Here is a 56158-nt window from a genome sequence, read left to right on the forward strand (position 1 = left end):
CGAACTCGACCTTCTGCGTTTCGTCGCCGCCCTGGCGGTCGTCGCCTTCCACTACCTGGTGGCCTTCGCCTCGGTCTGGGGCGCCCGGCCCGCGGCGTTGTTCCCGCCGCTCGCCCCCATCGCCGGGCTGGGCATCCTCGGCGTCGAGCTGTTCTTCGTCATCAGCGGGTTCGTCATCCTCATGACGGTCTGGGGGAGGGGGCTGGGGGCGTTCGCCCGGTCGCGGCTGGTGCGGCTGTACCCGGCGTACTGGCTGAGCCTGGGCGCCGTCGCGGCCCTGTACGGATTGACCGGCGCCACCGCGCTGGACCCAAAACTTTCACCAGGCCAGTACCTGGTGAACGCCACCATGTTCCAGCGGCTGTTCAAGGTGGCCGACGCCAGCGGCGTCTACTGGTCGCTGTGGGCCGAGCTGCGCTTCTACCTGCTGATCGCGATCCTGGTGATCGTGGGCGTCACGTACGGGCGGGTGCTGGTCTTCTCGGGCGTCTGGCTGGCCGCCGCGCTGGCCGCCAGGATGATCGAGAACGACCTGCTGAACGAGATCCTCATGCCCGATTACGCCCCTTATTTCGTCGCCGGCATGGCCCTGTATCTCATCCACCGCAACCGCAAGGCCCTGCTCCCGTGGCTGTACGTCGCCGCCGGGTACGCCATGGCCATCCCCGCCGCGCTGGGCCGCGTACACCGCCGCATCGACGCCGCCGGGTTCAAGAACATGCCGGTCACCGACACCAGCGTGATCGTCACCATCACCCTGATCTTCATCGCCATGGCCCTGGTCGCCCTCGGCCTGATCCGGCTCAAACCGTCCAGGACGCTCACCGCGCTCGGGGCCACCACTTACCCGCTTTACCTCTTCCATGGGGTCACCGCGGCGGCGCTCATCCCGTTGCTCACCGGCGACCTGCCCCCCTGGGCGGTGGCCCTGGTCACGACCGTGGCGGCCGTCGTGTTGTCGTATCTGATCTACTCCTTTGCCGAACGGCCGATCCAGCGACTACTCAAGCCCCGCAGATCCCCGCAAACCACAACAAGCTCCGCCGTACAGGTTGAAAAGGCGTCGGTGCCATAACTCTGTGGCCTCGGGGCACTGTGAAGGGCATAGGCTCGGGCATATAAACGGCGGATAGGCAGATCCGGACGAACAGAGGGTGTTGCATGACGGTGCGTCGGGTGATGGGCATCGAGACCGAATACGGCATCTCCGTACCAGGTCAGCCAGGCGCCAACGCGATGGTGACCTCCTCCCAGGTCGTGAACGCCTACCTGGCCGCCTCGGCGGCCAGCGCGCGCCGAGCGCGCTGGGACTTCGAGGAGGAGAACCCGCTCCGCGACGCGCGCGGCTTCGACCTGGCTCGCGAGGTCGCCGACCCCAGTCAGCTCACCGACGAGGACCTCGGGCTGGCCAACGTCATCCTCACCAACGGGGCCAGGCTCTACGTCGACCACGCCCACCCCGAGTACTCCTCGCCGGAGTGCACCAACCCGCGGGCGGCGGTCATCTGGGACAAGGCCGGCGAGCGCGTGATGTACGACGCGGCCACCCGCGCCTCGGCGATCCCGTCCAACGCGCCCATCCAGCTCTACAAGAACAACACCGACGCCAAGGGCGCCTCCTACGGCTGCCACGAGAACTACCTGATGCGGCGGGCCACGCCGTTCGCCGACATCGTCCGGCACCTGACGCCGTTCTTCGTCTCCCGGCAGGTCGTCGTCGGCGCGGGCAAGGTCGGCATCGGCCAGGACTCCCGCGGCGAGGGTTTCCAGATCAGCCAGCGCGCCGACTTCTTCGAGGTCGAGGTCGGCCTGGAGACCACGCTCAAGCGGCCCATCATCAACACCCGCGACGAGCCGCACGCCGACCCGGAGAAGTACCGCCGGCTGCACGTGATCATCGGCGACGCCAACATGTCGGAGATCTCCACCTACCTCAAGCTCGGCTCCACCGCGCTCGTCCTGGCCATGATCGAGGAGGGCTTCCTGACCCGCGACCTGGCGGTGGAGAACCCCGTCCAGGCGCTGCGGGCGGTCAGCCACGACCCGACCTGCCGGTACGAGATCTCGATGCGCGACGGCCGCAAGCTCACCGCCGTCCAGCTCCAGATGGAGTACCTGGAGCAGGCCCGCAAGTACGTCGAGGAGCGCGGCACCGCCCAGGACGAGATGAACAAGGACGTCCTCGACCGCTGGGAGTCCGTGCTCACCCGCCTGGCCGAGGACCCGATGCAGCTCTCGCGCGAACTGGACTGGGTCGCCAAGCTGGAGCTCCTGGAGGGCTACCGCACCCGTGACAGCCTGCCCTGGTCCCACCCGCGGCTGCAGCTCGTCGATCTCCAGTACTCCGACATCCGCCCCGACCGCGGCCTGTACAACCGGCTCGTGGCGCGCGGGCGCATGCAGCGCCTGATCAGCGAGGAGGAGGTCGAGCGCGCGATCGAGCAGCCGCCCACCGACACCCGCGCCTACTTCCGCGGGCGCTGCCTGAGCCAGTACAGCGAGTCGGTGGCCGCCGCCTCCTGGGACTCGGTGATCTTCGACATCCCCGGCCGGGAGTCCCTGCAGCGTGTGCCCACACTCGAACCGCTGCGCGGCACCAAGGCCCACGTCGGCGAGCTCTTCGACCGCTGCCACACCGCGGCCGACCTGGTCGCCGCGCTGACCGGCGGGGAGTAGACCGGGCCCCGCGAGGGGCTCACAGCAGGCCGATCCCCAGCGTCAGCGTGCCCGCCGCCAGTGACGCGCCGCCCGCCGCGGTGAGCCAGATCAGCCTGTTCGGCTTCGTGTCGCGCGGGCGCAGCACCGACAGGAAGAAACCCAGCGGCATCAGGATGGGCGCGGCCACGATGAGGATCCGCGTCAACGCCTTCACGCCTTCAGGCAGGCTCGCCTGGTCCACGTACAACATCGCGACCAGGCTGAACAGGACCAGTACGCCCGCGTGCGCGTGCCCGGCCCGCCACAGGCCCCTGCGGACGGGGTTGTCCAGATAGCCCGGCTCGTTGCGCATGAGGAAACGCAGCAGCGTCACGCCACCGAACGCGATCGTCGGGACTGTGATGAGGAGCACACCTGCCGTGGTCAGCGAAGAAGGTGACATGTCGGGATCTCCTTGTGGGTAGGTGGATCCATTATTGGATAGGAGAGCTATCCAGTCAAGCGGGCAAGATCGCAGGGTGTTCGACGCGAAATGTCGCCCGGTTCGGGGAAGATATGCCTAGAGGCAGTCCCCCAAGCGGAGGTAGGACATGGCAACCAAGGACACCGGCGGGCAGAAGCAGACCGGTCGGCGTGAGACCGAAGTTGAGGAGACCGAGGCCTCGGCGGCGCCGGACGTGCAGGAGCGACAGGAGAAGCTCACTGACGATGTCGACGCGATCCTGGACGAAATCGACGAAGTTCTCGAAGAGAACGCAGAGGAATTTGTGCGTTCGTACGTGCAAAAGGGTGGAGAGTAGGGCCAGTCAGGCTTTGTCCTCGCCGCTCTGACCAAGGGGAAGGCATGGGCCCCGGCCGGGAAGGCCGGGGCTCACGCCTCAGGCGGGGTGTATTCGACCGCCACCCCGAGCAGCCTGACCGGACGATCGAGGTCGACACGGCCGAGCACGGCGAGCGCCGCCTCGGTCAGCAGCAGCGCGTCGGCCGTGGCCACGGGGAGCGTGGACTGCCGGGTGCGCGTCAGGAACGGGGTGAAGCGCACCTTGACCGTCACCCGTGCGCACAGACGGCCCGCCGCGGCCGCGTCGGAGGCGACCTGCCCGGCGAGCTCGGCCACCCGGGCGGCGACGGCGTCGCGATCGGTGAGATCACGGGCGAACGTGGTCTCGCGGCTGTGGCCGCGGGCGACCCAGGGAGTGGTGACCACCTCGGCCTCGCCCCTGCCGAGCGCCAGATAGTGGTACCAGGGCCCGTTGACCGGCCCGAAGGCGCGGGCCAGCTGGGCCGGATCGGCGGCGGCCAGGTCGGCGACCGTGCGCAGGCCCAGCCCGGCGAGCTTCCTCGCGGTACGGGCGCCGATGCCCCACAGCGCGTCGGTCGGCCGGTCGTTCATCACCTCGGCCCAGTTCTCGCCGGTCAGGCGGAAGATCCCGCCGGGCTTGGCGAACGCCGAGGCCAGCTTGGCCTGGTGCTTGTTGTCGCCGATGCCGACGGAACAGCTCAGCGCGGTGCGGTCGAGCACGGCCGCCCGCAGGCCGGCGGCCAGCGCCTCGGGGTCGTCCACGGTCGCGCCGACGAAGGCCTCGTCCCAGCCCCAGACCTCGACGAGCACCGGCAGCTCGCGCAGCACGGCCATGACGCGCTCGGAGGCGGCCTCGTAGGCGGGCGGGTCGCTGGGCAGGAAGACGGCGTCGGGGCAGCGCCGCAGCGCGGTCCGCAGCGGCATGCCGGAGTGGACGCCGTGCTCGCGGGCCTCGTACGTGGCGGTGGCGGCGACCGTGCGGGGCGCGGTCGGGTCTCCCGAGCCGCCCACGACGACGGGCCTGCCGCGCAGCTCGGGATGGCGCAGCAGTTCGACGGCGGCGATGAACTGGTCGAGGTCGACGTGCAGGATCCAGGACCTGGCCATGGATCCAGTATGCGGTCAGGGTGACAGGAGCCGGTCGTCGCGGTAGACCAGGGCGCGGCGGGGCACGGCCCAGTGGGAGGCGCCGAGCGGCGGCTCCTCGCCCTCGGGCACCACGGCCTGGATGAGCCCGCCGGGGGATTCGAGGGTGATGAGGGTGTGGGTGCCCATGTTCTCCAGCACGGAGACGACGCCGGGGAAGGCGTCCGGGCGCTCGGCGGCGGACAGGTCCATGTACTCGGGGCGTACGCCGTAGGTGACGGCGGCCCCGTCGTCCGGGGTCAGGCCGGAGGGCAGCGGGAGCAGGGCGCCGGCCACCTTGAGCCCGGACTCGGTGGCCTGGGCGGGCAGCAGGTTCATCGGGGTGGAGCCGATGAAGGAGGCCACGAACGTGGTCGCCGGCCGGTGGAAGATCTCGGCGGGGGTGCCCACCTGGATCATGGAGCCCTTGGACATCACCGCGATGCGGTCGGGGAGCGCGAGCGCCTCGGCCTGGTCGTGGGTGACGAACACGGTCGTGACGGCCAGTTCGCGCTGCAGCCGCTTGAGGAAGGTGCGGGCCTCCAGGCGCAGCCGGGCGTCGAGGTTGGACAGCGGCTCGTCGAACAGGAACGCGGCCGGATGGCAGGCGATGGCCCGGGCCAGCGCGACCCGCTGCTGCTGGCCGCCGGACAGCTCGGCGGGACGCCGCAGCAGCAGCTCGGTGAGACTGAGCCGGGCGGCGACCTCGGCGGCCTTCTCCACCCGTCGGGCACGCGGGACCTTCTTGATGCGCAGCGGGTAGGCGATGTTGGCGGTGACGTCCATGTGGGGGAAGATCGCGTAGTCCTGGAAGACCATGGCGACGTCGCGCTCGCCCGGCGCCAGCGCGGTCACGTCCTTGCCGTCGATGGCGACGGTCCCGGACGTGGGGCTCTCCAGGCCCGCGATGGTGCGCAGGAGAGTGGTCTTCCCGCAGCCGGAGGGGCCGAGGAGGGCGAAGAACTCACCGTCCTCGACGGTGAGCGCGAGGTCGTCGAGCGCGCGTACGCCCCCGGGGAACACCTTGGTCAGGCCGTGCAGGGAGATCACCGCTTGATTCCTCCGTGGAAGCGGAAGCCGTACCGCTGGGAGACGAACAGGTACATGAGGACCACCGGCAGGGAGTACAGCAGGGAGAAGGCGGAGATGAGGTCGAGCCGGGGCGCGCCGCCCTCGGTGTAGAGGGTGTAGAGGATGATCGAGCCGGGCGCCTTTTCGGGGTCGCGCAGCAGGATGAACTGGAACAGGAAGCCGCCCCACACGCTGGCCAGCGCCCATACGGCGATGGTGGCCAGGCCGGGCCGTACGAGCGGGACCACGATGTGCCGCAGGATCTGCAGCGACGAGGCGCCGAAGACCCGGGCCGACTCCTCGTAGGAGGTGGGCGTCTCGTCCATGAAGTCCTTCAGGATGAAGATCGCGGCGGGCAGCAGGCCGGCCGAGACCACGAGGATGACGCCGAGATGGGTGTCGATGAGCCCGAGCCGGGTGGCCAGCTCGAAGATCGGCACCATCGCCGCGGTGCCGGTGACCACGGACGACAGCAGCAGGAGCAGGTAGAGCAGCGCGTCCCGGCCGGGCAGCCGGACGCGCGACAGGGCGTAGGCGGCCAGCGCCGACAGCACGACGACCAGCACCGCGGCCCCGCCGCCCTGGATGAGGGAGTTGCGGATCGAGCCCAGCGCGTACGGGTTGTCCAGGATGGCGGCGAAATTGCGCAGCGTGAACTCGGGGATCGACGTGGTGATCGTCGGCGTGTCGTCGAACGGCGCGCTGGCCAGCCAGAGCATCGGCAGCGCGAAGAAGGCCAGGACGACGGCGACGAAGACGGTGGCGGCCAGCCGCCCGAGCGTGTGGCGGATCATGCGGGCGGTCCTCCGGCGGCGGCGACCTCGGCGACCTCGGTGACCTTCTCGGCGCGGCGGCGTCCGCGCAGCAGCCGCAGGTAGGCCAGGGCGAAGACGAGGTTGATCAGCAGGATGAGGAAGGAGATCGCGGCTCCGACGCCGAGCTGGCCGTCGTGGAGTGCGACGCGGTAGACGTACACGGGCAGGATCTCCGAGCGGCCCTCGGGACCGCCACCGGTCAGCACGAACGGCGTGAAGTCGTTGAACGTCCACAGGCTGATCAGCAGCAGGTTCGTCAGGACGTGCCGCCTGATCGTCGGCAGGACGACGTCGCGCAGCTGCTGCGGCACGCTCGCCCCCGCCAGCCGGGCGGTCTCCAGGTGCGAGGGCGGCACGTTCTCCAGGGCGGCCGAGTAGAGCATCATCGAGAACGCGGTGCCGCGCCACACGTTGAACACGATGATCGACAGCAGCGGGTAGTCGAGCAGCCAGGCGAACCCGGGCGTGTGCAGCAGCGCGTTGAGCGTGCCGTCGTCGCGGTCGAGCAGCGCGAACCACAACATGCCGACCACGGTGCTCGGCAGGATCCACGACAGCAGCACCGCGCCCTCGACGACCCTGCGCAGCGGCCCGGTACGGGTGCGCAGGATCCAGGCCAGGGTGAACCCCAGCCCGGCCTGCCCGACGACGGCCGAGCCGCCGACGTACAGCAGGGTGAGCCACAACGAGGACAGGAAACGCGGGTCGGCCAGCGCCGCGGTGTAGTTGCCGAGGCCGACGACCTGGGGGTCGGCGGCGGCCAGACCGGTGAGCCGGTAGTCGGTCAGGCCGAGGTAGATGGTCCACAGGGCCGGGAAGAGCAGGAAGACGCCGATCAGGACCAGGGCGGGCAGGACGAACGCGACCGCCCTGCCCCGGCCCAGCCCCGCGGCGTCAGCCGCCGACGTTGGCCGCGCCACCAACCAGTCCCTCCAGCTTGCCCTGGTAGGCCGCGGCCGCCTCGTCGGCGCTCTTACCGCTGACCACGGCCGCCGTCGCCTCCTGCAACGCGGTCGAGACCTGCGGGTAGACGGCCAGGCCCGGCCGGTAGGCGGTGATCGGCAGCACCTCGTCGGCCACGTACTTGAGCATGGGGTCGGCGGTCAGCACCTCTTCGTTGACGTCGGTACGTGAGCTGATGCGGGCCTGCCCCGCCAGCTGCGACTTGGTCGCGGCGGCCGAGTGCATGAACGCCAGCAGCTCCCAGGCCAGCTTGGGGTTCTTGGAGAAGGGGTTGAGCACGCGTACGGCGCCGCCGGACATGCTGACGAAGTTCTGGCCGCGGATGCCGCCGCCGGGCTGTCTGGCCGGGATCTTGGCGTAGCCGACGACCTGGTCGCGGTCGGGCATGGGGGCGACCCCGGCCTTGGGCTCGATGACCGAACGCCAGAAGTAGTCGCTCTCGGCCAGGATGGCGATCTTGCCGGCCGCGAACTGGGCGAAGGACTTGTCGCGGCCCTTGGCCTCCTGCTGGAGCTTGGGGTCGCCGAGGCCGCTGCCGCCGTAGATCTGCTGGTAGAAGGCCAGGACGTCCTTGACGGCCTGGGAGGCGCCGGCCCACTTGCCCGCGCTGTAGACCTCCGACCCGGCGCCGGCCAGCAGGGGGAGCACGCCCTGCATGGTGGTGGCCTCGCCCATGGCGGTGCCGGCGTTGATCTGGATGGGCGTGGGCACGCCGGACGCCTTGAGCTTGGTCCCGGCGTCGATGATCTGCTGCCAGCTCTCCGGCTGCCAGGTCTCGGGCAGCCCGGCCTTCTTGAACAGGGTCTTGTTGTAGAACAGCACGCGGCCGTCGGTGCCCTGGGGCAGGCCGTACTTCTTGCCGTCGAAGATGCCGAGGCCCTGGACGGCCTGCGGGATCTGCGACCAGCCCTCCCACTGCTCGACGCCGGCGCCGCCGACCTCGGTGAGCGGCTTGACGTAGCCGGCCTGGGCGAACTCGCCGACCCAGATGCCGTCCAGGTCGATGACGTCGGCCCCGGTCTTGGACTTGAGGTCGAGAGCGATCTTGGTTTTGTACTGTTCGTCGTCGACGCCGTTGCCCTGGAAGAGCACCTTGACGTTCTGATGGGTCTTCTCGAACTCGGGGATGACCCACTTCTTGATCCAGGCGGCGGACTCGGAGTTCTTGCCGCCCTCGATGGAGTTGGCGGTGATGGTGAGGGTGATGCTGCCCCCGGACTGGGTGCCGGAGCCGCAGGAGGTGAGCGCCAGGACGGCGGCGGCCGCGACGAGCGCGGGCCGGCTGGGGAGTCGCAAGTCGGCCTCCTGTTCAGGACGTGCAGACATACCGACAATCGCACGGGGTGTGGCGGGCGTAAAGAAACGATCTGATGAACGGTTCGCCGTGAGCTGATCGTGGGAAGTGCAGACAGCGACGCAACATGAGTAGGGTCGGCCTAGAGACACTGATGTTGGGAGGGAGTCGCGTGGCATCGAACAGGGATCTGCCCGCCGGCTTGGTGGACCAGCTTTTCCGAAACTCCGGAAACTCCTCGTTCACGGAGTTCGTCAGCTCTTATGCACCCGAGTTGCTGCCGCAGCGTTATCAGGCGCTGGCCACTCCGATCGGCGACCAGGTTCCACACGCGACCACGATCGTGGCCGCCACCTTCGCCGGCGGCGTGGTGATGGCGGGCGACCGGCGGGCCACCTCGGGGAACATCATCTCGCAGCGTGACGTGGAGAAGGTGTTCCGCGCCGACGACTATTCGTGCATGGGCATCGCCGGCACGGCCAGCACCGGCATCGAGATGGCCCGGCTCTACCGTGTCGAGCTGGAGCACTACGAGAAGATGGAAGGCCGCACGCTTTCTGTGGCGGGCAAGGCCAACCGGCTGGCCACCATGATCCGCGGCAACCTGGGCATGGCGATGCAGGGTCTGGTGGTGGTGCCGCTGTTCGCCGCCTACGACCCCGACCGCGACGAGGGCCGCATCTTCAGTTATGACGTGGCCGGCGGCCCGTACGAGCGTGACAGGTTCGACGCCATCGGCTCCGGCTCGATCTTCGCGCGCGGCTCGCTGAAGAAGCTCTACCGCGACGGCGCCTCGGCCGACGACATGGTGATGACGGTGATCCAGGCCCTCTACGACGCGGCCGACGACGACTCGGCGACGGGCGGGCCCGACGTGTCGCGGAAGATCTGGCCGATCGTGTCGGTGATCGACGCCGACGGTTTCCGCAGGCTGACCGACCAGCAGGTGGCCACCCAGGTCGAACAGATGCTGGAGGCCCGGATGATCTCGCCCGACGGCCCCATCGCCCCGCTGCGCTAGAAAGGACCACTGCACGTGTCCATGCCTTTTGGATATGCGTCCCCTGAGCAGATCATGCGGGACAAGGCCGACTACGCGCGCAAGGGCATCGCGCGGGGCCGGTCGGTCGTCGTGCTCCAGTACGTCGACGGCATCCTGTTCGTGGCGCCCAACCCGTCGCGGGCGCTGCACAAGATCAGCGAGATCTACGACCGCATCGGGTTCGCCGCCGTCGGGCGCTACAACGAGTTCGAGGAGCTGCGCCTCGGCGGCATCCGCTACGCCGACATCAACGGCTACACCTACGACCGCTCCGACGTGACCGGCCGCGGGCTTGCCAATCTCTACGCCTCCAACCTGGGCCGCATCTTCACCGAGTCGATCAAGTCGCTGGAGGTGGAGGTCGTCGTCGCCGAGGCCGGGGACGACCGCGACGGCGACGCCATCTACCGGCTGACCTTCGACGGCTCGGTCTTCGACGAGCACGGCTTCGCGGCCATGGGCGGCCAGGCCGACGCCGTGGCCGGGCGGCTGAAGGAGCGCTACCGCGAGTCGATGTCGCTGGCCGACGCGCTGGAGGTGGCGCTGGCCGCGCTCACCGAGCCGGGCGGCGAGCGTCCGCCGGTGGCGCAGCTCGAGGTGGCGGTGCTCGACCGCAACCGCGAGCACCGCAAGTTCCTGCGGCTCACGGGCGCCCGCCTGGAGCGCCTGCTCGCCCAGACGACGACGTCCGCGACCCCGCCGGCCACCCCGCCGCCGAACGCGCCCGCGACCCCGCCGACCGGCCCCGATGCGGAGCCGCCCGCCACGCCTCCCACGGCGCCACCGTCCGCGCCTCCTACGGGCCCGCCCACGGGCCCTGAGGGCGACGTGGACGACGGGTCAGGGCCGCTGTAAGGCCCATAAGGCACCCGAACAAGGCGAGGGCCGCACGGCGGCCCTCGCCTTGTTCCGTCGTGACCCCCTGGACACGCAGGGCGACGAGTGTGACCTGTTTCACTCGCGCACCGGCGAACCGAGGCGGGCGCCAGAGGATCTCAGCAAGCGTGAACACTGTGATGCGCACCCTCCTCGCCGGCGGCACCGCCGCCGCCGCGCTGCTGACGACCGGCGTCGCCGCCCACGCCGGTACCACCGCGGCCTACCCGGCGTACAAGAAGCCCGCGATCTTCGGTACGAGCTTCCAGGCCGACCCCGGCCACGACTTCACCAAGGGCATCCACTCCCGCCGCAACGGCATCCTGCGCGGCTGGATCACCCACGTGCGCGGCACCACCGCCGAGTACGTGCCGATCAAGTGGAAGCGGGCCGTGGAGACCGAGGGCTACTTCGTCGGCCCGCCCGAGGGCGACGTGACCGCCTACGCCTCCCCGATCGCCAAGGACGTCGTCTTCCTGTCGGCCTACGGCTGCAAGCCGACGATGACCGCCATGACCGTCGACCGCAAGACCGGCCTGGGTGCCAAGCGCTGCGACAAGTCCGTCCTGGTCAAGCGGCACGCCAAGCAGCGGCAGCCGTCCCTCGTCACGGTGTACCAGGGCAAGATCGTCAAGGTTCAGGAGATCTACACCCCGTGACCCGGCTCCGCGCTTCGCGGGGGCGGGCGCGGACCTGGTAAAGCCCGCTGGAAAATCCGGCAAACGGGACGTGCGCCGGAAAACACCTGCGAAGATCTCTCCCGCTCGCCGATCCGTGGGCATAGTGTGAGGTGATGGATCGTCGCATCTTCGGGCTGGAGAACGAGTACGGCGTGACCTGCACGTTCAGGGGACAGCGCAGGCTGTCCCCCGACGAGGTCGCGCGCTACCTGTTCCGGCGGGTCGTGTCCTGGGGCCGATCGAGCAACGTCTTCCTCCGCAACGGCGCACGTCTCTATCTCGACGTGGGCAGCCATCCTGAGTACGCAACACCCGAGTGTGACAACGTCATCGAACTCGTCACGCATGACAAGGCGGGCGAGCGCATCCTTGAGGGCCTTCTCGTCGACGCCGAGAAACGCCTGCGCGAAGAGGGCATCGCGGGTGACATCTATCTGTTCAAGAACAACACCGACTCGGCTGGCAACTCCTACGGCTGCCACGAGAACTACCTGGTGGGCCGCCACGGAGAGTTCGGCCGCCTGGCCGACGTGCTGATCCCGTTCCTGGTGACGCGGCAGATCGTGTGCGGCGCGGGCAAGGTGCTCCAGACGCCGCGCGGCGCCGTCTACTGCGTCTCGCAGCGGGCCGAGCACATCTGGGAGGGCGTCTCCAGCGCCACCACCCGTTCGCGGCCGATCATCAACACCCGCGACGAGCCGCACGCCGACGCCGAGCGCTTCCGCCGCCTGCATGTCATCGTCGGCGACTCCAACATGAGCGAGACCACGATGCTGCTCAAGGTCGGCGCGACCGACCTGGTGCTGCGCATGATCGAGGCCGGCACGGTGATGCGCGACCTGTCCCTGGAGAACCCGATCAGGGCCATCCGCGAGGTCTCCCACGACATGACCGGCCGCCGCCGGGTGCGCCTGGCCAACGGCCGCGAGGCCAGCAGCCTGGAGATCCAGCAGGAATACCTGTCCAAGGCCCAGGACTTCGTCGACCGGCGCGGCGGCGACGCCATCACCCGCCGGGTGCTGGAGTTGTGGGAGCGCACGCTGCGCGCGGTCGAGACCGGCGACCTCGACCTGGTCTCGCGCGAGATCGACTGGGTCACGAAATACCAGCTCATCGAGCGCTACCGCAAGAAGTACGACCTGCCGCTGTCCTCGCCCCGGGTGGCCCAGCTCGACCTGGCCTACCACGACGTCCACCGCAAGCGCGGCCTGTTCTACCTGCTGCAGAAGCGCGGCTCGGTGGAGCGGGTGGCCTCCGACCTGAAGATCTTCGAGGCCAAGTCGGTGCCGCCGCAGACGACCAGGGCGCGCCTGCGCGGCGAGTTCATCCGCAAGGCGCAGGAGAAGCGGCGCGACTTCACCGTCGACTGGGTGCACCTGAAGCTCAACGACCAGGCCCAACGCACGGTGTTGTGCAAGGACCCGTTCCGCAGCGTGGACGAGCGGGTGGACAAGCTCATCGCGGGCATGTGAGGCACGGCCGGGGCGTGGTGTTTACCCCGGCCCTACCTCGAAGTCAGGTAGGGTGACGCGAATCTGACGTCTTTTCCGAGGGAAATCCATGCGCCGCGCTCTGGCCGTACTGGCAGCCGTGCCTTTGATCTTCTTCGCCGCCGCGTGCGGCGACTCCGACGCCGGGGCGAACGGAGGCGCCGCCACCAGCACCGGCGACTCGGCCGGGCCGCAGGTCACCGGGAACGTGGGCGCCAAGCCCACGGTGACCTTCCCCGCCGGCTCGCCCGCGACGAAGTCCTCCTACAAGGTGATCCAGCAGGGCACCGGCCCGGAGGTCAAGTCGGGCGACAAGTTGATCGTCAACCTGACCGTCTACAACTGGGACGGCAAGGGCAACGCGATCCAGGGCTCCTCCTACGACACCAAGCAGCCCGAGACCGTCCCGGTCAACGAGCAGCTCCCGCAGGTGCTCCAGGAGGGCTTCACCAAGGTCAAGCACGGCGGCCGGCTGCTGGCCGTGCTGGCCAACGACTCGGTGCCGCAGGGGCAGGCCACGGCCGGCGCCGAGCCGACGAAGGTGTTCGTGCTCGACGTGGTCGGCGCCCGGCCCGCGGCGCTGAAGGCGGCCACCGGCAAGGAGACCGGCGAGAGCCTCAAGGGCGTCAAGGTCGTCAGCCCCGGCGGCGACAAGGCCCCCACGCTGACCACCAAGACCGACGAGAAGCCGTCCAAGGAGCTCGTGGTCAAGACCCTGATCCAGGGCACGGGTGCCAAGGTGCTGCCCACGCAGACGCTCTCGGTCCACTACACGGGCAAGATCTGGGGCACCGACAAGCAGTTCGACTCCAGCTGGGAGCGCGGCCAGCCGGCCGAGTTCCCGCTCGCGAACGTCATCCAGGGCTGGCAGAAGGGCCTGGCCGGGGTGCCGGTCGGCAGCCGGGTCGTCATGAGCATCCCGCCGGACCTCGGCTACGGCGACCAGGCCCAGGACAACATCCCCGCCAAGAGCACGCTGGTGTTCGTGGTGGACGTGCTGGCGGCCTACTGACGGCCGGTCTGACCACGCGGTAGCATCTCGTGGCCCGGTGGCGTCTCGCCGCCGGGCCGCTCCGTCGTGGGGAGGACCGATGCGCCGCCGTACGATCGTGCCGCTGGTGTCACTGCTCCTGCTGGCTGGGTGCACGAGCACGACGGCGGGCGACCTCGACCTCAAGGTGGGCGGCGCCTTCGGGGCCAGACCGGAGATCGTCTTCCCCGGCGGCAGACCCGCCGCCGACCTGCGGATCGATGAGCTGACCACGGGCAAGGGCCCCCGGCTCGGCGACGACGACGTGGCGATCGTCCAGTACACCGCCCACGTCTGGGACGGCCGGGACAACCGCCTGGTCGACTCCAGCTTCAATCGCGGCACCCCGGCGGCCTTCCCGGTGGGCGGGCTGCTGCCGGGGCTGGACCGGGCGCTGCGGGGCCGTACGGTGGGCAGCCGGGTGATCGCGGCCATCCCGCCCGAGCAGGGTTTCGGCACGAACCCGCCGCGCGGCATCGGCCCGGAGGACGACCTGTTCTACGTCGTGGACATCCTGGGCGCCCACCGCAAGGGCGCCTCGGTCGAGGGGGGCGGCGGGTCGCTGGCGGGCGTACGGGTGAGCGACGGCGCCCGTCCGGAGGTGTCGATCCCGGACGCCGCGCCGCCGCACGGCTTCGAGTCGAGGGTGCTCGCACGCGGCGACGGGAGCCCTGCACAGGCGGGGCAGCTTCTGGTCACCCAGTACGAGGGCGCGATCTGGGACCGGCGGCGGGTCTTCGACGCGACCTGGCCGGCCGGCCGCCCCAAGGCGTTCAAGATCGGCGACGGCGCCGTGATCAAGGGGTGGGACAAGGCGCTGGTCGGGGTGCCGGTCGGCAGCCGGGTGCTGATGATCGTCCCGCCCGCCTACGGCTACGGCGCCCCGGGCCATCCCGCGTACGGGATCAAGGGCACCGACACCCTCGTGTTCGTCGTGGACGTCCTCGCCGCCTACTGAGCCTCCGTAGACTCCGGCTGTGAGCAGTGACGACCTCCAGGCGCTCGGCCTGTTGCACGACCCCGTCCGCCGCAGCCTGTACGAGGCCGTGACGGCCGGCGGCGGCGACGTCGGCAGGGGCGAGGCCGCCGAGGCCGCGGGCGTGTCCAGGACGCTGGCCGGCCACCACCTGGACAAGCTCGTCGAGGCCGGCCTGCTGGAGAGCGGCTTTCGCGCCCCGGACAAGAAGGGGCCGGGCAGCGGCCGTCCGGCCAAGGTCTACCGCAGGGCCAGGGGCGAGCGGTCGGTCAGCCTGCCGCCGCGCGACTACGCCACCCCCGCCTCGGTGCTGGCCGGCGTCGTGGAACTGCTGGGCGCCGAGGAGCAGGCCGAGGAACTGGCCCGGGGGGCGGGCGCGCGCATCGGCAGGCGGCATCCTGGCGAGCCCGTGGACCGGGTGCTGCGCGGGCGCGGCTACGAGCCCTACGACGAGGGCGGCGCGCTGCGGCTGCGCAACTGTCCCTTCCACGCGCTGGCGCGGGAGCAGCCGCTGCTGGTGTGCTCGATGAACCTGGCGCTGTGCCAGGGGCTGCTGGAGGGCATGGGCGAGGACCCGGGCCGGGCGCGGCTGGATCCGAGGCCGGGGGAGTGCTGCGTCTCCCTTTCTAAAACAAATGAAGATTGACATAGAAGCGGAGTGGTGGTGTGCTGAGCCCATGCATCTGGCCCAGCTGAACGTCGCGCACCTGCGCGCGCCCATCGACGCCCCCGAGCTCGCCGAGTTCGTCGCCCTGCTCGAACCCGTCAACGCCGTCGCCGACGAGTCGCCCGGCTTCGTGTGGCGGCTGAAGGAGAGCGAGACCGACCCGACCGCCACCGTGCTGCACGACTACGGCGACCACCTGCTGATCAACTTCTCGCTGTGGGAGTCACTGGAGACCCTGTGGGACTACGCCTACCGCAGCGTCCACCTGGGCGTGCTGCGCCGGCGCAGGGAGTGGTTCCTGCGCGCGGCCGAGCCGTACATGGTGATGTGGTGGGTGCCCGAGGGGCACATTCCCTCGCTGGCCGAGGGCATGGCACGGCTGGAACGCCTCAGGGCCGACGGTCCGGGCCCCGAGGCGTTCACGTTCAAGGACTCCTACGACAGCAGCGAGGCCGCCAGCCTGCCCGCCGCCGCCGAGGCCAGGAAGTAGGCCAGGTCCTCCTCCAGGCCCCTGCCCATGGTGGACAGCTTCACGGGAGCCGCGCGCAGCGCCTCGTGCAGGCCGTCCACGGGCACGGACACCAGGCGGTGCCGTACGGCCAGCAGCTCGGCCTGGTCGCGCACCCGCTCGCCGAACGCGCCGGGCAGCTCGGGCACCGCCACGTCGGCCGGCGACAGCGCCACCCGGCCGTAGGCGGTCAGCGAGTGGTGGGAGACGCCGACGTGCCGCTCGCGGGCGTCGCCCTCGCTGACCCGCAGCGCCGCGACCGGCCTGCCGCGCAGCACCCCGGCGGCGTTGACCGCCTCGCCCGCCGACACGCCCGAGAAGCCCCAGCGGGTGCCCGTGCCCAGGTTGCCGGGACCCTGGGCGACCACCGCCACGTCGGCCGCCAGCACGTGCCTGGCCGCCAGCAGCCCGGTGTGGACGGTGACCGCCTCGACGTCGCCGCCGAAGGACTGGCCCGTCGTCACGACCCCGGCCAGCCAGCCGGTCTCGCGCAGCCGGGCCGCCGACATCGAGAACCACGCGGGCAGCGCGCCGCCGTCCTGCATCACGTACGCGACCCGGACGCCGGGGGCGCCGTCGTACAGACCGGCGAGGATCGGGGCCAGCGCGGAATGCAGATCGGCCACGATCACCGGCATCCCCGCCAGGTCGTCGGCCTCGCTCAGAACCTCGTGGAACTCGGAATCCTGCTCGTCAGCGCCCAGGACCGTGGCCTGCAGCGGGGTGTATCGAGCCTTCACCAGGTGCCCCGGACCCTGCGGATCTTGCGGCAAACGGTTCGGGACGGCCACCACCATGGCGTAACCTCCCGTACCGAGACCCATCGCGAGTGCGGTCGTGTTGAGCAGCACCTCGTCACCGGGTTCCGGGCGGCCCACCAACGGGGGGTAGGCCAGTGCCCGGCACTCACCTTCGGGGACGGCGACATCCAGTTCCACCGCTCCCGGCCACTCGCGTCGGATCCGGACAACCTCGCCCTTGCGCCATCTGATCACGGGGGCAGGGTAGCGTCGATGAAGGAGGAGTGAGGCAGATGTCGCGCCGTAAGACCGAGCGGTTGCTGAATCTGGTGATCTGCCTGCTCGCCACCCGGCGCCCGCTGTCGGCCGAGCAGATCCGCCAGGCGGTGCCCGGCTACGACCGGGACGGCGACGAGGCGTTCCAGCGCATGTTCGAACGCGACAAGAACGAGTTGCGCGAGATCGGCATCCCCATCGACGTCGTACGCGACCCGTGGGAGGACGAGCCGGGCTACCGGATCGAGCGCCAGTCGTACGAGCTGCCGGAGATCACCCTGGAGGCCGACGAGGCCGCCGTGCTCGGCCTGGCCGCGCAGGTGTGGCAGCGGGCCAGCCTGGCCGAGGCCGCCTCGGGGGCGCTGCTGAAGCTGCGCGCCGCCGGCGTGGCCACCCACGAGCCCGTCGGCGACCCGATCGGCGGCGGCGCGCTCGAACTGCGCGTCGACACCCGCGACCCGGCCTTCCCCGCCCTGTGGGACGCCGTACGCGACCGCCGCGTGGTGCGCTTCGACTACCGCGCCTCCGGCAGCGAGACCGTACGCGCCCGCACCGTCGAGCCCTGGGGCGTGGTCAGCCGGCGCGGACGCTGGTACCTGGCCGGGTTCGACCGCGACCGCGACGCGCCGCGCGCCTTCCGACTCAGCCGCATCGCCGGCCAGGTCACCGCCGTCGGCCGCCCCGGCACGGTCGAGGTGCCCCACGGCGTCGACCTGCGGGCCATGGTCGGCTTCCCCGAGGAGCCGGTGGACGAGCGCGTCGCGGTGATCCGGGTGCGCCAGGGCGCCTGCGAGGGGCTGCGCCAGCTCGCCAGGACCGTACGCCCGGGAGAGGGCGGCTGGGACGAGGCCGAGCTGGCCTTCACCGACCCCGAGCGGCTCGCGGGCTGGATGGCCAGCCTCGGCGGCGACGTCGAGGTGACCGGGCCGCCCGACGCCCGCGAGGCCGTCATCCGCAGACTGAAGGGAACCCTGGCATGAGCGGTTCGGCTGACCGGCTGCCCAGGCTGCTGTCGCTGGTGCCGTACCTGATGTCCCACCCGGGGGCGCAGGTCGGCGAGGTGGCCGAGGTGTTCGGGCTGAGCGAGAAGCAGCTCATCGACGACCTGCAGCTCGTGTGGATGTGCGGCCTGCCCGGCCACACCCCCGGCGACCTCATCGACGTCTCCTGGGACGGCGGCGAGATCCTCATCGACAACGCCGACACCATCGCCAGGCCCTTGCGGCTCGGCATCGACGAGGCCAGCGCGCTGCTGGTCGCGCTGCGGATGCTGGCCGCCACGCCCGAGCTGGCCGGGGTCCAGGCCGCCGGCGACGCGCTGTCGCGCGTGGTGGCCAAGCTGGAGCGCGCCGCGGGCGAGGGCGCGGCCACCGTCAGCAGCCAGGTCGCCTTCGACGTCGAGGCCGCCCCCGACGCGCTCGGCCGGGTGCGCGAGGGGCTGACCGCCCGGCGCCGGCTCTCGCTGCGCTACTACGTGCCGGGGCGCGACGAGGTCACCCCGCGCGAGGTCGACCCGACCCGGGTGGTGGTCGTCGACGGCCGCACGTACCTGGAGGGCTGGTGCTACCGGGCCGAGGCCATGCGGCTGTTCCGGCTCGACCGGGTGCTCGGCGTCGACGTGCTCGACGTGCCCGCCGACCCGGCCGCCGGGGCCGAGCCGATCGACGTCACCCAGGGCGTCTTCCGTCCCTCGCCGACCGACGAGCTGGTCGAGCTGGAGGTCAGCGCCGCCGGGCGGTGGGTGGCCGAGTACTACCCGTGCGAGGAGGTCGCCGAGCTGGGTGAAGGACGGCTGAAAATCACGTTGCGGGCGCGTGACGAGGACTGGATCGTCAAGCTGGCGCTGCGGCTGGGCGACACCGGCCGGGTCGTCTCGCCGCCGCGGATGGCCGAGACCGTGCGCGAGGAGGCCGAGCGGGCCCTCGGCCTGTACGCTCAGCAGTCATGACGTGGATCTTCTTGGCCGCCGGGCTGGTCCTGGCGGGGCTGGTGGTGCTCGGCGTGACCGGTGCCCGGGCCGCCGCCGCGGCGCGGGCGCTGAGCAGGGAGGTCGCCGCGGCGAAGTCGCGCCTGGAGTCGGAAATGGGCAGATTGACGTCTCAGGAGGATGAGACCACGGGCCTCGGGGGCGTACCATCGGGGCTGAAGACCGGCACTCGCTGATAAAGGACGTTTCATGTCGAACCTTGGAGTTCCCGAGCTCCTGATCATCGCAGGTGTGCTCGTCCTGCTGTTCGGTGCCAAGAAGCTGCCCGACGTGGCCAGAGGCGTCGGCAGGTCGCTGCGCATCTTCAAGTCGGAGACCGCCAAGCTCCGCGATGACGACGACGACACGCCCCACACCACCGTCCAGGCCCAGCCGGCCCAGGCTCCGGCTCCGGCCCCGCAGCAGCAGGCCGCGCCGCAGCCGATCAACGCCGCCCCCGCCCCGGCTCCCGCTCCCGCGCCGTCGGTCGAGGAGCAGGCCCGTCAGTTGGAGGAGCAGGCCGCCCGCCTGCCGGCCGGCGCCGCCCAGGCCGACAAGCAAGCCTGACCCCCGTTCCTCCTCCTCACCCTGGACTGCGAATGGCGCTGCTCAAACGGTCGAGCGATTCCGGATCGGCCCCCGACCCCGAGGGCCGGATGCCGCTCATGGAGCACCTGCGCGAACTGCGCAACAGGTTGCTCATCGCGGTTCTCGCGATCGTCGTGGGCATCGTCGTCGGGTGGATCCTGTTCGACCCGGTGTGGGAGGCGCTGCGTGCGCCCTACTGCGAGACACCGCAGTCGCATCAGCTCAACGACAAGTGCAGCCTGGTCTACAACGGCATCTTCCAGTCCTTCTTCATCACGCTGAAGGTCTCGGCGATGGTGGGCGTCGTGGTGGCCTCACCGGTCTGGCTCTACCAGATCTGGGCCTTCGTCACCCCGGCCCTCTACCGCAGCGAGAAGCGCTACTCGATCGCGTTCCTGGGTCTCGCGGTCCCGCTGTTCGTGTTCGGCGCGGGCCTGGCCTACATGATCATGGACACCAGCCTCGGCATCCTGCTGAGCTTCTCGCTCGAGGACACCGTCGCGACGATCTCGATCGACGAGTACCTCGACTACGTCCTGATCATGTTGCTGATCTTCGGCGTGTCGTTCGAGCTGCCGCTGCTGCTGGTCTTCCTCAACGTCATCGGCGTCCTGTCCCACGCGACCGTCAAGAAGCACCGGCGTACGGTGATCTTCGCGATGTTCGTGTTCGGGGCGGTCATCACCCCCGGTGGCGACCCGCTCACCATGATGGCGCTGGCCGCGCCGATGATCATCCTGTACTTCCTCGCCGAGCTCTTCATGTACGTGCGGGAGCGGCGCAGGCCCGCTGGCGAGGACTTCTCCCACCTGTCCGACGACGAGGCCTCCCCGCTGGCCGACGTCCCGCCGGAGCCGGAGGATTCCGGCGACGCGCGATAGGCGATAGGTTCCGGGCGTGGCCCCCCAAATCGCCCTGCTCGTCAACCCCGCCGCCCGCGGCGGGCGTACCCTGCGGCTGCTCGAACCCGTCGCCCGCCGCCTGCGGGCCGGAGGCGCCGAGCTGTCGGTGATCGTCGGCTCCGACGCCGCCGACGCCCTCGAACGTGCCTGCACCGCCGTCGCCGAGCGCCCCGACGCGCTCGTCGCCTTCGGCGGCGACGGGCTGGTCCACCTGGCCGTGCAGGCCGTGGCGGGCACCGACGTGCCGCTCGGCATCATCCCGGCCGGCACCGGCAACGACATCGCCGCCGCCCTGGGCCTGGCCCACCGCGACCCGCTGGCCGCGGCCAGGACCGTGTTGCGGATGCGGGCCCGGCCGCTCGACGCGGCGCGCGTGCGGGCGGGGGAGTCGGAGGAGCTGTTCGCCGGGGTGCTGTGCTGCGGTTTCGACTCGCGCGTCAACGAGCGCGCCAACCGCCGTACGTGGCCGCCCGGCAAGGGCCGCTACCTGGTGGCGGTGGCAGAGGAGCTGCGCGCGTTCCGGCCCATCCCGTTCCGGGTCACGCTCGACGACGACGAGGTGGTCGAGCAGGAGGCCATGATGGTCGCCGTGGGCAACACCAGCTCGTACGGCGCCGGCATGCGCGTGTGCCCCGACGCCTCGCCCGACGACGGCCTGCTGGACGTGATGATGGTGGGCGCGGTGTCCAAGGGCGAGTTCCTGCGCGTCTTCCCCGGCGTCTACCGGGGCACGCACGTGAGCCATCGGGCGGTCTCGGTGCGCCGGGCGCGGCGGGTGCGGCTGGAGGCGGCCGACGTGGTGGCGTACGCCGACGGGGAACGCGTGGGCCCGGTGCCGGTCACCTGCGAGATCCAGCCCGGCGCGCTCCGGGTGATCAGTTGACCGGCTGCCCCGGGGGCTCCGGATGTTCGCCGCAGGCCGACCATGGCGGGACGGACCGGAATGGCGATTTCGGTAGGCTGGCGGGTATGACAACGCCAGCGGAACGCTACGCGGCCTTCCGTCAGAAGCACGGTGACGACGGAGGCGCTCTGAGATCGTTCCGCGGTCTCTACGACTTCGAGCTCGACGACTTCCAGCTCGACGCCTGCCGGGCCCTGGAGGCCGGTGACGGCGTCCTGGTGGCCGCGCCCACCGGGTCGGGAAAGACGGTCGTCGGCGAGTTCGCCGTACACCTGGCCCTGGAGCAGGGCCGCAAGTGCTTCTACACCACCCCCATCAAGGCGCTGTCCAACCAGAAGTACAACGACCTGGTCAAACGCTACGGCACGGCCAAGGTCGGCCTGCTGACCGGCGACAACAGCGTCAACGGCGAGGCCCCGATCGTGGTCATGACCACCGAGGTGCTGCGCAACATGCTCTACGCGGGCTCGCCCACGCTGGCCGGACTCGGCTTCGCCGTCATGGACGAGGTCCACTACCTCGCCGACCGCTTCCGCGGCGCGGTGTGGGAAGAGGTCATCATCCACCTGCCCGAGTCGGTGCTCCTGGCCGCGCTGTCGGCGACGGTCAGCAACGCCGAGGAGTTCGGCGAGTGGCTGGGCGAGGTGCGCGGCGACACCACGGTCATCGTCGACGAGCACCGGCCGGTGCCGCTGTGGCAGCACATGATGGTCGGCAACCGCATCTACGACATGTTCATGAGCGACGACCTGACGCTGCGCATCAACCCCACCCTGATGCGGGTGACGCGCGACGCCGAGCGCCTCACGGCCGGGCGGCGCGGGCGCGGCGGCTACGGCCGGGTCCACCGCTCGCGGCCGCCCGACCGCGCCCAGGTGATCGAGAAGCTCGACTCCGAGGGGCTGCTCCCGGCGATCACGTTCATCTTCTCGCGCGCCGGTTGCACCGCGGCCGTGCAGCAGTGCCTCCACGCCGGCATCCGGCTGACCACCGACCGCGAACGCCACGAGATCAGGCAGCTCGTCGACGAGCGTACGGCCCACCTGCCCGACGAGGACCTCGCCGTCCTCGGCTACCTGGAGTGGCGCGACTGCCTGGAGCGCGGCCTGGCGGCCCACCACGCGGGCATGTTGCCGGCCTTCAAGGAGGTCGTGGAGGAGCTGTTCACCCGCGGCCTGGTCAAGGCCGTCTTCGCCACCGAGACGCTGGCGCTCGGCATCAACATGCCCGCGCGCAGCGTCGTGATCGAGAAGCTCGACAAGTGGAACGGCGAGACCCACGCCGACCTCACCCCCGGCGAGTACACCCAGCTCACCGGGCGGGCCGGGCGGCGCGGTATCGACGTCGAGGGCCACGCGGTGGTGTTGTGGCAGGTGGGCATGGACCCGCTGTCGGTGGCCGGGCTGGCCGGCACCCGCACCTACCCGCTGCGCTCCAGCTTCCAGCCGTCGTACAACATGGCCGTCAACCTGGTGGGCCAGTTCGGCCGTGAGCGGGCCCGTACCCTGCTGGAGGAGTCGTTCGCGCAGTTCCAGGCCGACCGGGCGGTCGTGGGCCTGGCCAAGCAGCTCCGCAAGCACGAGGAGGCCCTGGAGGGCTACCAGGAGGCCATGACGTGCCACCTGGGCGACTTCCCCGAGTACGCGGCGCTGCGCCGGCGGCTGGCAGCCCGAGAGGCCGAGCTGTCCAAGCAGCGCGGCGCGGCCCGGCGCGCGGCGGCCGTGCGCTCGCTGGAGGCGCTGCAGCCGGGTGACGTGATCCGGGTTCCGGGCGGGCGCAGGGCCGGCCTGGCGATCGTGCTCGACCCGGGCCGCAACCCGCGTGGCCACGGCCCGAGCCCGCTGGTGCTGACGATCGGCAAGCAGGTCAAGAAGCTCGACCCGGCCGACTTCCCGGTGCCGGTCGAGCCGCTGGAGAAGCTGCGCATCCCGAAGAATTTCAACGGCCGTTCGCCGAAGGAACGCGCCAATCTCGTCTCCACGCTGCTGGCCAAGATCGGTGATCGCGACCTCGGCAAGCCGGCCAGGGCGCGTGACCACTCGATCGAGGACGACGAGGTCAACGAGCTGCGCCGGCGCATCCGCCAGCACCCCTGCCACGGCTGCGACGAGCGCGAGGACCACGCCCGCTGGGCCGAGCGCTTCTACAAGCTCCAGCGCGAGACCGAGGGGCTGCGCCGCCGGGTCGAGGGGCGTTCCCACGTCATCTCCCGTACCTTCGACCGCATCTGCTCGGTGCTGGAGCAGCTCGGCTACCTGGAGGGCGAGGCCGTCACCGACGAGGGGCGCCGCCTGGGCCGCCTCTACACCGAGCTCGACCTGCTGACCGCCGAGTGCCTGCGCGGTGGCCTGTGGGAGGAGCTCGAACCGGCCGAGCTGGCCGCGTGCGTGTCGGCGCTGGTGTTCGAGTCGCGGCAGTCCGACGACGCGCGTCGTCCCAAGGTCCCGGCTGGGCGGGCGCAGGACGCGTTGTCGTCGATGATCCGGTTGTGGGGCGAGCTGGAGGGCATCGAGTCCGACCACGGGCTGTCCACGATCCGCGAGCCCGATCTGGGGTTCGCGTGGGCGGCGTTCCGGTGGGCCAAGGGGCACAGCCTCGACGCGGTGCTGATGGAGGGCGTGGCGGGCAACGAGCTGGCGGCCGGTGACTTCGTACGGTGGATCAAGCAGCTGATGGACCTGCTGGGTCAGCTCGGCAACGCGGCTCCGGAGGGGAGCAAGATCAAGCAGACCGCGGGCAAGGCGATGGACGCCATGCGGCGGGGTGTGGTGGCGTACTCCTCGCTGACCTGAGCGGCGGGTGCCCGGAGGCGGCCGGTGGCGGGCTGCGGGCACCCGTTGGCGCGGGTTGTGGGTGCGGGGTCGGGGCGTCTGAGGGCGCGGCGTGCGCTGATGGGCGGGCGCCTGTGGGCGCGGCAGGGCTCCTGGGAGCGTGGATGGTGCGCCGGATGGCGGGCTCCTGGGAGCGCGGGCCGAGAGTGGGTGCAGGGCGTCTGAGGGCGTAACGCTTGGGGCGCCGAAAGGACGCTTAGGGCGCGGGCGGTGGGCGGCCAACGTGGGTGGCTGACCGCTGGGCGTGGTGGCGGCTGGTTCGGGCGGTTGGCCTGGGGGTGGTGGGTGGCCGGGGCGGGTGGGGTGCGGTTGCCGGGGGCGGTGCGGTTGGTGGGAGTTGGGGGGATTTGGGGTCCTCGGAGTTCTCCGGGACGGCCCCACAGCGGTGTTGTGTTTTAGGTGAAAACCAGTTCTGAGTAGCATCTTTGAGCCTTCCGTTACCGCTATTAGCGGCTTTGGTGATTTGCGGCTCATTTAACAGGCCGTCAGGAGTGCCTTTGTGGCCGGGATTCGCCGGTCAAGTCTCCTTTTAACGCCCGAACTTCTGGTGATATATGGCGAATTAGCGGGTAGCGTCCCTTTTGTCGAATGGAACAGCCAAACGGGGAGGAAGATATGGCTAGCAACCAGCTGACCCAGCCCGGCTTCCAGGAGTCCTGGCGTTGCCGCCGTCGGTGGCGTCGCCGTCGCTGCTGCAACTTCCGTAGGTGGTGGGGCTGGGGGTGGTAGAGCAACCCCTTGAGAGCCGGCGGCCCAGCCGCCGGCTCTCCCTTGCGCTCTCCGGCCGAGAACTCGCTCCCGCAGTTTCCATTCGCCGAACCTTTCGCGAGTTCTGGCCGGACACGAAAGGCCTGCGCCGGTTTTTCGCGTGTGGCGTGGTGTTCGCGGTCCTCGCGGCGCTCTGCGAGGTCGCCGCGATCCGCCTGTTCGGGCACATCACCGACGACGTGCTCGCCACCCGCGATCTGGACGCCTTCTGGGCGCCCGCCTTCACCTGGCTCGGGCTCGCCGCCGTCGCCGGGGTGACGTCCTTCGCCGGCGCGTACGCCACGGCGTACGGCGCGGAGAAGTTCCTGCTCGCCCTGCGTGACCGCGTGTTCGCGCACATCCAGAGCCTGTCGCCGGACTTCTCGGAGAACCGCCGGCTCGGGGACCTCATGGCCAGGCTCACCGACGACATCCAGGCCATCGAGGAGCTCGTCGGCTCCGGCCTGGTCAAGCTGTTCACCACGGCGGCCAGTGTGATCTTCTTCGCCGGCGCCGCCTTCTTCATCCGCTGGGACCTCGCCCTCGTCACGATGGCGCTGATCCCGGCGTTCCTGGTCGTCTCGAAGTTGTTCGCGGCCAGGTTCAGGACGGCGGCTGCGCGGGAGCGGCTCAGCAACGGCGCCATGAACAGCGTGCTGGAGGAGGGCCTGGCCAACCAGGCGCTCGTCCAGGCCTACAACCGGCAGGGGGCCGAGTCCGGACGCCTGCACGGCGAGGGCCGCCGCTGGCTGCGCGCCAACCTGTCCCAGGCCTGGTTGTCGGGCCTCTACCAGCCCGTCGTCCAGGTCATCGAGACGGTCTGCCTGATCGTCGTCATCGGGTTCGGCGCCTGGGAGATCGTCGCCGGACGGCTCACCCTGGGCGGCCTGCTCGCCTTCGCCGCGTACCTGGCGATGCTCTACCCGGCCGTCCAGAGCCTGGGGGAGATCGCGCTGACGGTGTCGGAGGCGGCGGCCGGGTCCGACCGTGTCATCGAGGTCCTGCGGGCCCGGCCCCTCGTCACCGACGCCGAGTCGGCGGTGGCGCTGCCCGGCCGGAGCGAGGGACGGGTGGAGTTCGACGGCGTCGGCTTCACCTATCCGGGACGTACGCGCCCTGCCCTGCGCGACGTGTCGCTCACCGCCGGGCCCGGCGACCTGGTCGTCTGCACCGGGCCCAGCGGGAGCGGCAAGTCGACGCTGGCCAAGCTGCTGCTGCGCTTCTACGACCCGGAACAGGGGCGTGTCCTGCTCGACGGCCGCGACATCAGGGGCCTGACGCGGGACTCGCTGCGCGACAACGTGGCGATCCTGCACCAGGAGACGCTGCTGTTCTCGGGATCCGTACGCGACAACATCGCCTACGGCCGGCCGGGCGCCTCGCTCGGCGAGGTGATCAGGGCGGCCGAGGCGGCCGGCGTGCACGACTTCGTCAAGCTGCTGCCCCAGGGGTACGACACCCCGGTCGGGCAGCGGGGCCGGCTGCTGTCCGGCGGGCAGCGGCAGCGGATCGGGATCGCCAGGGCCATCCTGCGCGACGCGCCCGTCCTGGTGCTCGACGAGCCGATGACCGGGCTGGACGACGCCACGGTCGCCCAGGTCATGAAGCCGCTGCGGCGGTTGATGGCCGGGCGTACCACCATCCTCATCACCCACGACCTGCGCCACGTGCCGGACGGCGCGCGCATCGTGGAGCTGGAGCCGGTGCCTCGCGAGGACCGGATCAGGCTCAAGCGGGTCGGCTCGTTCGGCCTGCGGCCGCGTCTGGGGGTGCCGCCCGGAACAGCGGCGCCCGGAACAGCGGCGCCCGGAACAGCGGCGCCCGGAACAGCGGCGCCCGGAACAGCGGCGCCCGGAGTGGCGGCGCCGCCCTGAGCGGTGGCGCGTGAGGTCCCATGCGGCCGCCCCTCCTGGCTCCGGCCAGGGCGGGCGGCCGCGCCATGCCGGGCTACCGCCCGGTAGAATCGGAGAGTTCCCTCCGCTTGCCGAAGGCAGGTCCCCCATGGGCGACGACCACAGCTCGGCCCGGCCGTTACGCGCCGACGCCCGCCGCAACCGCGAGCGGGTGTTGCAGATCGCGCAGGAGGCGCTGGCCGCCGACGGCCTGACCATCTCCTTCGACGAGATCGCCCGCCGCGCCGGGTTCGGGGTCGGCACCGTCTACCGGCATTTCCCCACGAAAGAGGCGCTGTTCGAGGCGGTGCTGCTGGGCCGGGTCGAACGTTTCGTGGCCGACGCCCGCGCGCTGGCCACCGCGACCGACGCCGGGCGGGCCTTCTTCGCCTGGTTCTGCCGGGTCGCCCAGGAAGCCGCGGGCAACCAGGCGCTGTGCGACCTGCTGGAGGGCGGCGCCGGGCTCGGCCTGCGGCCCGGCTCGACCCTGGAGGCCGACTTCGCCGACGCGCTCGGGCGGCTGCTGGCCCGCGCCCAGCGGGCCGGGGCCGTACGCCGGGATCTGTCCGCCGACGACGTACGGGATCTGCTGCGCGGTTCGCTGGCGGCCGAACGGCACGCGCGGGGCAGGGGAGCGGCCGGGCGGATGGCCGCCGTGATCTGCGACGGCATGCGGGCCGGGGCCGACTGACCGGCCGGTCAAGACGGTGTCATCATATCGCTACACATCGTCACCTTCGGGTCAGTTTCTCTGCTGATCGAGGCGGACATCCCCAAGGCGTAGACAAAGGATCCCCCTCGGGCAACAGCCGGGGTCCGGTCATGTCGGGAGGTAGCCCGTGTTCGCTCTCATTGCCGCCCTGTTCTTCCTGGTCGCCCTGATCTTCGACATCGCCGGCACGGCCGTCGGCAACGTGCTCACCTCGGGCACGCTCACCACCGCCGGGCTGCTGTGCGTCGCGCTCCACCTGCTGGGCGTCGGCGCGGGCTGGTCGCCGCTCAAGCGGTAGACGGCCGGTCCACCGGCGGCACGGAGAGGGGCCGCGCGCGAGGTCGTCCGCGCGCGGCCCCTCGCTGTGCCGCCCGACGTGTCCGGTCGCCGGCCGCCGGGGCTCAGGCCAGGGTGAAGCGCACCTCGCGGGTGGCCGGTTCGGCCTGCGTCAGGCGTACGGTGACGCGCTCGCCCAGCGGGAGTTCGCCGTCGCAGCGGGCGATCACGGCGGGCTCGACGAGCTGCACCTGGCCGCCGCCGCGGCGCTCGTCCACGTCGATCACCATCGCCTCGAACGCCTGCCCGATCCGGTCGCGCAGCAGGAACGCCTCCACCAGGTCCACGCAGGCCCGGTCGACCGCCCCGGCCCGCCGGCCGGTCGCCGCCATGATGTCGGGCAGCAGCGGCAACACCGCCCGTACGTCGGCGGGCACCGGCTCGCCCGCCGCGACCGCCAGGCACACCTCGGTCGCGTACCGGTCGACCAGGCGCCGCAGCGGGGCCGTGACGTGCGCGTACGGCGCCGCCACCGCCGCGTGCTCGGCCAGCTTGGGCGGCGCGCCGTCGAAGGCGGCGTAACCGGCGCCGCGCAGCAGCACCTTCGACTCGTGCAGGAACGCCGCCTGCTGCGGGTTCTTCGGGTCGAGGTCGTGCACGACCTCCCCGTAACCGGCGCCCTCGGGCCACGGCACGCCGAGCGCCTTCGCGACCCTGCGCACCTTGGCCAGGTCGTCCGGCTGTGGCGCGGGCAGGACGCGCAGGATGCCGATCTCGGCGTCCAGCATCATCGAGGCGGCGGCCATGCCGGTCAGCAGCGAGATCTGCGCGTTCCACGCCTCGGCGGGCAGCGGCATGCGGAACTCCAGCCGGTAGCCGCCGTCGTCCCGGACGATCTCCTGCTCGGGCGTGGGCAGGGTGACGCCGCCGCGCCCCCGCTCCAGCCGCAGCCGCAACATGCCGATCTCGGCCAGCAGGCCGAGGGTTCCGTCTGCGGTGGCGGTGTCCACGGCGGCCTGCACGTAGGCGTAGTCGAGCCGCTCGCGGCTGCGTACGCGGGCGCGCTGGACGTCCGCGCCGACGATCTGGCCGTCGGCGTCCAGGTCGATCCGCCAGACCGCGGCCGGTCGCGTCGTGCCGGGCAGCAGGCTGGCCGCGCCCTCCGACAACACCTTCGGATGCAGCGGCACCCTGCCCACCGGCAGGTAGACGGTCTCGCCCCTGGTACGGGCCTCCGTGTCGACCGGCCCGCCCACCCGGACGAAGGCCCCGACGTCGGCGATGGCGTACCAGACGCGGTAGCCGTCACGCAGCCGCTCCAGGTGGAGGGCCTGGTCGAGGTCCATCGAGCCCGGCGGGTCGATGGTCACGAACGGCACGTCGGTCAGGTCTTTGGCGTCCAGCCTGGGCACCTGCGCCACCCAGTCGGCCTCGTCCAGCACCGCCCGCGGGAACCCGGCGGGCAGCCGCTGCTCGCGCAGCACACGCTCGAACCCGTCCTCCAGCCTGGCGGGGATCGGGCCAGGAACCTGAATCATCGACACGCCCACAACCTACTCAAGGCGGGCGGACCGTTACGACTGGGGCGTCAGATGGGCTTCGAGGCCGGTGATACGCAGCAGGCGTCTCATGTTGGGCGGGACGTTGGCCAGCCGCAGGCTGGTGTGCCGGCGCGCGGCCTGGTTGTGCACCGAGACCAGGATGCCGAGCCCGGCCGCGTCGATGAAGGACAGGCCGCTCACCTCGATGACCACCGACACGTCCGGCCGCCGCGCCCGCCCGGCCTCCTCCAGCACGCCGAGCAGGTGGCCGCGGACGGCCTCGGTGGTGGCGATGTCGAGCTCGCCGGCCAGGGAGACGGTCACGGTCGTGTCCTGGCGGCTGGTGGTCAGGTGAAGAGAATCCATGGCTCCCCGCTGTCGGTCCGGACGGGGGATTGTGCTGCTGACTACGGGGACCCGCCCTCGGCCGGAGGGTCCGGATGCCATGATGCGTCACGCAGCGCTACTGTCTGTTTCCGAAGAGGAGTGTACATGCCCTCCTGTCCGGCCTCGCGGAGCAGCCCCCCTGGGGGCGAACGCCCGGCCGGAGGGGCGGCGGGCGCGGGCGGGAGGAGGTCGCGCGGCGCCTGGAAGGCCGTTCCCCACGGGGGTGGCGGGCCCGGCGGGGGCCGTGTGGACGCGCGCGCCGCGATGATCCACGACGGCGACCTGCCCGGTAACGTCTCGTTTCACGTGATATTCGGTGTGATGTACCGACATGAGGAGTGTGACGTGCCCCCCGTCATCCTTTCCGCGGCCGGCTCGGCCCTGGTGCTCGACGTCTCCGGCCCCGGCCTGCCGCGGGTGCGGCACTTCGGCGCCGACCTCGGGCCGGTCACCGGAGCCGACCTGCTGCCCGCCCTGCTGTCGCTGACGGCCGCGCTGCCGCTGCTGCCCGGCCAGGGCGACTCCTGGTACGGCAGGCCCGGCCTGTCCGGCGACCGGGCCGGCGAGCACTGGCCGGTGCGCTGGAGCGTCGAGAACGTCGAGACGGCGGCCGAGCCGGGCGCCGGCGGCCGGGCGACCGTCGCCGCCGTGGACGCCGAGGCGGGGTTGCGGCTGGTCAGCGAGCTGGCCATGGACGCCTCCGGTGTCGTCATGATGCGGCACACGGTGACCAACACCGCCGCCTCGCCGTACCGGGTGCAGGGGTTGACCTGCGCGCTGCCGCTGCCCGCGCGGGCGGGGGAGCTGCTGGACTTCACCGGCCGCTGGGCGCTGGAGAAGGTGCCGCAGCGCAGGGAGTTCGGGCAGGGGGTGTGGGCGCGGGAGAGCCGCCGCGGCCGCACCGGGCACGACGCGACCGGCCTGCTCGTGGCCGGTACGCCCGGATTCGGCTTCCGCGCCGGCGAGGTGTGGGCCGTGCACGCGGGCTGGAGCGGCGGCCACGTCCACTACGCCGAACGGCTCGTCGAGGGCCAGGCCGTGCTGGCGGCCGGCGAACTGCTCGAACCCGGCGAGATCACCCTCGCCCAGGACGAGAGCTACACCACCCCCTGGGTCTACTTCACCTGGTCCGGCAGCGGCCTGGACGAGGCCGGCGGCCGCCTGCACGACCACCTGCGCGCCGCCCGCACGCTCCCGGTACGCCCGGTCACGCTGAACAACTGGGAGGCCACCTACTTCGACCACGGCCTCGACCGGCTGCGCGAGCTGGCCGACAAGGCGGCCGCCGCCGGGATCGAACGGTTCGTGCTCGACGACGGCTGGTTCCGCCACCGCCGCCACGACCGTGCCGGGCTCGGCGACTGGTACGTCGACGCGGACGTGTGGCCGGACGGCCTGCACCCGCTGGCCGAGCACGTACGCGGGCTGGGCCTGCAGTTCGGCCTGTGGTTCGAGCCCGAGATGGTCAACCCCGACTCCGACCTGGCCCGCGCCCACCCCGACTGGATCCTCGCCCGCGCCGACCGGCCGCCCGCGCTCTGGCGCAACCAGCAGGTGCTCGACCTGGCCCGGCCCGAGGTCTACGACTACCTCCTCGACCGCCTCGACACCCTGACCGGCGAGTACGCCCTCGACTACATCAAGTGGGACCACAACCGCGACCTGGCCGAGCCCGTCCACGACGGCGTGCCGGGTGTGCACGCGCAGACCGAGGCGGCCTACCGGCTGATCGACGAGCTGCGCCGCCGCCATCCCGGGCTGGAGATCGAGTCGTGCTCGTCGGGCGGGGCGCGGATCGACTACGGCGTCCTGGCCCGTACCGACCGGGTGTGGGCCTCCGACTGCAACGACGCCCTCGACCGGCAGGCCATCCAGCGCTGGACCGGGCTGCTGGTGCCGCCGGACCGGATGGGCTGCCACGTCGGCGCCCCCCACGACCACATCACCGGCCGCGCGCTGCCGCTCGCCTTCCGGGCGGCGACCGCGATGTTCGGCCACATGGGCGTGGAATGGGACCTGACCTCGGCGAGCCCCGAGGAGCTGGAGGAGCTGGCGGTCTGGATCGCGCTGCACAAGCGGCTGCGCCCGGTGCTGCACGCGGGCCGCGTGGTGCGCGCCGACCACCCCGACCCCTCGACGCTGGTGCACGGCGTCGTGCTGCCCGAGCGGGCCGTGTTCGCCTGCGTCCAGCTCACCAGCCGCGTCACCGTCAGCCCCGACCCGCTGCGGCTGCCGGGGCTCGACCCCGCCGCCCTGTACGAGGTGCGCGTCGCGGGCCCGCTGCCCGCCGGGGCGGGGCTGCCGCAGTGGGTGCTGGCGCCGGTGCGGCTGCCGGGCTCGGTGCTGGTCGAGATGGGACTGCCCGCGCCCGCGCTGCTCCCGGCCTCCGCGCTGGTCTTCGAGGTCGTACGGGTGTCCGCCGGCTAGCCCAGGTCCAGGTCCGAGCCGCCGAACTTGTCGCGCAGGAACCGGCCCTGGTCGCGCAGCGCCTGCTCGTCGCCCCGGTGGACGGCCTCGGCCACCTCCCGCAGGCCGGCGTCCAGGAGGGCGAGCTGGGCCAGCAGCTCCTCGTGCGCGCTGCGTTCCCGGCCGGCCCGCCGGGTCAGGGCGTACCCGCGCGGCAGGTTCGCGTACGCCTCCAGGCTGGCCGGCAGGTAGCTGCGGACCGTCTGGGACACCACGTGCAGCCGGTCGGGGGAGGCGGTCAGCTGCTCGGCCCGGCCCAGCACGCCCCTGACCACCTCGGCCAGCCCCGCCACGGCCGCCTGCACGTCGGCCGGGAAACGGCCCTCGATCCGGCGCAGCAGCGCGTCGAGGTCGTCCCGCAGCGCCGACGTCTCGACCTCGGCGTGCGAGATCCGCAACCGCAGGCGCTCGGGCGGGGCCAGCAGCGCGCCCGCCCCGTACAGGGCCGCCACGACCACCGGCCAGAACGCGCCGGCCAGCCCGAACAGGTGGGCGACCAGGCCCAGAAGCGCCAGCACGCAGCCCGCGATGTTCCTGGTCGAGCCCAGATAGCGCAGGACCCGCTCACTGATAGCCACGGATCTCCTTGAAGGCGCCGCTCAGCGACGTGGAACGGGCGTCGAACACGGCCCCGCCGGTCAGCGCCGCGATCTTGCGCATCTCCCCGTCGTCGCTCTCGCCGAACAACACCACGAACGTCGGCGTGCGCCGCCGCTCCTCCGGCAGGGCCCGGTAACGCGACTCGAAGGCGGCGTAGTCCGAGCCGTCGGTGTTCTCGCCGTCGGTCATCAGCACGATCGAGCCGTAGTGGCCGGGCGTCACGGGACGGTCGTAGGCGGCGGCCAGGCTGTCGTAGATCGCGGTGCCCCCGCCGGCCCGCAACCCCTGAGCGAACCCCTTGATCCGCGCCAGCTCGGGCGCCGGGTCACGTTCGGGGACGGCGAACGGCACCGGCGTGCCCGGCCGGTCGTTGAACGGGATCATCGTCACCGCCTCCCGGCTGCGAAACCGCGAGAACGCGCCCGAGGCCGAGGTGTCGGCGCCGGTCAGCGCCACCAGCGCCTGCCCGACCGCCTCGATCCGGTCGCCCTGCATCGAGCCGGAGGTGTCCAGCACGAACAGCGCCTCGGCCGGGACGCGCACCCGGTCGAGGTAGGTGGCGATCAGCTCGTCGGCCGTGCCGCGCCGGTTGGGGAAGGGCAGCTCGATGAGCTGCGCCGCGCCGGAACGCGGATCTGGGGCCACGCCGGGCGTGATCGGCCGCCGGTGCGTGCCCGTCACGATCTCCCGCTGCACGGCCGGGGTGCGCAGCCACTCCGCGAGCCTGCCGTACAGCCGCCGCTTCGGCTCGGCGGCCGAGGCGAGCAGCGTCAGCGGGTAGTCGGCGCTGACCACGCCGTCGTCCGGGTAGACCAGCGTGACCGGGTCGCGCAGGCCGAGCAGGACGGACTCGTAGTTCACCATGCCGTCCACCCGCGGGTCGCGGGCGTAGGCGTCGGCCAGCCAGCCCGACGAGCCGGCCGTCAGCCGTTGTGCGGAGAAGAAGTCCTTCAGCCTGGGCGTCACCGCGCGGGCCTGCTCGGCGCTGAGCGCGCCGTCGGCGCCCGACAGCGCGGCAGCCACCCCGACCAGGGCGGAGAAACCCGAGTTGGACGAGGCCGGGTTCGTCATGCCGAAGCTGAACCGGCCCTGCCTGGCCGCCGCCGCGATGTCCGACCACGACACCCGGCCCTTGTCCCAGCCCAGCTCCCGGGCCTTGGCGGGCTTGAGCCCGAGCACCACCGGAGACACCATGATCTTGGTCTGGGTGGACAGCCTGGCCTGGGCGCCGTCGATGAGCGACAGGTAGCGGTTGGAGGAGAACCAGATCGCGTCCAGCTCGCCGCCGGCGCGCCCGCTCGCGACCCGCTCGGCGCCGTCCAGCGTGCCGGTGTACGTCAGCCGCACCTGGACGCCGATCTCGCCGGCGGCCTTCCTGAGCAGGGGTTCGAGGTCCCTGATCTCGCTGCCGGCCAGCACGCGCAGCACGTCGGGGCCGTCGGCGGGCACGCCCCCGCCGTCGCCGTCGCCGTCGCCGCCGCGGCCGCCACCGCAGGCGGCGGCCAGCAGCAGGACCGTCCCGAGCGCCCATCCGGCCCGGCGCCTCATACGCGGCCTCACGCCGACTCCCGCGAACGCTCCAGGTACACGCGGGCGTGCTCCAGCTCGGCGCCCAGGCTGTCCACCGTGGCCGCCATGTTGTCCACGGCCTTGGCGCGGAAGGCGTCGATCGTGTCCATCGTGGCGTACACGTTGTCGAACGCCTGCCGCAGCGTGTCCAGGTCCACGGTCGTCGAGGCGGCCTGGTTCTGGATCGCGCCCGCCTGCGTGCGCAGCATCTCGCTGGTGGCCAGGATGAGGTCGCTCGTCGTGGCGTTCAGGGCGGTGATCTGGTCGAGCACCAGCTTCTGGTTGGCCAGCGCCTGCGCGACCGTCACCGCCGTGCGCAGCGCGGCCACCGTGGTCGTGGTCGCCCGGTCCACGCCCTTGCTGAGCTCCAGGTTGTTCTTGCGTACCAGGTCGAGCGCCAGGTAGCCCTGGGCGGAGACGGCGAGCTGGGTGAGGATGTCCTGGTGTTTCTGGCGCACCGCGAACAGCGCGTCGGAGCGCAGCGCCGTGGCCCGCTCCTCGTCGGCCAGCGTGATGCGCTCCTCCAGGGCCGCGTCGAGGGCCTTGGCCATGACCGCGTACTCCTGGAGGCGGGTCATGGCCTCCCACAGGTTCGCCTTCTCGCCCTCGATGGCCGCGTTGTCGCGCAGCAGCTCGTCCTGGCCGGACTTCAGCGCGCGGATGATGTCGTCGAGGTGCTGCTGCGCCGAGCGGTACTTGGCGAAGTAGTCGCGCAGCCGGTCGCCGAACGGGATCAGCCCGAGCAGCCTGCGCGGCCCGCCCGCCGCCTGCTTGGGATCCAGGTCCACCACCGTACGGCGCAGTGCCACCAGGTCGGCGGCCACCTTGGCCTGGGCGTCGGCGCCCTCGCCGCGGGCCGCGTCGAGGGCCGCGACCGGGCGCTTGAGCATGCGGTTGGCCACCTGGGAGGCCGACCTGATCTCGGTGTCGCCCATCGAGGCGAGGTCGTGCACCTTGCGGCCGAACTCCGACGAGCGCGGGTCGAGCCCGCTCAGCTCGCCGGCGAAGTCCCGTGCCTTGGCGGCCAGCTCGGCCGCGCGCCCGTCGGGCAGGGGGAGCATGGTGGCCGCCGTCTCGGCCGGCACCGGCTGGACCGGCGCGGGCGGCGTGAGCACCAGATCGGACACGTCGGAGTTCTCCTTGCTGGAAGGGGTCTTGCCGGAAGAGGCGGTCACGGGCGGGAGGCGTCGATCGTGGTGATCAGCTTGTCCAGGCGCTCGTAGACGGGCGGCTCGACCACGTCCACCAGGTCGGCGACCGGCGTGCCCGCCTTGGCGGCCCGGTCGGCGAAGGCCCGCGGGTCGGCGGTGCGGAATCCGTGCGCGGCGGCCAGGGAACGCAGCTCGGGGTCGCCGGTCAGCAGCTCGCCGACGCGGGTTCCCGGCGCGGACAGCGGGACCAGGGTGTGCTTGCTGAGCACGGTGGGGGCGGGGTAGACCAGCCGCATGTCGGGCCGGATCGCGCCGTCGCGGGCGAAGACGTGGGAGAGGTACTGGGCCTCGTACACGACGAGCATCGGCGTCTTGCCGGCGCCGAGGGCGAGATAGTCGTCGAAGGAGGCTTCGCTCGTGGTCTCGGAGAAGCCCTGGTCGAGCACGACGGGGGCGAGGACCGGCGCGATACCGGCGATCTGCGCGTCGGAGGTGATCACGTTCTCGCCGTTGGTGACGTAGCCGAGGGCCGACAGGTACATGGCCGCGCTGTTGGACGTACGGATGTCGGTGGTGGTGAGCAGGACCCGCTTCCGGGCACGATATACATCGTTACCCGGGATTTGATCCCATCGAGTGCCTTTAGCCGTTAATTCCAGATATTTCTTTATATCGAGTAGTTGTGGGCTTTTGCCGGAATTGCTGAGCAGGCCGGCCTTCGTCAGCAGCCCCGCGATCGGCTCGAACGTGGCGATCGCCATCGGCGAGTAGAACGGCGAGAACGTCGTCGTCGCGCCCCGGTCACGCTTGATCTTCTCGGCGGCGGGCGCGCCGGAGGGGAAGGCGAAGGCGTACCGGCCGAGGTCCACCTCCGTCGCGATCTGCCGGGAACCGGCGGTGTCCACCTCGACCCGCAGGCCGTGCCGGGCGAAGGCGGCCCTGACCGCCGGGTCGTCGAAGAACGGCTTCTTCTCCGAGCCGATGACACCCCGTACGACACTGAGCTCCGGCGCCTCGGCCGAGCGGTTCCCCAGGACGACCGCGACCACCGCCACCCCGGCCAGGACGGCGGCCAAGGCGACGCCGACCCATCGCTTCATCGCATCCCATTTCGCGAAATATCCCCCATGGCAGGGATTATGGGAGTGCGATTGTCGGGGGAGTACGTCGGAAAGCCGACCTTACGCCAGAATTCACCCGCCGTTCACGAGCCCCGGACATTCCACCGGCCCCGGCCCAGCGGCGCCCGAAGCGTTCCCGCCGTTCCCGGTGTTCTCAGTGGGCGATGGGACGCCAGGACGCCCAGTCGATGCGGACGCGGTCCGGCCGGGCCGCGTCCACCTTGACCGGGAGCACCGCGCCCGGCACCACCAGGCCCATCGGGACACGCGGCAACGTCTGCCGGTGGACGACCCGGTACGCGGGCCCCTCAACCGGCTGCACCACCAGCCCGAAGCTGACGACGGGCTGGTCGTTGACCGTCATGTGGGTGTCGGCCATCGACTCGACCACGGCCTGCGCGGGAATCCCGGTCGCCAGGAGCCGCTGCCCGTTCCTCGCCATGATCAGGAACGGCAGCCCGACCGCGGCCGTGATCAGCGTCGTCGCGCCGATGATCGCCACAGCCAACAAGATTCCCGTGGTCACTGTGCTTCCCCAGTTCTGTCCTCCGCCCGGCGTCCGGGCGGCTCGTCTCGTCCGATCTCGAAGGAGTCTGCGGCCGCGGGCTTGACCTCCGCTTGATCACCGGTTGCACCCCGGGTGCCGGGGGCGTGAGGTTCGGGTGGCGGAGGGCCGGAAGACCCGGCGGGCGGCGTTATGGTGGCCGCGTGCATATCGACGAATGGCTGCAAGCGATCCCCGCCGCCTGGTTGTGCGCGATGGTCGCGCTGGTGATCGGCCTGGAGAGCCTCGGCATCCCGCTGCCCGGCGAGATCGTGCTGGTCAGCGCCGCCATTCTGTCCGCCAAGGGCGTGGTCAGCCCGGTCGCGGTGGGCGCGTGCGCCAGTGCCGGGGCGATCCTGGGCGACTCCGCCGGCTACGCCATCGGCCGCAAGGGCGGACGCAGGCTGTTCGACCGGCTGGGCCGGCGTTTCCCCAAGCACTTCGGCCCCCGCCACGTCGCCAAGGCCGAGAGCTACTTCCACCGCTACGGCGTGTGGGCGGTGTTCGTCGGCCGCTTCATCGCGCTGCTGCGCATCCTGGCCGGGCCGCTGGCCGGGGCGCTGCGCATGCCGTACTGGCGGTTCGCGGTGGCGAACGTGCTGGGCGGGATCGTGTGGGCGGGCGGCACCACCGCGGTGATCTTCTATCTCGGGCTGGTGGCCGAGAAGTGGCTGAAGGGCTTCTCGTGGGTCGGGCTCGGCGTGGCCGTGGTGTTCGGCATCTGCACCACGCTCTATCTCAAGCGCCGCGCGGCCTCAGCGCTCGATGAGGGTGACCTCGAGGGAGTAGTGAGAGGCCCGGTAGACGTGTGAGCCGTGCTCGACGGCCCGGCCCTGGTCGTCGTACGTCGTCCTGACCATGGTGAGCAGCGGCGCGCCGCGGCGCTCGTCGAGCAGCTTGGCCTCCACCTGCCCGGCGGCGCGGGCCCCGATGCGCTGGTTGGCCACCCGCATGCGCACGCCCGCGCCGCGCAGCAGCTCGTACAGGCCGCGCACCTCCAGGTCGGCGGAGGAGAGCTGGGCCAGCCCCGGCGGGAGCCAGTTGTGCAGGACGGCGAGCGGCTCGCCGGCGGCGAAGCGCAGGCGTTCGAGGTAGAGGACCTCGCTGCCGGGCTCGACGCCGAGAATGGCCGCCTTGTCCTCCTCGACCGGGCGCGGCTCCAGCGCGAGCACCTGCGTGGCCGGCTCCTGGCCCGAACGGCGCAGGTCGTCGTAGAGGCTGGTCAGCTCGACCGAACGCTTGACCTGACCGTGCACCACCTGCGTGCCGACGCCGCGCTTGCGTACCAGCAGGCCCTTGTCGACCAGGTATTGGATCGCCTGGCGGATCGTCGGCCTGGACAGGCCGAGCTTGTCGGCGAGCAGGATCTCGTTGTCCAGCCGGGAGCCGGGCGTCAGGTCGCCTCGCCGGATCGCCTCGGCGATCTGCTCGGCCACCTGGAAGTAGAGCGGCACAGGGCTGGATCGGTCCAGGTCGATGGCCAGGTTCGGGGTCATGCTGATCAGCTTAACCGAGGTCAGAATGTCCAGACAAATAGCGAACACGTAAGGTCATGGGCGGGCCGCGAGCAGCGCGAGCAGCTGGGGGAGCTCGGTGAGCGAGGTGATGCGCGGGAACCCGGCCGGCGCGGGCTCGGCGCCCAGCCGGTCGATCCACACCGAGGGCATGCCGACCGCCGCCGGGCCGCGTACGTCCTTGTCGAGGTCGTCGCCCACCAGCAGCACCTGCTCGGGCGGCAGCCCGAGCGCCCGCGCGGCGGCGGTGTAACAGCCGGGGGAGGGCTTGAACTGCCCGCCCAGGCACTCGCCGGTCAGCACCGGGCCCAGGTCGAGGCCGAGCGCGCGGACCTTCGCCTCCTGCACCCCCTGCGACCCGTTGGTCAGGATCCCGAACGTGTGGCCCCGCAACCGCGCCAGCGCCGGCGCGACGTCGGGGTAGGCGGCCCAGCCGCGCCGGTAGTGCTCGGCGTAGGCGGCGAAGCCCGCTTCGAGGTCGGCGGGCGGCTCGACGCCCAGCTCCCGGCACAACGCGCGCACGCGGCGGCGGCGCTGCTCCTGCCACGAGCACTCGCCCGCCTGCCAGGCCGCCAGATGGGGGATCTCCAGCGCCGCCCACAGCGCCGCGGCCTCGGCCAGGCGCGGATGGCCGGGCGCCAGCGCCGACACCCACGCGGTGAGCGCGTCGGGGGCGGCGCCGCGATGGTCGAGCAGGGTGCCGTCCAGGTCGAACAGGATGCCGTTGATCGCGCCGTTCACCCGGTGAGCATATCGGCGACGACCCGGGCGGCCGTCTCGCGTGGCGGGTAGCCCAGGGTGAGGCCGCGCACCGACGGCGGCGCCTGCGCGAAGCGCGCCTCGGCGTCCTCGCACAACACGTAGTTCAGGGCGGGGGAGTGGTGGCGGTGGGACTCCAGCGCGGCCACCTCGGCCTCGGCCGTCCGGCCGGGCAGCGCCTCGCGGTAGTCGGCGATCAGGGCGGGGAGGTCGAAGAGCCGCTCGTACGGCTCGGTCGTGCCGGCCACGACGCGGACCGCCGCGCCGTCGGCCCACGCCCGGTAGACCAGGCCGGTGCCGCCGCTCTTGGCGAACCAGCGCAGCGCCTCCTCGGCGGGCAGGGTGAAGGTCCCGTACGGTTTGCGCCCGTACAGGAGGGCCTCGGCGATCCAGCGGTCGCACCACCGCTCGTCGCGGTACGGCGTCGGCGATCCGGGGTCGCAGCTCAGCCCCTGGGCCAGGACCGGGTTCCAGGCCGAGACCAGCGGGCTGCTGAAGCGGGGCATGCGGGGGCCGAGCCAGTGGCTCAGCGCGTAGCCGTACCAGACGGTGACGACCTCGGTCTGCCGTTCGGGGCGTCTGCGCTCGTAGACGCCGTTCATCACCTGGCCGTCGGGGTGGCGCCAGGAGCCCGGCTCGATGGCGTCGTCTGTGGGGACCGGAGGGGTGCGGTAGTCGGGATTGAGCGTCCACGCGTCCGCCACAGTGTCGGCTCCTTCGGCGTCGGGATCGCGGCAAGACCATCAGAGTGACTCATCGTGCAACACCCGTCACGGTGAATCAATGAACCGGGTGTGAACGATGATGTTTGTCATCAGTGGTGCTTGCGGTACTCGCCCGCCTGCCGGATGTGGTCGATCATCACGCGCTCGGCGGCGTCGGCGTCGCCGGCCTCCAGGGCGGCCAGCAGTTCCTCGTGGGCCTGGAGTTGCCGCCTGACCTGTTCCGGGTCGAGCCACAGCGACGCCTCGGCGGGCACCGGGACGCCGTTGCGCACGGACCGGGCGTGCGCGCCGAGGAAGGCGGGGCCGCCGATGTCGACGATACGCAGGTGGAAGTGCCTGCTCTGGTCGCCGAGCCGGTCGTGCCTGCCCTGCTCGGCGTCGGCGGTCATCGCGCGGTGCAGGTCGCGCAGCCCGGCGAGGTCGTCCTCGGTGATCCTGGCCGCGGCCAGGCGCGCGCCCAGGCCCTCGGCGGCCGCGCGCAGCCCGTAGTACTCGGCCAGCGCCTCGTCGCCGAGGTCGATCACGGTCGCGCCGTGGTGGGCCTCGTAGCTGATCAGGCGGTCCTTCTCCAGGCGGCGCAGCGCCTCGCGGACGGGGGTGATCGAGACGCCGAGCCGCCGGGCCACGGCTCCGGCGCGCAGCGCGGTGCCGCCCGGGATGCGGCCGCCGCGGATCTCGTCGAGGAGCACGGTGTAGACGTAGTCGGCCTTGCTCATGGGCGGCGTGGGTGGCTTGGGCTCTGTGGCTGCCATGTCACCAGTCTCTCGCAGGGCGGTCGCACCTATGACTTATTTCTTATAACTTACATTTTATGACAAGTCTCGCCGACCTGCGGGTCATCGACGCGGCGACGTTGTTCGCCGGCCCCTCCGCCGCGATGATGCTGGGCGACTTCGGCGCCGACGTGATCAAGATCGAGCACCCGCGCCGCGGCGACCCCTCGCGCGGCCACGGCGCCTCGGTGGACGGCGTGGGCCTGTGGTGGAAGTCGTTGTCGCGCAACAAGCGCACCGCCGCCGTCGACCTGTCGCGCGCCGAGGGCCAGGAGATCCTGCGCCGCCTGGCCGAGCGCTCCGACGTGCTGATCGAGAACTTCCGGCCGGGCACCCTCGAACGCTGGAACCTGGCCCCCGAGGACCTGCTGAAGGCCAACCCGCGGCTGATCGTGGCCAGGATGACCGGGTTCGGGCAGGTCGGCCCGATGGCCGGGCGGCCGGGCTTCGGCACGCTGGCCGAGGCGATGAGCGGGTTCGCGGCCATGACCGGCCAACCGGACGGGCCGCCGACCCTGCCGCCACTGGCCCTGGCCGACGGCATCGCGGGCCTGGCCATGTCGTACGCGATCATGGTGGCGCTGCACGCCCGCGCGGCGACCGGGCGCGGCCAGGTCATCGACCTGGCGATCATCGAGCCCATCCTGGGCCTGCTCGGGCCGCAGATGACCGCGTACAAGGCGCTCGGGGTGGTGCCGGAGCGCACCGGCAACCGGTCCAGCAGCAACGCGCCGCGCAACACGTACCGGACCCGCGACGGCCGCTGGCTGGCGATCTCCACCAGCGCCCAGCCCATCGCCGAGCGCGTCGTCACCCTCGTCGGGCGTCCCGACCTGGTCGAGCAGCCCTGGTTCGCCAGCGGCCACGGCCGCCTCCAGCACGTGGACGAGCTGGACGAGGCGGTCGCCACCTGGATCGCCGCCCGCGACGCCGAGGAGGTCATCGCCCGGTTCGAGGAGGCGCAGGCCGCCGTCGCCCCGATCTACGACGTCACCGACCTGGCCCGGGACCCGCAGTACGCGGCGCTCGGCACGTTCGTCGACCTGCCGGACGAGGAACTGGGCACGGTCACCATGCAGAACGTGTTGTTCCGCCTGTCGGAGACGCCCGGCGAGATCCGCTGGCCCGGCCGCCCGCTCGGCCACGACACCGACGAGGTGCTCGGCGAGCTGGACTACCCGGCCGAGACCGTCGCCGCCCTGCGCGCGGACGGGGTGATCGCGTGATCGCCCCCGTCACCTGGCTGTACGTCCCCGGCGACCGCCCCGAACGGTTCGCCAAGGCCGCCGCCTCCGGCGCCGACGTGGTCATCATCGACCTGGAGGACGCCGTCGCCCCCGCCGGGAAGGACGCCGCCCGCGCGAACGCCGTCGCCTACCTGCGCGGGCGCGAGGCCGCCGCCGGGCCGCGGATCCACGTCCGGGTCAACGACGTGGCGACCGATCGCGGACGCGCGGACCTGGCGGCCGTCGGCGAGCTGGCCGACGCCGTACGGCTGCCCAAGGTCGAGTCGGCCGCCGCGCTGGACGGCCTGCCCGGCGCGGCCCCCCTGTACGCGCTGCTGGAGTCGGCGGCCGGGATCGTCGAGGCCAGGGCCGTCGCCGCCCACCCGCGCGTGGCCGGTGTGGCGCTGGGCGAGCAGGACCTGGCCGCCGAGCTGTCGATCACCGACGAGAGCGCCATGAACCACCTCAGGTTGCAGGTCGTGCTGGCCGCCGCGGCGGCGGGCCTGCCGCCGGTGCCCATGTCGGTCCACCCCGACGTCAAGGACGAGGACGGGCTGCTCGCCTCCTGCCGGGCCGGCCGCGCGCTCGGCCTGTTCGGCCGGACCGCCATCCATCCCCGGCAGCTCCCGGTGATCCGGCGGGCCTTCCGTCCCGGCGAGGAGGAGAGGGCCAGGGCCGCCGAGATCGTCCAGGCCGCCGAGGCCGCCGAGCGCTCGGGCGCGGGCGCGGTCGCCCTGCCCGACGGCCGTTTCGTGGACGCCCCGATCGTCGCCAAGGCCCGCCGCGTGCTGGACCTGGCGCGCCGGCTCGCGGACTAGCGCGAGGGGTACCAGCGGACCTGCAGCTCCTCGTCGTCCGGGGCCGGGCCGGGCAGGTCGCGGTGGGCGGGCGGGACCCGCAGGGAGTCCATCACCAGGGCCAGGTAGCGGTGGCGGAGCTGGGAGGTGCGCTCCTCGTCGCCGAGCTTGATCGAGGCGATCTGCTCGAACAGCAGCGCGATGTCGGCCACGGTGACGTCGTCCCGCAGCACGCCCGCCGCCACGGCCCGGTGGTGCAGCCGCGTCGCCAGGTCGCCGGCGCGTACGGCGTCGTGGTAGAGCTCCTCCGTCGGCTGGAAGGTGCCGGCCAGCTTGATCGTCAGGGAGTTGGTGTCAGCGTCCACGATGCCCCGCAGGTAGGAGGCGAACGCCTCCCAGGGGTCGCCCTCGTCGTCCATGGCCTGCTGGGCGACGGCGACGTAGAGCTTGAGCCCGTCGCCGCACAACTTCTGCAGCAACGCCTCCTTGCTGGGATAGCGGCGGTAGAGCGCGCTGATCCCGACCCCCGCCTTCTCGGCCACGGCCGCGATGGGCGCGCCGGGGTCGGCGGTGAAGACCGCCCTGGCCGACTGGAGGATCAACTCGTCGTTACGGGCGGCCTGAGCCTTGCGGCCGCTCATGGGTGCGCTGGTCATGCCTCCATCATACGGGAACGAATAATTCCGTTCTACTACTTCGCGTTCCTTGCATTGGTCCGCATGTCTATACAAAGAGATCACATTGGGGTAGAACCGGGGCTAGCCCGTTGGTCTTGGAGGTGTCCGATGAGACGTACCCCGATCGTGCTGGCGCTGGCCGGCGCGCTCGCCCTGACCGGCTGCTCCTCCTCGGGAGGGGAGGGCGCGCAGAGCGCCGCGCCCGGCTCCGCCGCCGCCCCGGCGGCAAGCGGCGGCAGCTTCGCCGTCATCACCCACGGCGGCGCCGGTGACGCCTTCTGGGACGTCGTCAAGAACGGCGCCGAGGCCGCCGGCAAGCAGTACGGCGTCAAGGTCACCTACCAGGGCGACGGCGACCCCGCCAAGCAGTCGCAGCTCATCGACCAGGCCGTCTCGGAGAAGGTGGACGGCATCGTGGTCTCCATGGCCAACCCGGACGCGCTCAAGGAGTCCATCGGCAAGGCCGTCGCGGCCAGGATCCCGGTCGTGACCATCAACTCCGGGGCCGACTCCTCCAAGGCGTTCGGCGCCATCACCCACGTCGGCCAGTCGGAGGACTCCGCCGGACGCGGCGCGGGCGAGCAGCTCAAGGCCGCGGGCGTCACCAAGCTGCTGTGCGTCGTGCACGAGGCCGGCAACGTCGGCCTCGACCAGCGCTGCAAGGGCGCCGAGCAGACCCTCGGCGGCACCGTCGAACGCCTCCAGGTGGACGTGGCCAACCTCGCCGACGTCACCTCCAAGGTCACCGCCAAGCTCCAGTCGGACAAGCAGGTCAACGGCGTCCTCGCGCTCAACCCGGCGGTCGCCGTGGCGGCCAGGGACGCGATCAGGGACTCGGGCGCGCAGGCCAAGCTCGCCACCTTCGACCTGTCGGGCGACGTGGTCGCCGCGATCAAGGACGGCGAGATCCTGTTCGCCGTGGACCAGCAGCAGTACCTCCAGGGCTACCTGCCGATCACGTTCCTCACGCTCTACAAGGACAACCTGAACACGGTCGGCGGCGGGCTGCCGGTCAACACCGGGCCCGGGTTCGTCACCAAGGACAACGCCGAGCAGGTGGCCAAGCTGGCCGAGGCGGGCACCCGATGAGCGCCTGCCGGGGCGGGGAGGGCCGCCGATGACGGCCGCTCCCGCGCGGGCCGACGAACGGGTCGCGCGGGTCGGCCTGGCCCGCCGTCTGATCGTCCGGCCCGAGCTCGGGGCCGTGGTGGGGCTGGTCGCGGTGTTCGCGTTCTTCGCCGCGCAGTCGGCGGTGTTCCGCTCCCCGGCCGGCGTCGCCAACTGGCTCGACCCGGCCGCCACGCTCGGCATCATGGCGGTCGCGGTCGCGCTGCTGATGATCGGCGGCGAGTTCGACCTGTCGGCGGGTGTGCTGACCGGCACCAGCGGGCTGATCCTCGTCACCCTGGCCACCCGCTACGGGTTCAGCGTGTGGGCGGCCATGCTGGCCGGGCTGGTCGTGGCGCTGGCCGTCGGGCTGGTCAACGGGCTGGTGGAGACCCGGACGAAGCTGCCCAGCTTCATCGTCACGCTGGGCACCTTCCTCATGCTGCAGGGCGTCAACCTCGGCGTCACCAAGGCCATCACCGGGACCGTGCAGGTCGGCGGGCTGCGGCGGGCGTCCGGGTTCGAGGCGGCGAGCGCGGTCCTGGCGGGCACCGTCCAGATCGGCGGCACGTCGTTCCGGGTGGCCATCCTGTGGTGGATCGCGATCACCGCGCTGGCGACCTGGGTGCTCGTGCGTTCCAGGCCGGGCAACTGGATCTTCGCGGTGGGCGGCGACGAGCAGGCCGCGCGGGCGGTCGGGGTGCCGGCGGCCCGTACGAAGATCGCGTTGTTCATGACGACGGCGGTCGCCGCCTGGCTGGTCGGCTCGATCCTGGCGCTGCGCTACACCTCCGTCCAGGCCAACATCGGCATCGGGCAGGAGTTCATCTACATCATCGCTGCGGTCATCGGCGGCTGCCTGCTCACCGGCGGGTACGGCTCGGCCGTCGGCGCCTCCATCGGCGCGGTGATCTTCGGCATGGCCGACAAGGGCATCGTGTTCCTGGGCTGGGACGCCGACTGGTTCAAGTTCTTCCTCGGGGCCATGCTGCTGCTGGCGACGCTGGCCAACCGCCTGGTCCGGCGCTACGCCGAGGAGGTGCGGCGATGATCCTGCAGACCCGGGACATCGGCAAGACGTTCGGCTCGGTGCTGGCCCTGCGCGGGGTCTCGATGGGCGTGGAGGAGGGCACGGTCACCTGCGTGCTCGGCGACAACGGCGCAGGGAAGTCCACGCTGATCAAGATCCTGTCCGGGGTGCACCAGCACGACACGGGGTCGTACCTGGTGGACGGGGCCGAGGTGCGCTTCGCCAGCCCGCGCGAGGCGCTGGACCGCGGGATCGCCACGGTCTACCAGGATCTGGCGATGATCCCGCTCATGTCGGTCTGGCGGAACTTCTTCCTCGGCTCCGAGCCGCGCAGGGGCCCGGCGTGCGACGTGGCCAGGGCGCGCCGGGTGGCGGCGGAGGAGCTGCGCGCGATGGGCATCGACATCCGGGACGTGGACCAGCCCGTCGGCACGCTGTCGGGCGGCGAGCGGCAGTCGGTCGCCATCGCCAGGGCCGTGTACTTCGGCGCCCGCGTCCTCATCCTGGACGAGCCCACCTCGGCGCTGGGGGTCAAGCAGGCGGGCGTGGTGCTGCGCTACATCGCCAGGGCCCGCGACCGGGGGCTCGGCGTGGTGTTCATCACTCACAACCCGCACCACGCCTACCCGGTGGGCGACCGGTTCCTGCTGCTGAACCGCGGGACCAGCATGGGCGAGTACGCCAAGGCCGACATCGGCAAGGACGAGCTGACGACCCTGATGGCCGGCGGCGCCGAACTGGAGGAACTGGCCCACGAACTGCGCCGCGAGTGAACGCCGCGAGTGAGCCGCTTGGGTGGAATTTGACGTAACCGGGCGATCGGATCGAGGTGCTCCAAGGCAGGAACACATCGTTGGTGGACGACGACAGCCGGAGGGCGCCACCGTGACCACGATGATGAGCAGGCAGGTCGTGCTGGAGAAGGCGGCGCGGGAGTTCGCCGAGGCCAACGCCAAGCGTCCCTTCATCTACGAGCTGCCGCCCGAGCAGGGCCGCGAGGTGCTGGAGAAGCTTCAGTCGGACCCGGGCGTGCCCAAGCCCGAGATCGAGGAGGAGTGGATCCAGGTCCAGGGCGGGCCGACGGGCATCGTGCCGGTGCGCATCGTCAAGCCCGAGGGCGCCACGGGCACCCTGCCGGTCATCTTCTACATCCACGGCGCGGGCTGGGTGTTCGGCTCGGCGCACACGCACGACCGGCTCGTCCGCGAGCTGGCCGTACGCACCGGCGCCGCCGTCGTCTTCCCCGAGTACGACCGCGCGCCCGAGGCGAAGTACCCGACGCAGATCGAGCAGAACTACGCCGCCGCCCAATGGGTGATGGAGCACGGCGCGGAGAAGGGGCTCGACGCCTCCCGCATGGCCGTGGCCGGCGACTCGGTGGGCGGCAACATGTCGATCGTGCTGACGCTGATGGCCAAGGAGCGCGGCGACGTCGCCCTGCGCGGCCAGGTGTTGTTCTACCCGGTCACGGACGCGAACTTCGACACCGAGTCCTACAAGCAGTTCGCCACGGGCTACTACCTCAACCGGGACGGCATGAAGTGGTTCTGGGACCAGTACACGACAGATCCGGCGCAGCGCGCGGAGAGTCACGCCTCGCCGCTGCGCGCGAGCGACCGGGAGCTGCGCGGCCTGCCGCCGGCCCTGGTCCTGAACGGCCAGGCCGACGTGCTGCGGGACGAGGGCGAGGCGTACGCGGCGAGGCTGCGCGAGGCCGGGAACGACGTCACGGCGGTCGAGCTGGCGGGGATGGTGCACGACTTCGCCATGGTGGACCTGCTGCGCGACACCAACGCCAACAAGGCCGCCATGAGCCTGGCCGTCACCAAGCTGCGCGAGTGGCTCAATCCCTGATCTACAACGTAAAGACGCCTGCGTTCCACGCTGCCCATACGGTGAGAAAGAACCATATTTCACCGAGACGAGGGAGAGCGGAAGCGTGGCACGCGACGCTGTCTGGGCCGTTATTACCGGCATGTACGACGCCTACGCGCGAGGCGACAGGCAGGGCATCGACCGGCTGCTCCACCCGCAGGCCACGATCTGGGACTCGGCCGAGCCCGGCCTGATCACCAGCAGGCAGCAGCTCGACAAGGTACGCGACGCGCGGCCGTCCGACGGCCCGGCGGAGACCTCCGTCCGGGCCTACGACGAGGTCGTGGACGTGTGGGGCGACACCGCCCTGGCCCGGTACATGCTGCGCGTGGACTTCGAGAGCGGCGAGCCGGAGCTGGTCCGGACGACGAGCGTGCTGCGCCTGGCGGACGGCGAGTGGCGGATCGTCCACGTGCACGAGAACGTGCTCCAGCAGCAGTCCTGACAGCGACCCCACGACGGGGGGCAGTGCGGCGCGCACAGCCGGGCGGCCCCCGGCCGGGCGTCGCGCACACCGGTGCGGAAGGGGGACGGCCCTATGGTGCGGCAATACTTCGCGCCCCCCTCCGAGGAGCTTGCATGACCGCCACCGACGCACGGACACTCCCCATCGGGGCGGCGTTCGACCGGATGCCGTTCTCCCGCCGGCACGTGCTCATCGCGCTCGCGCTGTTCATCGCCTTCGTCATCGAGTCGTGGGAGCAGCTCGCGCTGGTCTACGTCTCCGGCGACCTCGGCCCGGCGTTCGGGATCGACGAGGCCGGGGTCGGCATCGTGTTGTCGGCGGTGGCGTTCGGCATGATCCCCGGCGTGCTGGTCTGGGGGCCGCTCGCCGACCGCATCGGACGTAAGCCGACCGCGTTCTGGTCGCTGCTGGCCTACGGCGTGATCGCGCTCGCCTCGGCGTTCGCGCCGAACCTGGCCACGCTGGTCGGGCTGCGGGTCGCCTCCGGGCTCGCGCTGGCCGGCGTCTACACGATCACCTTCCCCTTCTTCCTCGAACTGCTGCCCACCAGGCACCGGGGGCGGGCCGCGGTGTACCTGTCGATCGGGTGGCCCATCGGCATGCTGGCGGCCATCGCCGCCTCGGTCACGCTCGGCGACCTGGGCTGGCACGTCGTGGTGATCGCCAGCGCGGCGGCGGGGTTGTGGGCGTTCGCGATCAGGGCGTGGGTGCCGGAGTCGCCGTACTGGCTGGCCGCCCAGGGGCGGCAGGACGAGGCGCGGGCCGTGCTGCGCGAGCTGGGCAGCCCCGACGCCGAGGCGACGTTCACGGTGGCGTCGGCCAGCGCGCGGGCGGGCAACCCCATGGACCTGCTCCGCGGCCGGCTGGCCCGGATCACCGTCCTCATGCTGGCGCTCAACTTCGTCTTCAACTGGGGCTACTGGGGGCTGCAGACCTGGCTGCCCACGCTGTTGCAGGCCAAGGGCCTGTCGTTGTCGGCCTCGCTCGGCTTCGCCGCGCTCAGCGCGCTGATGATGATTCCCGGCTACGTGAGCGCGTCCCTGCTGACCGGGCGCTTCGGCCGCAAGAAGGTCTTCCTGTTCTACGTCGTCGCGGCCGTGCTCGGCGGCCTGTGGTTCGCCACCGCGAGCAGCCTGACCGGCCTGTACCTGGGCAACTTCGTCCTGTCGTTCTTCAGCCTGGGCGCGTGGGGCGTCTGGAACACCTGGAACGGCGAGTTCTACCCGACCGCCCTGCGCGGCACCGGCTACTCCTGGGCCACGGCCTCCCAGCTCGTGGCCACCACGGTCGCGCCGTCGGCCGTGGGCGCGCTGCTCGCCCACGCCACCGGCTTCACCGCGACCATGCTGGTCATCAACGCGTTCATGGTGGCCACCGCGCTGCTGGCGATGCCGCTGCCCGAGACCGAAGGGCGCGAACTGGAGTGATCCTCGGCGTCGCGCTGGACGGGCCGTCACCGGTGGTGGTGGCCGTCGGCGACGGCGCGCCGCCGTCGGCCGCGGTACGCGCCTGCGTGGCGGTGGACCTCGACGGGACGCCGCGCGCGCCGGTGGCCGCGATCCGCGTGGGCGGCCCGTGCCCGCCGGTGTTGCGGCCGGTGGCCGACCCCGGGGTGGCCACGATCGTGCGCGGCGGGCACAGCCTGACCGGCCGCCCGCTGGCGCCGCTGGACACCGCCGCGGTACGCGCGTTCGCCGCCGGCTGCGGGCTGAGCGACTTCGCGGTGACGGCGACCGGCTCGCCCATGCTGGCCGACCACGAGCTGGCGGTCGCCGCGATCGTGGCGGCCGAGGTGCCCGGGGCCGAGATCACCCTCTCGTACGAGTTCGGCCGCCCCGGCCTGCGGGAACGCGAGGCGCACGCGATCAGGAACGCCGCGCTCGGCCCTGAGGCCGGCCGGATCGCCGACCGGGTGACACGGGAGCTGCCCGGCGTGCCGGTGTACTTCGCCAGGACCGGCAGCGGCCTGGTGTCGGCCCACTACTTCCGCAGGTACCCGCGGGCCTGCGACCTGGGCGGGACGACCAGCCTGCGCCGCGGCCGGGCGGCGCTGGCCGCGGCGGGCGGCGCGACGCCGTTCGAGGTGATCGCGCCCGGCTCCGAGGACCTGGTGGCGGCGGCCAACGGCGCCGCGCTCGCCCGACCGGAGGCCCAGGTGGAACGCATCGTGCAGGCACGCGGCCGGGCCGAGCTGGACCGGGCGCTCCAGGACGCCAGGGACGAGGCCCTGACCCGCGTGGTCAGCGCCGGCGCCGCCCCCGGCTTCGCCCGGATCGCCGAGACCACCGTCAACCCCCTGTCCTACCTGCCCGACGGCTTCTACCGGGTGCGCGTCACCGCGGAAGGGGCCACACCGTGACCCGGCTCATCGGGCCCGCCGAGCTGCGCCGCTTCTCGGCGGGGTCGCGGCTGTTCGCCACGGGCGCCGCCGAGTCCTCCTACGGCCTGACCTTCGCCTGGGCGGAGTCGGTGCTCGGCGAGGGCGTCGAGCTGGCCGCCGCGGCGGAGCTGGACCCGGAGACGTTGTGCATGGTGGTCAGCCTGGTCGGGTCCACCACCGCGCTCGGCGAGCAGCTCCCGGCCGGGGACGAGCCCGTACGGGCGGTGCGGGCGCTGGAGCGGTGGATGGGGGAGCGGGCCGGGGCCGTGGTGGCGCTCAACCTGGCCGCCGAGAACGCGCTGATCCCGCTGGTCGCCGCGGCGGTCCTGGGCCTGCCGCTGGTGGACGGCGACGGGACGGGACGGGTGTTCCCGCTGGTGGAGCAGACGACGTACCGGCTGGGCGGGCTCAGCGCGACGCCGATGGCGCTGGCCGGGGCGTCGGGGGAGCTGGTGTTGCTGGAGACCGCCGCCGACCGGGTCGAGGAGCTGCTGCGCCCGGTCGTGTTGTCGGTGGGCGGGTGGGCGGTGGCCGCCTGCTACCCGATGGCGGCGCGGGACCTGGCCCGGGTGCTGGTGCCGGGCACGGTCAGCCTGCTGCTGGCGGCCGGGGAGCCCGGCGCGCCGCGTTCGGCCGCCGCGCCGTACGGGGTGCGCACGCTGTGCTCGGGCCGCATCCTGACCGTCGAGGGCAGCACGGGACACGGCGCCGACGTGGCGATGCCCTCGCTGCCCGCCAGCATCGTGGTGCAGGAGTCGGCGGGCCTGCGCCGGCTCGTACGGCTGGAGGCGCACAACGAGATCGTGCTCGCCCTGGCCGACGGCGCGCCCGTGGCCATGGCGCCGGACCAGATCTGCATGATCTCGGTCGCCGACGGCATGGTCGTGGACGTCGACAAGGCGGCGCCCGGCCTGGAGGTGGAGATCATGGTGGTCAGGGCGGCGCCGATGTGGCACACCGGCCCGGGGCTCGTGCTGGGCGGTCTGCGGGCGTTCGGGATCCCGTTCGAGCAGCGCGCGGAGTCGCCGTGAACGGCCTGCGCGCGCCCGGCTGGGAGGCGCCGGTCACGGTCGCGGAGCTGGTCAACACCGGGCCGCTGGCCGGGGCCAGGATGTACGGCAGCGGCGACAACCCCGTGCACCAGGTCCGGATCGTGGACGACCTGTCGGTGTTCGGCGTGGTGACGCCGCACACGGCGGTCGTGCTGATCGGATCGGCGGCGGGCGGCGGCTGGGCGGTCGAGATGGCCATGCGCCGGGCCTGGGAGCAGGCGGCGGCCTGCGTGATCGCGCCGTCGCGCGGCGTGAGCGCCGGGTCGGGCGAGGTGCTGGCCGAACGGCTCGGCATCACGCTGATCTTCGTGGACGAGGACCCGCTGATCGTCGCGGTCCGGGTCGCCTCGGCGGCGGCCCGCCCCGAGGCCGCCCGTACCCAGCTCGTCGCCCGCTGCGCGACCCGGCTGGCCGACGCGGGCCCCTCGGCCAGGCGGGTGCTCGGGGTGCTCAACGCCGAACTGCCCGGCACTTCGGTCGCCTTCCTCGACCGGTACGGCCTGCACGTCGCGGGCCGCCAGAGCGCCGGCCGCCCGCCGCACGAGCACGAGCACGCCCGGCCGTCGGGGGCGCGGTGGGCGGCCGAGATCGAGGTGCCCGGCCAGGAGGGCCCGGCCCTGGGGACGCTGGTGGCCGCCGGGACGTCACGCTCGCCCGGCTGGCCCGCCGTGGTGCGGACCGTGCTGGGGCTGGCGGTGGCCCCGCTGACGGCGTGGGCGGCCCAGGAACGCCTGCGGGCCTCGCGCGACTTCGCCCTGCAGTCGGCGCTGGCCCGGCGGTTGCTCGCGGAGGGCCCGCCCGCCCACGAGCCGGCCGACGACGGCGGCATCTGGCTGGAGGGGGCTTCGGCCGAGGCCGTGGCGCTGGGATGGCCGGTGCGCGGGACGCTCACCGCGTACCACGTCCGGCCGGTGGGGGCGGTGGCCGACGACGGGCCGCTGGTCCAGGCGCTGGTGACCGCGGCGCTGGGCCAGGCGCCGGTGTTGCGGCGCGGCGAGGGCTGGGCCGGCTGGTCGGCGCAGCCGCCCGGCGAGCTGGCCGACCGGCTGCGGCACTGCGTGGAGGCCATGCCCTGGCCGTGCGCGGCCGGGGTGGGCGCGGCCGTGGAAGGACTGGAGTCGGTGGGGGAGTCGTTGCTCGGCGCCGAGGCGGCGGCGTTCGTGGCCGGCGCGGGCACCGTGGCCCGCGCCGACCGGATGGGACCGGCCGAACTGCTCGGCGCGCTCCCGGCGGGGGTGCTGCGCGCGCCCGCGGCCGTCGTCCTCCAGCCGCTGCTGGCCGTCGACAAGGACGGCACGCTGCTGGTGACGCTGGCCGCGGTCCTGGACGAGGGCGGCGCGCTCAAGGCGGCCGAACGCCTGGGCGTGCACCGCAACACGGTCACCACCCGCCTGGAACGCATCAAGGCCGCCGGTTTCGACCTGGACGACGCCGCCACCCGCCTGGCGCTCCAGCTCGCCTGTCACGTGCTGCTGAACCGGGGCGCCGCGGCGGGTCCGCACGCGGCGCCCGGGGATCAGTAGCCCCTGGTGAGGCGTACGCCCGCGCCGACCTTGCGCCGGACGCCGACGCCGTCGAGGAGGTTGCCCGACGAGGCGACCGACATCGACTCGCCCTCGCCCTTGGCCAGCAGGATGCCGGTCTCGCGCTTGGTGCCGTGGCCGACGACGGTGTTGCCGGTGATCGCGGCGTGGCCGGCGCCGTAGTTGACGGCGTCCAGCGCCATGTAGACGAAGTCCACGCCGTCCGGCAGCGGGCCGGTCGCGGCGAACTTGCGCTCGGGCGGCGCCGAACCGCTCTGGCGGGCCTTGCGCAGCTCGGCCAGCGCGTTCGGGGGCGGCAGGAACTTGTGCACCCGGTTGCCGGTGATCGTGGTCGCGGCGTCGCCCTGAAGGTCGCAGCGGATGCCGTAGTACGTCTGGCCGGCCGTGCTCTCGGCGCCGAAGTCCTCGATGTAGTTGTCCTCGATCGAGGTGCCGAAGCAGCGGTGGGCGTCGATGGCGTTCTTCGGGGTCGCGTACAGGTGCAGGCCGCTCATCGTCCAGCCGGCCGCGTTGTCGGACTGGATGGCGTGCGTGCCGCTGAAGCCGATCCAGGAACGCTGCAGCGTCCAGTCGGTGACGGAGTTGCCGGGGTCGACGACCCGGATGCCGGCCTCGGCGGCGCCTTCGATGTAGACGTCGCTGATGACGCTGTTGACCATCGTGTTCCGCAGCGTGGTGCCGTTCCTGGACGGGTTGCTGATGCGGATGCCGTCGGACGGGGTGCCGTAGATGTCCAGGTCGTAGACCCGGGTGTTCCACGAGCGCAGCAGCAGGCCGACCGTGCCGGTGTTGTGGTCGCGGTTGCCGTCGATGGTCAGCCGCTCGACGCGGACGCTCTCGCCGCTGAACTCGGTGTCCTTCAGCCAGCCCTCCGAGGCCAGCACGGCCGGCAGGTTGGCGCCGTCGGCCTGCTTGAGCACCGTGCCGGCCTTGGCGTCGCCCCGGTAGGTGCGCCGGTCGGCCAGGCTGATCGTGGCGTCGATCAGGCACGGGCCCTTGATGACGATCTCGTCGCCCTCCTTGGAGGAGTCGATGGCGGCCTGGATCGTCGCGGCGTCGCCGGCGGCGTCGGAGCAGGCGGCCTCCGCCCGCGTGGCCGAGGCGGGCCCGGCCGGGGCCAGGACGGCGACACCGGCCAGACCCGCGGCGAGCGCGGCCGAGCCCGCGAGCAGGCGCGTACGTAACGTAGGCATGAAAGTCCCCTCGTGAAGATGGTCATGACGGGGACACAGCCTCCCCAGGCTGCGCGTGCCCCCGCGTTGTCGATCATCCTCACAGACCGGCGGACAATCCATGCGATTTTCCTACGAATGTGGATCAGTTTGCGGTCATGCCCTCGGCCAGGTCGGTGGCCCGCGCGCTCGGGGAGCGGCGCTCGGCGGGCCCGTAGCCGCCGCCTCCGCCGGACTCGCAGCGCAGCACGTCCCCGGCCGACACCGGCAGGGCGTTGACCTTGAGCATCTCGCGCTCGCCCGGCGTGCCCGGATTGAGCGTCACCCGAGGGGGAGCGCCCGCCGCGCCGCCCGCCAGGCCCCACGCGGGCGTGACCGAGCGCTCGAACCACAACGACAGCGAGGTGTCGCCGCAGAACTCGTACTCCCGCACCACGCCGTTCCCGCCGCGCCATTGCCCGGCGCCGCCGGTGTCCGGCCGCATCTCGTAGCGGCGCACCCGGACCGGGAACAACGTCTCCAGCACCTCGATGGGCATGTCCCGCAGCGAGCCGTTGACGTTGTTGATCAGGCAGGACTCGCCGTCGCCGCCCTCCCACGCCCCCCAGCCGCCGACCGTGGCCTCCTGGGAGACGTACAACTTCCCGGTACGCGGGTCCGTCCCGGTGAACTGCACGATCATCGAGTCCCCGTACGAGGCCGCCGCCGCCTTGCCCGGCAGCGCCGGGGCCAGCGCCTTGACCACCAGGTCGATGAGCAGCCCCAGGTGCGAGTAGTAGTACTGGCACGCCGCCGGCGCCTCGGCGGCCAGCATCGAACCCGGCCTGGTCTCGACGCTCAGCGGCCGGAACGAGCCCCCGTTCAGCGGCACGTCCCCCGACACCAGCAGCTTGTACCCCACCCGTACCGCCGCCACGGCCTGCGCCGCGCCGCAGTTGACCGGCCCGAGCGCCTGGTCGGCGCAGTCGGTCAGGTCCACGTGCACCGACTCGCCCGACACCGTGACCGTCACGTTCACCGGCAGCGGCGTGTCCAGGTCGATGCCGTCGTTGTCGAGGAAACCGGACGCCTCGTACACGCCGTCGGGGATGGCGGCGATGGCCGCGCGCTCCATGCGCTCGGTCTGGGCGAAGATCTCGTCCCGGGCGGCCATGACCGTCTCGAGGCCCCAGCGCGAGACGATCTCCCGCAGCCGCCGCTGCCCGGTCATCGCGCAGCTCACCTGGGCCCGCAGGTCGCCCAGCGTGGCGTGCGGGAAACGCACGTTCCTGGAGATCACCTCGTGCGGGTCGCGGCACGGCCGGCCGCCCGCGTACACCTTGACCGGGCCCAGCCGCAGGCCCTCCTGGAAGATCGAGGTGGAGTTCATCGAGCCGCCGGGGTCCTTGGAGCCGACGTCCAGCCAGTGCGCGCGCGAGGCGGCGAACCCGGCCAGCTCGCCGCCGGCGAAGATCGGGCCGTAGACGGTCACGTCGTTGAGGTGGGTGCCGCCGATGTAGGAGTCGTTCAGCACCCACACGTCGCCCTCCTCCCACACCTCGCGGCCGTACACGCGCTCGGTCTCGCGGGTGCAGACCTCCAGGTTGCCCAGGAAGATCGGCAGCCCGGACGACTGCCCGAGCACGTTGTGGTCGCGGTCGAGCAGCGCCACCGCACAGTCCTTGGCCTCGTAGATGACCGGCGTGTACGAGCTGCGGATCAGGGTGGTGTTCATGTCCTCGGCCGCCTGGAGCAGGGCGCACCGGATGATCTCGGTGGTCACCGGGTCGATGGCCGGGCCGATCGTCGGGTCGCTCGTCGGGTCGCTCATTGGACGTCCACCTTCACGATGAGGAAGCCGTTGTCGTCGAT

The 56158-nt window shown here is 71.9% G+C and carries 56 protein-coding genes (2 of these 56 running past the window's edge); 34 read left to right on the forward strand and 22 right to left on the reverse strand.

What is annotated here, in order from left to right:
* Positions 1-1075, forward strand: partial view of an acyltransferase gene (locus DMB42_RS36525; RefSeq protein WP_260478151.1) — the 3' portion only. Its footprint begins 5 nt before the window's first position; the window shows 1075 of its 1080 coding nt (coding positions 6-1080); its start codon lies beyond the left edge, outside the window; it ends in the stop codon at positions 1073-1075.
* An 86-nt stretch (positions 1076-1161) separates the two neighbouring features.
* A complete protein-coding gene (gene dop / locus DMB42_RS36530) occupies positions 1162-2676 on the forward strand; it encodes a depupylase/deamidase Dop (protein ID WP_312024783.1) in 1515 nt (504 codons plus the stop codon).
* A gap of 19 nt (positions 2677-2695) precedes the next feature.
* Here the strand turns inward: dop and DMB42_RS36535 are convergent, their stop codons facing one another.
* Entirely contained in the window at positions 2696-3100 is a 405-nt protein-coding gene (locus DMB42_RS36535; RefSeq protein WP_125642625.1) for a hypothetical protein, read from the reverse strand.
* A 148-nt stretch (positions 3101-3248) separates the two neighbouring features.
* On the opposite strand from DMB42_RS36535, the gene DMB42_RS36540 reads away from it, so the two are divergent.
* On the forward strand, positions 3249-3458 hold the full coding sequence (locus tag DMB42_RS36540) for a ubiquitin-like protein Pup (protein ID WP_020547596.1): 210 nt from the start codon (positions 3249-3251) through the stop codon (positions 3456-3458).
* Positions 3459-3529: 71 nt separating this feature from the next.
* Here DMB42_RS36540 and DMB42_RS36545 read toward each other — a convergent pair whose 3' ends face one another.
* From DMB42_RS36545 to DMB42_RS36565, 5 genes are read right to left on the reverse strand one after another with little or no spacing between them, the layout of a single operon-like run.
* On the reverse strand, positions 3530-4567 hold the full coding sequence (locus tag DMB42_RS36545) for a DNA polymerase IV (protein ID WP_125642628.1): 1038 nt from the start codon (positions 4565-4567) through the stop codon (positions 3530-3532).
* A 15-nt stretch (positions 4568-4582) separates the two neighbouring features.
* Complete coding sequence (locus DMB42_RS36550; RefSeq protein WP_185845039.1) at positions 4583-5635, reverse strand: ABC transporter ATP-binding protein; 1053 nt, start codon at positions 5633-5635, stop codon at positions 4583-4585.
* Complete coding sequence (locus tag DMB42_RS36555) at positions 5632-6450, reverse strand: carbohydrate ABC transporter permease (RefSeq protein WP_125642634.1); 819 nt, start codon at positions 6448-6450, stop codon at positions 5632-5634. The genes DMB42_RS36550 and DMB42_RS36555 overlap by 4 nt, the downstream gene beginning before the upstream one ends.
* The gene (locus DMB42_RS36560) at positions 6447-7391 is read right to left on the reverse strand and encodes a carbohydrate ABC transporter permease (RefSeq protein ID WP_125642637.1); all 945 of its coding nucleotides are present in this window, start codon (positions 7389-7391) and stop codon (positions 6447-6449) included. The genes DMB42_RS36555 and DMB42_RS36560 overlap by 4 nt, the downstream gene beginning before the upstream one ends.
* On the reverse strand, positions 7366-8730 hold the full coding sequence (locus DMB42_RS36565; protein WP_221762512.1) for an extracellular solute-binding protein: 1365 nt from the start codon (positions 8728-8730) through the stop codon (positions 7366-7368). Before DMB42_RS36565 ends, DMB42_RS36560 begins: the two co-directional genes overlap by 26 nt.
* Positions 8731-8882: 152 nt before the next feature.
* Here DMB42_RS36565 and prcB point away from each other — a divergent pair, with 152 nt between their 5' ends.
* From prcB to DMB42_RS36605, 8 genes are all read left to right on the forward strand, one after another.
* The gene (gene prcB / locus DMB42_RS36570; protein WP_396984746.1) at positions 8883-9749 is read left to right on the forward strand and encodes a proteasome subunit beta; all 867 of its coding nucleotides are present in this window, start codon (positions 8883-8885) and stop codon (positions 9747-9749) included.
* A gap of 21 nt (positions 9750-9770) precedes the next feature.
* Complete coding sequence (gene prcA / locus DMB42_RS36575) at positions 9771-10625, forward strand: proteasome subunit alpha (protein ID WP_125642644.1); 855 nt, start codon at positions 9771-9773, stop codon at positions 10623-10625.
* A 149-nt stretch (positions 10626-10774) separates the two neighbouring features.
* Positions 10775-11305, forward strand: a complete 531-nt coding sequence (locus tag DMB42_RS36580) for a hypothetical protein (protein ID WP_260478152.1) — start codon at positions 10775-10777, stop codon at positions 11303-11305.
* A gap of 134 nt (positions 11306-11439) precedes the next feature.
* Positions 11440-12798, forward strand: a complete 1359-nt coding sequence (gene pafA, locus DMB42_RS36585; RefSeq protein ID WP_125642647.1) for a Pup--protein ligase — start codon at positions 11440-11442, stop codon at positions 12796-12798.
* Positions 12799-12886: 88 nt separating this feature from the next.
* Positions 12887-13828, forward strand: a complete 942-nt coding sequence (locus tag DMB42_RS36590) for an FKBP-type peptidyl-prolyl cis-trans isomerase (RefSeq protein ID WP_125642650.1) — start codon at positions 12887-12889, stop codon at positions 13826-13828.
* A 79-nt stretch (positions 13829-13907) separates the two neighbouring features.
* Positions 13908-14804, forward strand: coding sequence for an FKBP-type peptidyl-prolyl cis-trans isomerase (locus DMB42_RS36595; RefSeq protein ID WP_125642653.1), 897 nt, complete (start codon positions 13908-13910; stop codon positions 14802-14804).
* Between the two features lie 19 nt (positions 14805-14823).
* Positions 14824-15468 (forward strand): metalloregulator ArsR/SmtB family transcription factor, encoded by a 645-nt coding sequence (locus DMB42_RS36600; RefSeq protein ID WP_125642656.1) that lies wholly within the window; start codon positions 14824-14826, stop codon positions 15466-15468.
* A 31-nt stretch (positions 15469-15499) separates the two neighbouring features.
* Positions 15500-15979: a DUF3291 domain-containing protein gene (locus DMB42_RS36605; RefSeq protein ID WP_125642659.1), complete on the forward strand. Its 480-nt coding sequence runs from the start codon at positions 15500-15502 to the stop codon at positions 15977-15979.
* Here the strand turns inward: DMB42_RS36605 and DMB42_RS36610 are convergent.
* Positions 15925-16992: a DUF3866 family protein gene (locus DMB42_RS36610; RefSeq protein WP_125642662.1), complete on the reverse strand. Its 1068-nt coding sequence runs from the start codon at positions 16990-16992 to the stop codon at positions 15925-15927. The two genes, DMB42_RS36605 and DMB42_RS36610, sit on opposite strands and share 55 nt — an antisense overlap.
* A 38-nt stretch (positions 16993-17030) precedes the next feature.
* On the opposite strand from DMB42_RS36610, the gene DMB42_RS36615 reads away from it, so the two are divergent.
* The 10 genes from DMB42_RS36615 (at position 17031) to DMB42_RS53630 (ending at position 27853) form a co-directional block, all read left to right on the forward strand.
* Complete coding sequence (locus DMB42_RS36615; protein WP_125642665.1) at positions 17031-17993, forward strand: YafY family protein; 963 nt, start codon at positions 17031-17033, stop codon at positions 17991-17993.
* Positions 17990-18961: a YafY family protein gene (locus DMB42_RS36620; protein WP_125642668.1), complete on the forward strand. Its 972-nt coding sequence runs from the start codon at positions 17990-17992 to the stop codon at positions 18959-18961. Before DMB42_RS36615 ends, DMB42_RS36620 begins: the two co-directional genes overlap by 4 nt.
* On the forward strand, positions 18958-19176 hold the full coding sequence (locus tag DMB42_RS36625; RefSeq protein WP_125642671.1) for a hypothetical protein: 219 nt from the start codon (positions 18958-18960) through the stop codon (positions 19174-19176). The genes DMB42_RS36620 and DMB42_RS36625 overlap by 4 nt, the downstream gene beginning before the upstream one ends.
* Positions 19177-19189: 13 nt before the next feature.
* Positions 19190-19546, forward strand: coding sequence for a Sec-independent protein translocase subunit TatA (gene tatA / locus DMB42_RS36630; protein ID WP_125642674.1), 357 nt, complete (start codon positions 19190-19192; stop codon positions 19544-19546).
* A 32-nt stretch (positions 19547-19578) separates the two neighbouring features.
* Complete coding sequence (tatC, locus tag DMB42_RS36635) at positions 19579-20448, forward strand: twin-arginine translocase subunit TatC (protein ID WP_260478153.1); 870 nt, start codon at positions 19579-19581, stop codon at positions 20446-20448.
* A 16-nt stretch (positions 20449-20464) separates the two neighbouring features.
* Positions 20465-21352, forward strand: coding sequence for a diacylglycerol kinase family protein (locus DMB42_RS36640; RefSeq protein ID WP_125642677.1), 888 nt, complete (start codon positions 20465-20467; stop codon positions 21350-21352).
* Between the two features lie 86 nt (positions 21353-21438).
* Positions 21439-24165: an RNA helicase gene (locus DMB42_RS36645; RefSeq protein ID WP_125642681.1), complete on the forward strand. Its 2727-nt coding sequence runs from the start codon at positions 21439-21441 to the stop codon at positions 24163-24165.
* 914 nt (positions 24166-25079) lie between these two features.
* On the forward strand, positions 25080-26825 hold the full coding sequence (locus DMB42_RS36650) for an ABC transporter ATP-binding protein (protein WP_260478154.1): 1746 nt from the start codon (positions 25080-25082) through the stop codon (positions 26823-26825).
* 127 nt (positions 26826-26952) lie between these two features.
* Complete coding sequence (locus tag DMB42_RS36655) at positions 26953-27534, forward strand: TetR/AcrR family transcriptional regulator (RefSeq protein WP_125642687.1); 582 nt, start codon at positions 26953-26955, stop codon at positions 27532-27534.
* A gap of 148 nt (positions 27535-27682) precedes the next feature.
* Complete coding sequence (locus DMB42_RS53630) at positions 27683-27853, forward strand: hypothetical protein (protein WP_185845040.1); 171 nt, start codon at positions 27683-27685, stop codon at positions 27851-27853.
* A gap of 103 nt (positions 27854-27956) precedes the next feature.
* On the opposite strand, the gene DMB42_RS36660 is transcribed toward DMB42_RS53630, so the two are convergent.
* Positions 27957-29369: an RNB domain-containing ribonuclease gene (locus DMB42_RS36660; RefSeq protein ID WP_125642876.1), complete on the reverse strand. Its 1413-nt coding sequence runs from the start codon at positions 29367-29369 to the stop codon at positions 27957-27959.
* Positions 29370-29405: 36 nt separating this feature from the next.
* Positions 29406-29738 (reverse strand): STAS domain-containing protein, encoded by a 333-nt coding sequence (locus tag DMB42_RS36665; protein ID WP_185845041.1) that lies wholly within the window; start codon positions 29736-29738, stop codon positions 29406-29408.
* Between the two features lie 342 nt (positions 29739-30080).
* Here DMB42_RS36665 and DMB42_RS36670 point away from each other — a divergent pair, with 342 nt between their 5' ends.
* Positions 30081-32186 (forward strand): alpha-galactosidase, encoded by a 2106-nt coding sequence (locus DMB42_RS36670; RefSeq protein ID WP_125642692.1) that lies wholly within the window; start codon positions 30081-30083, stop codon positions 32184-32186.
* Here the strand turns inward: DMB42_RS36670 and DMB42_RS36675 are convergent.
* The 5 genes from DMB42_RS36675 to DMB42_RS36695 all read right to left on the reverse strand — a co-directional run bounded on the left by DMB42_RS36675 (position 32183) and on the right by DMB42_RS36695 (position 37192).
* On the reverse strand, positions 32183-32803 hold the full coding sequence (locus DMB42_RS36675) for a hypothetical protein (protein ID WP_125642695.1): 621 nt from the start codon (positions 32801-32803) through the stop codon (positions 32183-32185). The genes DMB42_RS36670 and DMB42_RS36675 overlap by 4 nt on opposite strands.
* Positions 32790-34385 (reverse strand): VWA domain-containing protein, encoded by a 1596-nt coding sequence (locus DMB42_RS36680; RefSeq protein ID WP_260478155.1) that lies wholly within the window; start codon positions 34383-34385, stop codon positions 32790-32792. Before DMB42_RS36680 ends, DMB42_RS36675 begins: the two co-directional genes overlap by 14 nt.
* Complete coding sequence (locus DMB42_RS36685; RefSeq protein WP_260478156.1) at positions 34382-35569, reverse strand: toxic anion resistance protein; 1188 nt, start codon at positions 35567-35569, stop codon at positions 34382-34384. The genes DMB42_RS36680 and DMB42_RS36685 overlap by 4 nt, the downstream gene beginning before the upstream one ends.
* Positions 35566-36645, reverse strand: coding sequence for a hypothetical protein (locus tag DMB42_RS36690; protein ID WP_125642698.1), 1080 nt, complete (start codon positions 36643-36645; stop codon positions 35566-35568). Before DMB42_RS36690 ends, DMB42_RS36685 begins: the two co-directional genes overlap by 4 nt.
* A 175-nt stretch (positions 36646-36820) precedes the next feature.
* On the reverse strand, positions 36821-37192 hold the full coding sequence (locus DMB42_RS36695; protein WP_148109016.1) for a hypothetical protein: 372 nt from the start codon (positions 37190-37192) through the stop codon (positions 36821-36823).
* Between the two features lie 182 nt (positions 37193-37374).
* Here DMB42_RS36695 and DMB42_RS36700 point away from each other — a divergent pair, with 182 nt between their 5' ends.
* The gene (locus DMB42_RS36700) at positions 37375-38022 is read left to right on the forward strand and encodes a DedA family protein (protein WP_125642704.1); all 648 of its coding nucleotides are present in this window, start codon (positions 37375-37377) and stop codon (positions 38020-38022) included.
* On the opposite strand, the gene DMB42_RS36705 is transcribed toward DMB42_RS36700, so the two are convergent.
* The 4 genes from DMB42_RS36705 to DMB42_RS36720 form a co-directional block, all read right to left on the reverse strand.
* Positions 37966-38706 carry a GntR family transcriptional regulator gene (locus tag DMB42_RS36705; protein WP_125642707.1) on the reverse strand — a complete coding sequence of 247 codons (741 nt, stop codon included), beginning with the start codon at positions 38704-38706 and terminating at the stop codon, positions 37966-37968. The two genes, DMB42_RS36700 and DMB42_RS36705, sit on opposite strands and share 57 nt — an antisense overlap.
* Positions 38707-38760: 54 nt before the next feature.
* On the reverse strand, positions 38761-39465 hold the full coding sequence (locus DMB42_RS36710) for an HAD family hydrolase (RefSeq protein ID WP_185845042.1): 705 nt from the start codon (positions 39463-39465) through the stop codon (positions 38761-38763).
* Complete coding sequence (locus tag DMB42_RS36715; RefSeq protein ID WP_125642712.1) at positions 39462-40187, reverse strand: hypothetical protein; 726 nt, start codon at positions 40185-40187, stop codon at positions 39462-39464. The genes DMB42_RS36710 and DMB42_RS36715 overlap by 4 nt, the downstream gene beginning before the upstream one ends.
* Before the next feature lie 110 nt (positions 40188-40297).
* The gene (locus DMB42_RS36720) at positions 40298-40960 is read right to left on the reverse strand and encodes a GntR family transcriptional regulator (RefSeq protein ID WP_260478157.1); all 663 of its coding nucleotides are present in this window, start codon (positions 40958-40960) and stop codon (positions 40298-40300) included.
* Positions 40961-41019: 59 nt separating this feature from the next.
* On the opposite strand from DMB42_RS36720, the gene DMB42_RS36725 reads away from it, so the two are divergent.
* Together DMB42_RS36725 and DMB42_RS36730 are read left to right on the forward strand one after the other, a co-directional pair.
* Positions 41020-42207: a CaiB/BaiF CoA-transferase family protein gene (locus DMB42_RS36725; RefSeq protein ID WP_125642715.1), complete on the forward strand. Its 1188-nt coding sequence runs from the start codon at positions 41020-41022 to the stop codon at positions 42205-42207.
* The gene (locus DMB42_RS36730) at positions 42204-43025 is read left to right on the forward strand and encodes a CoA ester lyase (protein ID WP_125642718.1); all 822 of its coding nucleotides are present in this window, start codon (positions 42204-42206) and stop codon (positions 43023-43025) included. Before DMB42_RS36725 ends, DMB42_RS36730 begins: the two co-directional genes overlap by 4 nt.
* Here the strand turns inward: DMB42_RS36730 and DMB42_RS36735 are convergent.
* Positions 43022-43660 (reverse strand): TetR/AcrR family transcriptional regulator, encoded by a 639-nt coding sequence (locus DMB42_RS36735; RefSeq protein ID WP_229824439.1) that lies wholly within the window; start codon positions 43658-43660, stop codon positions 43022-43024. The two genes, DMB42_RS36730 and DMB42_RS36735, sit on opposite strands and share 4 nt — an antisense overlap.
* 129 nt (positions 43661-43789) lie before the next feature.
* Between DMB42_RS36735 and DMB42_RS36740 the strand changes: the two genes are divergently transcribed.
* The 9 genes from DMB42_RS36740 to DMB42_RS36775 all read left to right on the forward strand — a co-directional run bounded on the left by DMB42_RS36740 (position 43790) and on the right by DMB42_RS36775 (position 53114).
* A complete protein-coding gene (locus DMB42_RS36740; protein WP_125642721.1) occupies positions 43790-44770 on the forward strand; it encodes a sugar ABC transporter substrate-binding protein in 981 nt (326 codons plus the stop codon).
* Positions 44771-44798: 28 nt separating this feature from the next.
* The gene (locus tag DMB42_RS36745; RefSeq protein ID WP_125642723.1) at positions 44799-45839 is read left to right on the forward strand and encodes an ABC transporter permease; all 1041 of its coding nucleotides are present in this window, start codon (positions 44799-44801) and stop codon (positions 45837-45839) included.
* Positions 45836-46591 (forward strand): ATP-binding cassette domain-containing protein, encoded by a 756-nt coding sequence (locus tag DMB42_RS36750; RefSeq protein ID WP_125642726.1) that lies wholly within the window; start codon positions 45836-45838, stop codon positions 46589-46591. Before DMB42_RS36745 ends, DMB42_RS36750 begins: the two co-directional genes overlap by 4 nt.
* Positions 46592-46712: 121 nt before the next feature.
* Positions 46713-47672: an alpha/beta hydrolase gene (locus DMB42_RS36755; protein ID WP_125642891.1), complete on the forward strand. Its 960-nt coding sequence runs from the start codon at positions 46713-46715 to the stop codon at positions 47670-47672.
* 85 nt (positions 47673-47757) lie between these two features.
* Complete coding sequence (locus DMB42_RS36760; protein WP_125642729.1) at positions 47758-48138, forward strand: nuclear transport factor 2 family protein; 381 nt, start codon at positions 47758-47760, stop codon at positions 48136-48138.
* Between the two features lie 134 nt (positions 48139-48272).
* The gene (locus tag DMB42_RS36765; RefSeq protein ID WP_125642732.1) at positions 48273-49586 is read left to right on the forward strand and encodes an MFS transporter; all 1314 of its coding nucleotides are present in this window, start codon (positions 48273-48275) and stop codon (positions 49584-49586) included.
* Positions 49583-50518 (forward strand): hypothetical protein, encoded by a 936-nt coding sequence (locus DMB42_RS53635; protein WP_185845043.1) that lies wholly within the window; start codon positions 49583-49585, stop codon positions 50516-50518. The genes DMB42_RS36765 and DMB42_RS53635 overlap by 4 nt, the downstream gene beginning before the upstream one ends.
* Complete coding sequence (locus DMB42_RS36770; RefSeq protein ID WP_185845044.1) at positions 50515-51570, forward strand: DUF917 domain-containing protein; 1056 nt, start codon at positions 50515-50517, stop codon at positions 51568-51570. Before DMB42_RS53635 ends, DMB42_RS36770 begins: the two co-directional genes overlap by 4 nt.
* Entirely contained in the window at positions 51567-53114 is a 1548-nt protein-coding gene (locus DMB42_RS36775) for a CdaR family transcriptional regulator (RefSeq protein ID WP_125642739.1), read from the forward strand. Before DMB42_RS36770 ends, DMB42_RS36775 begins: the two co-directional genes overlap by 4 nt.
* Here DMB42_RS36775 and DMB42_RS53640 read toward each other — a convergent pair.
* From DMB42_RS53640 to DMB42_RS36790, 3 genes are all read right to left on the reverse strand, one after another.
* A complete protein-coding gene (locus tag DMB42_RS53640; RefSeq protein WP_185845045.1) occupies positions 53108-54328 on the reverse strand; it encodes a right-handed parallel beta-helix repeat-containing protein in 1221 nt (406 codons plus the stop codon). The two genes, DMB42_RS36775 and DMB42_RS53640, sit on opposite strands and share 7 nt — an antisense overlap.
* A 124-nt stretch (positions 54329-54452) precedes the next feature.
* A complete protein-coding gene (locus tag DMB42_RS36785) occupies positions 54453-56117 on the reverse strand; it encodes a hydantoinase B/oxoprolinase family protein (RefSeq protein ID WP_125642742.1) in 1665 nt (554 codons plus the stop codon).
* Positions 56114-56158: the 3' end of a hydantoinase/oxoprolinase family protein gene (locus DMB42_RS36790; protein WP_125642745.1), read on the reverse strand. It continues 1983 nt past the right edge of the window; 45 of the gene's 2028 nt are visible here — the last part of the coding sequence; its start codon lies beyond the right edge, outside the window; the stop codon is at positions 56114-56116. Before DMB42_RS36790 ends, DMB42_RS36785 begins: the two co-directional genes overlap by 4 nt.

Source organism: Nonomuraea sp. WAC 01424 (assembly GCF_003947315.1).
Taxonomy (GTDB): Bacteria; Actinomycetota; Actinomycetes; order Streptosporangiales; family Streptosporangiaceae; genus Nonomuraea; species Nonomuraea spiralis.

Coding starts and splice junctions, on each gene's coding strand:
- DMB42_RS36615 (WP_125642665.1), top strand. CDS start 17,031: ATGTCGCGCCGTAAGACCGAGCGGTTGCTGAATCTGGTGATCTGCCTG.
- DMB42_RS36720 (WP_260478157.1), bottom strand. CDS start 40,960: ATGGCAGCCACAGAGCCCAAGCCACCCACGCCGCCCATGAGCAAGGCC.
- DMB42_RS36555 (WP_125642634.1), bottom strand. CDS start 6,450: ATGATCCGCCACACGCTCGGGCGGCTGGCCGCCACCGTCTTCGTCGCC.
- DMB42_RS36705 (WP_125642707.1), bottom strand. CDS start 38,706: ATGACCCCGAACCTGGCCATCGACCTGGACCGATCCAGCCCTGTGCCG.
- DMB42_RS36725 (WP_125642715.1), top strand. CDS start 41,020: ATGACAAGTCTCGCCGACCTGCGGGTCATCGACGCGGCGACGTTGTTC.
- prcB (WP_396984746.1), top strand. CDS start 8,883: ATGTTGGGAGGGAGTCGCGTGGCATCGAACAGGGATCTGCCCGCCGGC.
- DMB42_RS36670 (WP_125642692.1), top strand. CDS start 30,081: ATGTACCGACATGAGGAGTGTGACGTGCCCCCCGTCATCCTTTCCGCG.
- DMB42_RS36765 (WP_125642732.1), top strand. CDS start 48,273: ATGACCGCCACCGACGCACGGACACTCCCCATCGGGGCGGCGTTCGAC.
- tatC (WP_260478153.1), top strand. CDS start 19,579: ATGGCGCTGCTCAAACGGTCGAGCGATTCCGGATCGGCCCCCGACCCC.
- DMB42_RS36665 (WP_185845041.1), bottom strand. CDS start 29,738: ATGGATTCTCTTCACCTGACCACCAGCCGCCAGGACACGACCGTGACC.
- DMB42_RS36735 (WP_229824439.1), bottom strand. CDS start 43,660: ATGACCAGCGCACCCATGAGCGGCCGCAAGGCTCAGGCCGCCCGTAAC.
- tatA (WP_125642674.1), top strand. CDS start 19,190: ATGTCGAACCTTGGAGTTCCCGAGCTCCTGATCATCGCAGGTGTGCTC.
- prcA (WP_125642644.1), top strand. CDS start 9,771: ATGCCTTTTGGATATGCGTCCCCTGAGCAGATCATGCGGGACAAGGCC.
- DMB42_RS36660 (WP_125642876.1), bottom strand. CDS start 29,369: ATGATTCAGGTTCCTGGCCCGATCCCCGCCAGGCTGGAGGACGGGTTC.
- DMB42_RS36545 (WP_125642628.1), bottom strand. CDS start 4,567: ATGGCCAGGTCCTGGATCCTGCACGTCGACCTCGACCAGTTCATCGCC.
- DMB42_RS36645 (WP_125642681.1), top strand. CDS start 21,439: ATGACAACGCCAGCGGAACGCTACGCGGCCTTCCGTCAGAAGCACGGT.
- DMB42_RS36785 (WP_125642742.1), bottom strand. CDS start 56,117: ATGAGCGACCCGACGAGCGACCCGACGATCGGCCCGGCCATCGACCCG.
- DMB42_RS53640 (WP_185845045.1), bottom strand. CDS start 54,328: ATGCCTACGTTACGTACGCGCCTGCTCGCGGGCTCGGCCGCGCTCGCC.
- DMB42_RS36655 (WP_125642687.1), top strand. CDS start 26,953: ATGGGCGACGACCACAGCTCGGCCCGGCCGTTACGCGCCGACGCCCGC.
- DMB42_RS36590 (WP_125642650.1), top strand. CDS start 12,887: ATGCGCCGCGCTCTGGCCGTACTGGCAGCCGTGCCTTTGATCTTCTTC.
- DMB42_RS36605 (WP_125642659.1), top strand. CDS start 15,500: ATGCATCTGGCCCAGCTGAACGTCGCGCACCTGCGCGCGCCCATCGAC.
- DMB42_RS36750 (WP_125642726.1), top strand. CDS start 45,836: ATGATCCTGCAGACCCGGGACATCGGCAAGACGTTCGGCTCGGTGCTG.
- DMB42_RS36690 (WP_125642698.1), bottom strand. CDS start 36,645: ATGAAGCGATGGGTCGGCGTCGCCTTGGCCGCCGTCCTGGCCGGGGTG.
- DMB42_RS36620 (WP_125642668.1), top strand. CDS start 17,990: ATGAGCGGTTCGGCTGACCGGCTGCCCAGGCTGCTGTCGCTGGTGCCG.
- pafA (WP_125642647.1), top strand. CDS start 11,440: ATGGATCGTCGCATCTTCGGGCTGGAGAACGAGTACGGCGTGACCTGC.
- DMB42_RS36740 (WP_125642721.1), top strand. CDS start 43,790: ATGAGACGTACCCCGATCGTGCTGGCGCTGGCCGGCGCGCTCGCCCTG.
- DMB42_RS36595 (WP_125642653.1), top strand. CDS start 13,908: ATGCGCCGCCGTACGATCGTGCCGCTGGTGTCACTGCTCCTGCTGGCT.
- DMB42_RS36535 (WP_125642625.1), bottom strand. CDS start 3,100: ATGTCACCTTCTTCGCTGACCACGGCAGGTGTGCTCCTCATCACAGTC.
- DMB42_RS36755 (WP_125642891.1), top strand. CDS start 46,713: ATGATGAGCAGGCAGGTCGTGCTGGAGAAGGCGGCGCGGGAGTTCGCC.
- DMB42_RS36625 (WP_125642671.1), top strand. CDS start 18,958: ATGACGTGGATCTTCTTGGCCGCCGGGCTGGTCCTGGCGGGGCTGGTG.
- dop (WP_312024783.1), top strand. CDS start 1,162: ATGACGGTGCGTCGGGTGATGGGCATCGAGACCGAATACGGCATCTCC.
- DMB42_RS36745 (WP_125642723.1), top strand. CDS start 44,799: ATGACGGCCGCTCCCGCGCGGGCCGACGAACGGGTCGCGCGGGTCGGC.
- DMB42_RS36540 (WP_020547596.1), top strand. CDS start 3,249: ATGGCAACCAAGGACACCGGCGGGCAGAAGCAGACCGGTCGGCGTGAG.